A 56,370-nucleotide genomic window follows, 5' to 3' on the forward strand; every position below is an offset into this window, starting at 1 on the left:
GCAGAGCGGCAACCCGGACGGATACCGCTGAGCATCTACAGCGCGTCTTTCTTGATACACGCCGTGCCGGCCACCTCCGCGCACGGCTTTTTTTCGATCAATAAATTTTCTTTTAAAAAATGATAGTCAATCCATCCATCTTCAAGGCCTATGACATCCGTGGCATCGTGCCGTCCACACTGGACGAAGCTGTTGCCGAAGGCCTGGGTCGCGCTTTTGGGACGCTTGCGCGTGCCGAGGGCGAGACTGTCGTGGCAGTGGGCCGGGATGGCCGCTTGAGCGGTCCGGCCCTGTCGGCGGCGCTGATCCGCGGCCTGATGACGGCTGGAGTCGAGGTGATTGACGTGGGTCGGGTGACCACTCCGATGCTGTACTTTGCGGCCAACACTCTGTGCCGCAGCGGCATCCAGGTCACGGGCAGCCACAACCCGAAAGACTACAACGGCTTCAAGATGGTGCTGGCAGGACGCGCTATCTACGGCGACGAGATCCAGGCCCTGCGCCGCGTGATGGAAGGCGAGTCCTGGGACTTGCGCTCTGGCGGCTCAGTGCGTGAAGTCGACGTACTCGACGCTTACCGTGAGCGCATCATCGGCGACATCCGGCTGGCACGACCGATGAAGATCGTGGTCGACTCGGGCAACGGCATTGCGGGTGCCTCGGCTCCGGAAATCCTGCGCGCGATTGGCTGCGAGGTGATCGAGTTATTCAGCGAGGTGGATGGCGAATTTCCCAACCACCATCCGGACCCGTCCAAACCCGAAAACCTGCGTGACGTCATCCATGCGTTGCAGACCAGCGACGCTGAACTGGGCTTGGCTTTTGATGGCGATGGCGACCGCCTGGGCATCGTAACCAAGGACGGGCAGAACATCTACCCCGACCGCCAGATGATGTTGTTCGCGCAGGATGTGCTGAGCCGCGTGCCGGGCGGCACTGTTCTGTTCGACGTCAAGTGCAGCCAGCGTCTAGCACCCGCGATCGAAGCCGCCGGTGGTGTGCCACTGATGTACAAGACCGGTCATTCCCTGGTCAAGGCCAGGATGAAGGAGGTCGACTCCCCGCTGGGCGGCGAGATGAGTGGTCATATCTTCTTCAAGGAGCGTTGGTATGGCTTTGACGACGGCACCTACGCGGGCTGCCGTCTGCTGGAGATCGTGAGCCGTGACGCTGACGCTAGCGCGGTACTCAACGCGTTGCCGACCAGTTTTTCCACGCCCGAGCTCAACGTGGCCTGTGCCGAAGGCGAACCGCACCGCCTCACGGCCGAGCTGCAAGCCTTGGCAGCCAGCCAGTTCGCCGCACCGGCACAGATCAACACCATCGACGGCTTGCGCGTGGATTGGCCGGACGGTTTTGGCCTGATCCGCGCGTCCAACACCACACCAGTGCTGGTGCTGCGCTTCGAGGGTCAGACACCAGAAGCGCTACACCGCATCGAAGCCGAGATGCTGACCTTGCTAAGGCGCGTCAAACCCGATGCACAGTTAGGCGCAGCGGCACACTGAAAGCAGAGCTGATGCAACATCCGAACACCCAACGCTGGCAAGCGTTGAGCCGCAAGGCGACGGAATACGCCAACGCTTTCGACCTCAGACAGGCTTTTTCGAATCAGCCTGGACGCTTTGCCGCATTGAGTCTGAAAGCGCCATACCTGTGTGCTGATTTGTCAAAGAACCTGTGGGATACCCCCATCCTGTCGGAATTGTGCTCACTGGCAGAGTCCAAAAACCTGAACTCACAACGTGAGGCCTTGCTGGCAGGTGAAGTGGTCAACTCGACGGAAAGCCGCCCCGCCCTGCACGCGTGGCTTCGGATGAACCACTACCAGACCGCCAAACCAGAGTGGAGCCGAGGTCTGCATGACATGCTGACAGTAGCGGAGCGCCTGCGCTCCGACACCGAGTTGGATGACGTGGTGCATATCGGCATTGGCGGATCAGGCCTGGGTCCAGAAATGGCCTTGCAGGCTCTCGAGCCCTTCAAAACCTGCCGTCAACGCATCCATGTAGTGAGCAATCTGGACGGACATGACTTGCACCAGACCTTGCAAGGGCTTGAACCGGCTCGCACACGCTTTGTGGTGGCATCCAAGTCCTGGTCCACCACCGAGACCCTGCGCAACGCACGCTCAGCTTGGAACTGGTGTCTGGCGGGCGGCTTGCAAGACCCTGGAAATCACTTCATCGCTGTGACTTCCAGACCGGAACGTGCTGCAGCCATGGGCATGATGCAAACGCTGCACATGCCTGAGGGCGTGGGTGGGCGGTTCTCGCTCTGGTCTGCGGTGGGCCTGCCGTTGGCTGTAGCCATAGGAGCTGAAGGTTTCAGGCAATTGCTGCAAGGTGCCGCAGAAATGGACGAACATTTCGCCCAGGCCCCTTTGCAATCCAACTTGCCGGTCTGGCTTGGCTTGCTCGACGTCTGGAACAGCAGTTTCCTACGCTTGACCAGCCGATGTGTGGTGCCCTACCACCACGGCTTGCGTCGCCTGCCAGCCTACCTGCAACAACTGGAGATGGAAAGTAACGGCAAACGCGTTGACACCCAGGGTCAATCCCTGTCCTACCCGACCACTGCTGCACTCTGGGGCGAGGTGGGCAGCAACAGTCAGCACGCCTTCTTCCAGTGGCTGCACCAGGGCAGCCAGCGCGTACCGACCGAACTGCTGCTGGTACGTCACCCAGCTCACGACCTGGATGGTCACCACGATGCACTACTCGCCAACGGTCTGGGACAAGCCCAGGCATTGATGCTGGGCGCACAAGCCAGCGCTGACCAACTGGCAGGGCATCAGGACTTTCCAGGCAACCGTCCCAGTACCGTCCTGTTGCTGGAAGAGCTTAGCCCCGCCAGCCTGGGAGCTCTGCTAGCCCTGTATGAGCACAGAGTCTTCGTCGCCGGCTTGGTCTGGGGCATCAACAGCTTCGACCAATGGGGCGTGGAGCTGGGAAAAACGCTGGCTCGCGATCTGGAAACGAGACTGAGCACCGGCGACACTGTTGGACTGGATGCCTCTACGGCGGGTTTGATCGCATGGGTGAGAGGTGACCAAAGGGTCTACATCTAACTGAGCCAGGCTCTTATGCCAGCAACGCCCGCATCTGCTCCGGCTTGAGCCGATTGCCATGCTGGGCCACCACGGCGGCGGCGCAGCGGTTGCCCAGTAGCGCGGCCTGTGCATGCGAGTGGCCGTGGGTGGCGGCGTACAGGAAGGCGCCGGCAAACATGTCACCAGCGCCGTTGCTGTCGACCGGGTCGATGGTCGGTGCTGCCACTTCAATGCTGGTGCCGTTTTCCAGCACCAGACAGCCTTGGGCGCCGCGCGTGATGCAGACGGTCTTGGCCATTGCGGCCATGCCGGTGGCGACTTCGCCGATGTCTTGCAGGCCGGTCCAGGCGCGGGCTTCCTGTTCGTTGCAGAACAGGTAGTCCAGGCCGCCGTTGGCCATGGCTTCGAGGCCGGCGCGGCAGAACTGGATCATGCTGACGTCGCTGAGGGTGAGCGCGAGCGCCTTGCCGGCCTCGGCGGCGAGGCGGCGGCCTTCGAGCGCGGCCTGCAGCCCGCTGGGTGAGGCGGCCAGATAGCCTTCCATGTAGTAGACCTGCGCGCGGGCGATGTCTTTGGGGTGCAGCGCGCTGGCTTCGAGTTCGGCCGTGGCGCCCAGGAAGGTGCACAGGCTGCGCTCGGCGTCGGGCGTGACCAGCACCAGGCAGCTGCCGGTCTGGCCGTGCGGCGCGCGGGTGTGGCTGAGATTGGTGGCGACGCCGTTGTGCGCCAGGTCCTGCGCATAGAAGGCGCCGAGTTCGTCGTCGGCGACGCGGCAGGAGTAGAAGGCGTGCCCCCCGAGCTGGGCCAGCGCGACCACGGTGTTGCCGGCCGAGCCGCCGCCGGTACGGCGTGCCTGCTGGCCGTGGACCTGGGCCAGCAGTTCGGTGCGCTGGGCGGCGTCGATCAGGGTCATCTGGCCCTTGCCCACGCCCATGGCTTGCAGCTGGGCGTCGGAGACTTCGTATTCGGTATCGACCAGGGCGTTGCCGATCGCGTAGAGGTGGTAGTGATGCGTTGACATGCCCAGGAGTCTATGCGAAAGGGCCGGGCCTGCCGGCTGGCTGGTCTATCAGCGCGCGAGCTGAGACGGCTGCACCGACTGCATTGACTGTGGCGAGCGTTCGAGCTTGCTGAGGTCGAAGCCCTGCTGCTTGAGCCTGACCAGCAGTGCGTTGTAGGCCTGCGGATCGACCTGAGGCTGGCGTGCCAGCACCCAGAGGTATTCGCGCTGGGGTTCGCTGACCGCGACCAGTTGGTATTCGGGGTCGATGTCGACCACCCAGTAGTCGCCCCAGACGAACGGCAGCCAGGACAGCCAGGCCGGCGCGAAGCGCACTTCGAGCCGGGCCGAGTCGGGGCCGCCGACGCGGCGCGCTTCGCCGATGGCTTCGGTCAGCGTACCGTCGGCGCTGCGGCAGCGGTTGATGACCTGCACCGTGCTGCCGGACTGGGGCCGGTATTCGGCCCGGGTGTCGGACGCGCATTTCTGCTGGAACCAGTTGGGCGTGCGCGCGATCTCGTGCCAGGTGCCGAGGTAGCGCACCAGATCCAGCCGCTCGATGGTCTTGAGCGGCGCGGGCTCGGGGGCTGCGGCGTGAGCGGAGCCGGCCACCAGCATAGCCAGCACAGCGCTTGCGAGGAGTCGTTTCATAACCGCCATACTAGCGCGAGTAGCGGTCAAAAAGCAAAAGCCCCGGGCAATGCACGGGGCTTTTGAGAGGGTGGTGGGTCGTGCGGGACTCGAACCTGCGACCAATTGATTAAAAGTCAACTGCTCTACCAACTGAGCTAACGACCCCACCTGAAACTGTTGACAAGCGGGCTAGCCGTTTGCCGAAGCCAATATTCTATCGAGGTTTTCAGCGTTTTCTGGCTCGGGCGGGAATTTTTTGCAGATGCCCTGCCCGCGCGCCCAGGCGTCCATGACCCAGCCGGCCGCGCACAGGCCAAAGCTGGCCGTGACGCTGACCATCGAGCCGTAGCCGTGGCAGTTGAGCGTGCCGTCGCTGCTGCCCGGCAGCACGCAGGCCGCGTCGGGCGGCGCCACCGCTTCGCGGCTGAAGACGCAGGAGACTTGCATCTTGCCCTGGCGTGCGCCGCCATGCGCCTTGCGCAGCCGGTAGCGCAGTTGCGCCAGCAGCGGGTCATGCGTGGTTTCGGCCAGATCGGCGATTTCGACCGCATGCGCCAGTCGCTTGCCGCCGGCGGCGCCGACGCTGATGAACAGCGCGCGCGCGCACAGGGCCCAGGCCGCCATCGCGGTCTTGGCCTTGACCTGGTCGCAGGCATCGACCACGGCCAGCCGTTCGCCGGGCTTGACACCCGCCAGGCGCAGGCAGTCGGCCCAGTTGTCGGGCGTGACGAAGTCGTCGATCAGCTGGACCTGGGCCTGCGGGTTGATCTGGGCGATGCGATCGCGCATGGCTTCGATCTTGGCCTGGCCCTGGGTCGAGCTGAGTGCCTGCAGCTGGCGGTTGATGTTGGATTCGCTGACATGGTCGAGGTCGATCAGCGTGATGCGCCCGACCCCGCTGCGCGCGAAGGCTTCAGCGACCCAGCTGCCGACGCCGCCGATGCCGACCACGATCGCATGAGCGTCGAAGATGCGCTGCGCGCCTTCGCTGCCGTAGAGGCGGCGCAGGCCACCGAAACGACGCTCGAAGACAGCGCCGTCGCCCTCACTGTCACTATCACTGGCAAGACTGTCGAAATCGGTCACTGCATGCGGGCCAGTCGGTCGCGGGCAGCGATGCCGGCTTCGGACTTGGGGTAGCTCTTGAACAGTTCTTCCAGCGTGCGCTTGGCGGCCTTGGCGTCTTTCAGCTCCTGCTGGCAGTTGGCGATCGCCAGCATGGCTTCGGGCACGCGCGCGTGGTTCGGCACCTTGGCGATCAGTGCGCGGTAGCTGTCGATCGCGGGCTTGTAGTCGCGCGAAGCGTAGCGGGCATTGCCCTGCCAGTAGAGCGCGGCGGGCGAGTAGCCACTGTCGGGGTAGCGGCGCATGAACTGGCCGTAGAGGTCGGCGGCCTTGTCGAAGTCTGCCGCGCGCAAGGCGGACATGGCGGCTTCGAATTCGGCTTTCTCGCGCGGCAGGACCGTAAAGTCGACTCCGTCCTGGCTCACGCGCACCGGCTCGAGGCTGCGCAGGCGGTCGTCGACCAGGTTCAGCGTGCTTTTTTGCTGGCGCTGCAGTTCGGTCACGTCGCGCGCGAGCTGCTCGTTCTGGCCGCGCAGCTGGGACAGTTCGGTGCGCAGCGCCTCGAGCTGGTTCGCCAGTTCGAGCACGACACGGCCACTGTTGGCGCTCTGTTCGGCTTGCTGGCGGCGCAGTTCGGCCAGCGCGCTGTCGCCGGACTGGCGATTCGCGTCGACCTTGGCGCGCAGTTCGAGGATGGCCTTGCGCGCCTCGTCATCGCCGAACAGCGCGGCCTGGGCCGGCAGGCAGGCCGCCAGACCCAGCAGCCCGGCACAGGCCAGTTGCACCAGGCTGGAGCCAGCGGTGGGCAGTCGCAGGAAGCGTCGGGGGTGATGAATCGGGCGGCGCATCGGATCAGCGGTAGGTCAGTTCGACGCGGCGGTTCTGGGCCCAGGCTTCCTCGCCGCTGCCTTGGGCGGCGGGCTTTTCCTTGCCGAAGCTGACCGCTTCCAGTTGGCTGTCGGACACGCCCGAGACGGCGAGCGCACGGCGCACGGCTTCGGCGCGCTTCTGGCCCAGCGCCAGGTTGTATTCGCGGCCGCCGCGCTCGTCGGTGTGACCTTCGAGGTTGACGCGGCGCTGGCTGTTGCCGTTGAGGAACTTGGCGTGGCCGTCGATCAGGCCGTTGAACTCGGGACGCACGGCGTAGCTGTCGAAGTCGAAGTAGACCACGCGCTCGACATTGGCCGGGGCCTGGCCGGCCTTGAAGGCGTCAGCCTGCACGCCGGAGATGCCGCGCTGGCCGACGCCGTTGGCGCCTGCGCTGCCGTTGCTGCCAGCCAGGCCGTTGCTGCTGCGGTCGGCGACCGGAGCCGCGTCTTCGAGCTTGACGCTGGAGCCGCAGGCGGCGAGCACGGCGCTCAGGGTGGCGACTGCAGCCAGACGGGTCAGGCGGCGGGCTTGGGATTCAAAGGCGTTGGAGACTTGCATCGACTTGTGGTGATTGGTTATGTTGTGAAGGAAAGATCGGCACTCGACGATCAGCGCGGGAACGGGCCCCAGTTCGGCTCACGGATGTCGCCGGGAACGCTGGCCAGCCGGGTCTTGATCTGGCCGTCCAGCGTGGTAGTCAGCAGGGCCTCGCGGCCGCCGATTTTGCTGGCGTACATGATCAGGCGGCTGTTGGGCGCAAACGTGGGTCGCTCATCATCGCTGGTATCTGTGACAGATGCGATATTACCGCTACTGAGTTCCATCACTTGCAGCTTGAAAGCGCCGCCCAGGCGCGCAATATAGGCCAGCCAGCGGCCGTCGGGGCTGATGGCGGGCGAGATGTTGTAGTTGCCGTTGAAGGTGACGCGCTCGGCGCTGCCGCCACGCGCGGGCATGCGGTAGATCTGCGGCGAGCCGCCACGGTCGCTGACGAAGTAGATGCTGGCGCCGTCGGGGGTGAACACTGCTTCGGTGTCGATGCCGCCGGTCTGCGTCAGGCGGCGCGGGTTGCCGCCGCCGTTGGGGCTGATTTCGTAGACCTGGGAGTTGCCCGACAGCGTCAGCGTGGCGAGCATGCGGCTGGCGTCGGGGGCCCAGGCCGGCGCCGAGTTGGAGCCGCGCCAGGTCGCGACCGGGCGGCGATGCCCGTTGGCGATGTCGTGCACGTAGATCACGGGCTTGCGCGCCTCGAACGAGACATAGGCCAGCTGGGCGCCGCTGGGCGACCAGGCCGGCGAGATGATCGGTTCGTTGCTGGTCAGTGCGGCCTGCGCGCCTTCGCCGTCGGCGTCCGCCACCCAGAGGCTGTAGCGCGCACCGTTCTTCGAGACATAGGCGATGCGGGTCGAGAACACGCCCTTGGCGCCGGTGAGCTTCTCAAAGACATAGTCGGCGACCTTGTGCGCGGCCAGGCGCAGGTCTGCAGCAGCGACGGGGAAGCTCAGGCCACCAAGGTCCTGGGCTTTCAGCGTGTCCCAGAGCCGGAAGCGCACGTCGAACTGGCCGTTGGCGAGCCGGATCACGCTGCCGGTCAGCAGCGCGTCGGCGCGTTCGCGCCAGGGGCCGAGGTCGGGGCGCGAGTTCTCGTCGAGCGCGCCGCCCTGGGCCGCGATCAGGCGGAACACGCCGCTGCGCTCGAGGTCGGCACGGATGATGGCCGGCACGTCGGCGTTGGCAGGACTCGAGCCCTGGAACGGCGCGATCGCGACCGGGATCTGCTTGGCGCCGACGCCGCTGACTTCGACCCGGAACTGGGCCCAGACGGGGGCGAGCGGAGCGCCGAGCAGGCCGGCACCGGCCAGGGTCAGCAGGCTGCGGCGTCGGCCTGAGGCCGGAGAATGGTCGTCAGGGCCCGAAATCTTCATCATGCTGCGGCTTTTGGGAGGGTGACTGCGTGGTGGAGGGGGAATGGTATCAAAGCAGCACGATGTCGTACTGTTCCTGCGTCATCGAGCCTTCGGCCTGCAGCGAGATCGGCTTGCCGATGAAGTCGGACAGGCCGGCGAGGTGGGCGCTTTCCTCGTCGAGGAACAGTTCGACCACCTGGGACGAGGCGACGATGCGGAATTCACGCGGGTTGAAGGCGCGCGCCTCGCGCAGGATCTCGCGCAGGATGTCGTAGCAGACGCTGCGTGGGGTCTTGACCCGGCCCTTGCCTTCGCAGGCCGGGCAGGTTTCGGTCAGCATCTGGGCCAGCGATTCGCGCGTGCGCTTGCGCGTCATCTCGACCAGGCCCAGTTGCGAGAAGCCGCCGACCATGGTCTTGACCCGGTCGCGCCCGATCTGCTTGCGGAATTCGCTCAGCACGGCTTCGCGGTGGTCATCGCGCACCATGTCGATGAAGTCGACGATGATGATGCCGCCCAGGTTGCGCAGCCGCAGCTGGCGCGCGATCGCCTGCGCCGCTTCGAGGTTGGTACGGAACACGGTGTCGTCGAAGTTTCGTGCCCCGACATAGCCGCCGGTGTTGACGTCGACCGTGGTCAGCGCCTCGGTCTGGTCGATCACGAGGTAGCCGCCCGACTTGAGTTCGACGCGGCGGCTCAGCGCGCGCGCGATGTCCTCGTCGACGTTATGCAGGTCGAAGATCGGGCGCTCGCCGGTGTAGAGCTGCAGCCGGTCCTGGGTGCTGGGCATGTATTCGCGCGCAAAGGATTCGAGCTGGGCGAACTGCTCGCGCGAGTCGACCCGGATAGCCTGGGTCTGGGCACCGGCCAGGTCGCGCAGCACGCGCTGCAGCAGGGTCAGGTCCTGGTACAGCAGCGAGGCCGGCGGCAGTCGGGTAGCGCCGTTCCTGATATGGGCCCAGGTCTTGCGCAGGTAGGCGATGTCCTCGGCCAGTTCCTCGTCCGAGGTGTCCTCGGCATTGGTGCGCAGGATGAAGCCGCCACCGCCCTCCTCGGTCAGCGCGACCAGGCGCTGGCGCAACGACTCGCGCTGGGCAAACGGGATCTTCTGCGACACGCCGATATGCTTATCCTGCGGCAGGAACACCAGCAGCCGGCCGGCGATGCTGATCTGTGCCGTCAGGCGCGCGCCCTTGGTCCCGATCGGGTCTTTCAGCACCTGCACCATCAGCGACTGGCCTTCGAAGATCTGGCGCTCGATCGGCAGCGCGGCATCGGCCCCCGGCAAGGCGGCGCCCGCGCTGGCCGAGGCGTTGGCAGCCGGCTTGTCCTTGCCGGCGGCGTGGCGCGCGTTGATGTTGGGCATCAGGTCGGCCACATGCAGGAAGGCGGCGCGATCCAGGCCGATGTCGATGAAGGCCGACTGCATGCCGGGCAGCACGCGCGAGACCTTGCCGAGGTAGACATTGCCGACCAGGCCGCGCTCGAGCGTGCGCTCGACCAGCACGTCCTGCACCGCGCCCTGCTCGACCACGGCAACGCGGGTCTCCTGCGGCGACCAGTTGATGAGTATGTCCTGTGCCATCGGGGATGCGCCTCTTAGATGATTGCCAGGCCGGCGGCAGCCAGCAGCTGGGCCGACTCGAATGCCGGCAATCCCATGATGCCGGTATAGCTGCCGCTGATGCGGGCAATCAGCAGGCCGGCCAGGCCCTGGATGCCGTAGGCACCGGCCTTGCCCATCGGTTCGCCGCTGGCGACATAGTGCGCGATCTGCGCTTCGGTCAGCGACGAGAACTGCACCGTGGAACGACTCAGGGCCTGGTGGACCTGGCCCTGGTGCGCCAGCGCGACCGCGGTCAGCACCTGATGGCGCTGGCCCGAGAGCAGGCGCAGGATCTGCGCGGCATGTTCAGGCGAGTCGGGCTTGCCCAGGATCTGGCGACCCAGCGCGACCGTGGTGTCGGCGCACAAGACCGGGCCGTCGGGCAGGCCGCGCCGCTGCAACCGCGCAACGGCATGCTCGAGCTTGAGCCGGGTCACGCGCTTGACGTAGGTGGCAGGGGCTTCGTTCGGGCGCACGACTTCGAGGCCTTCGGCGTCCTCGTGCGGGTCGGGCAGCAGCAGTTCGCAGCGCAGGCCCCACTGCTCGAGCAGCTGGCGCCGGCGCGGGCTCTGGGAGGCGAGATAGAGCCAGGGCGCTTCGGTGCTCATTCGCGGTGATACGGGTGGTTGGCGTTGATCGACCAGGCGCGGTAGAGCTGCTCGATCAGCAGCACGCGCGCGAAGGCATGCGGCAAGGTCATGTCGGACAGGCGGATGCGCATCTGGGCCTTGGCCTTGAATTCGGGTTCGAGCCCGTCGGGCCCGCCGATCACGAGTGCGACATCGTCGCCCTCGAGCTGCCAGCTTTTGAGCTGGCGCGCCAGTGCGACCGTGGTCAGCTGGCTGCCGCGCTCGTCGAGCACGACGATGCGCGCGCCCTTCGGGATCGCGGCCTCGATGCGCGCGCGCTCGGCCGCGTAGAGGGTCTCGAGCGTCTTGGAGCCGCGCGGCTCGGTCTTGACGGTCTTGATCTCGACCCGGCAGTCGGGCGGAAAGCGCTTGGCGAAATCGTCGTAGGCGGTTTGCGCCCAGTCGGGCATGCGCTGCCCGACCGCGACGATCACGACCTTCATGCCTTCTTGGGAGCGGCCGCGCGCTTAGGCACAGGCTTCTTGACCGGCGCGCCGATCTTGACGACCTGGACCTTCTTGGCAGCGGCCTTGCGGGCCGGTGCCTTCTTGGCGGACGGCACGGCCGAACCGCCACCGGTCTTGACCGTCTTGGCGGCCTTGCGCACCGGAGCCTTCTTGGGCTCCTCGGCGGCCGTGGTGGCGACGCTGTCGGCGGACTTGCGTGCGGCGCGGGTCGCCTTCTTGGCGGCAGCAGCCGGCGAGACGGCTTCGGCCTCGACGGCAGCAGCACCCGGCTTGATGCCGGCCTTGCGTGCCGAGGCGGCGTTGGACTTCTCGGCAGCGGCGCGCGCGGCCTTACCGCGGGCTTCGTTGCTCTTCAGGCGCACCGGCACATCGCCCCACAGGTCTTCGAGGCGGTAGTACTGGCGGATGGTCGGCTGCATCACGTGGACCACGGCCTGGCCGCAGTCGACGATGATCCATTCGCCGTTTTCTTCGCCTTCGGTGCGCGGCTTCTCGAAGCCGGCTTCACGCACGGCGTCGCGTACGCTGGCGGCGAGCGCGCGGGTCTGGCGGTTGGTGCTGCCGCTGGCCACGATCACGCGCTCGAACAGCGGCGACAGGCCCTCGGTGTTGAAGACCTGGATGTCCAGTGCCTTGACGTCCTCGAGGCCGTCGACGATGGCGCGCTGGAGTTTCTGGATCTTTTTCTTGTCGGCGGTTTCGCTCATGTAGCGTGTCGGTATAAGTGATGTTCGGAAATATAGCGCGCGACGCCCTCGGGCACCAGCACGTCCAGGTCGGGATAGCGGCGGCTCTTGCCTTGCACCTGCGCGCGCACTGCGGTGGCGCTCAGATTGTGCAACGGCATGTCGAGCCGGGTAAAGGGAATATCCACCCCGCTCAAATCCTGCTCGACCTGGCTGTCGGAGACGGCCTCGGCGCCGATATTGACGCCCCGGTTGGCCACCGCCAGGGTCGCGCACTGTAACACTTCCTGCCAGCGAACCCAAGTCTTGAATGCAAGTAGCTGGTCGGCACCGAGCACCAGGAAGATCTGCGCCCCCGGATATTCGGCTGCCAGTTCGCGCAAGGTGTCGGCGGTATAGGAGGGTCCGTCGCGCCGGATTTCGCGCTGATCGACCAAGACACGAGGCAGTCCGGCGAAGGCGCGTTCGCACATGGCGACGCGGTGTTCGGCCGGGATCAGGACCCGGGTCTTGTGCCAGGCCTGGCCGGTCGGCAGGATATGCAACTGGTCGAGCCCGAGCTGCTTCAAGGCGGTTTCGGCCAGGTTGCGATGCGCCCAGTGCGGCGGGTCGAAGGCGCCACCGAACATGCCGATGCGCAGGCCGGCGCCCTGGGGCCGCTGCGGGCTGGGTGCGGTCAAGTCGCTCACACCCAGTCCCGGCGCGGCAGGAAGTCGCGGTACAGGCGCGCTTCGGGGCTGCCGGCGGCGGGTTGTTCCTGGTAGGACCAGCGCACCAGCGGCGGCATCGACAGCAGGATCGATTCGGTGCGACCGCCCGACTGCAGGCCGAAATGGGTGCCCCGGTCCCAGACCAGGTTGAATTCGACATAGCGCCCGCGCCGGTAGAGCTGGAACTGGCGTTCGCGCTCGCCGTATTCGAGTCCCTTGCGCCGCTCGACGATCGGCAGGTAGGCGTGCAGGAAGGCGTCGCCGACCGCGCGCGTCATGGCCGCGCCGCCCTCGAAGCCGAGCTCGGAGAAGTCGTCGAAGAACACGCCGCCAATGCCACGCTGCTCGTTGCGGTGCTTGAGGAAGAAATAGTCATCGCACCAGGCCTTGAAGCGCGGGTACTTGTCGTCGCCATAGGGCGATAGCGCCTGCTTGCAGGTGCGGTGGAAATGGACCGCGTCTTCCTCGAAGCCGTAGCAGGGTGTGAGGTCCATGCCGCCGCCGAACCAGGCAACCGGCTCGCCGCCACCCGCCGGGGTGGCGCTGATCATGCGCACGTTCATGTGCACGATCGGCACATAGGGGTTGCGCGGGTGGAACACCAGCGACACGCCCATGGCCTCGAACGGCGCGCCGGCCAGCTCGGGCCGGTGCTGGGTCGCCGAAGGCGGCAGGCTGGCGCCCGACACATGGGAAAAGCCGCAGCCGGCGCGCTCGAAGACGTTGCCGCCTTCGAGGATCTGCGTCACGCCATTGCCCTGCAGCGGCTCGCCCGGGGCTTTTTCCCAGCCGTCGGACTGGAAGGCCTTGCCGTCGATCTCGGCAATCGCCCAGGTGATGCGCTGCTGCAAGCCGAGCAGGTAGTCACGCATGATCTGCGCCTGCGACTGGCTCATTTTTCGATGGCCCGGTAGCCGATGTCGCGGCGGAACTGCATGCCGTCGAAGGCCACGCCCGCGACCAGCTCGTAGGCGCGGCGCTGCGCATCGGCCACGCCCTGCCCGAGCGCGGTCGCGCACAGCACGCGCCCGCCCGAGGTCACGACCTGGCCGTCCTGCATGGTGGTGCCGGCGTGGAAGACCACGGCGTCGTCGCGGTCTACGGGAAGCGCGCTGATGACGTCGCCCTTGCGCGGGCTCATCGGGTAGCCGGCAGCCGCCAGCACCACGCCGAGCGCACAGCGTTCGTCCCATTCCAGGCTGATCTGGTCCAGGCGCTGTTCGGTACCGGCCAGCAGCACTTCGGCCAGGTCGGACTGCAGGCGCATCATGATCGGCTGGGTCTCGGGGTCGCCCATGCGGCAGTTGAACTCGAGCGTCTTGACCGAGCCGTCGGGCGCGATCATGAGGCCGGCGTAGAGGAAGCCGGTGAACGGGATGCCGTCGGCTTCCATGCCGCGGATGGTCGGCAGGATGATCTGGTCCATCGCGCGCTGGTGCACTTCGGGCGTCACGACCGGAGCCGGCGAATAGGCGCCCATGCCACCGGTGTTGGGGCCTTGGTCGGCGTCGAGCAGGCGCTTGTGGTCCTGGCTGGTGGCCAGCGCGGTCACATTCTTGCCATCGCACAGCACGATGAAGCTGGCTTCCTCGCCCTGCAGGAAGGATTCGATCACAACCCGGGCGCCGCCCTGGTTGTGCGTCACGCCCAGGGTGTTGTCGACCAGCATGAAGTCGATCGCCTCGTGCGCCTCGGCCAGGCTCATGGCCACGACCACGCCTTTGCCAGCGGCCAGGCCGTCGGCCTTGACCACGATCGGCGCGCCGACCTGATCGACATAAGCATGGGCCTGGACCGGGTCGCTGAAGGTTTCGTAGGCGGCGGTCGGGATACCGTGGCGCTGCATGAAGGCCTTGGAGAAGGCCTTGGAGCTCTCCAACTGCGCGGCGGCCTGGGTCGGGCCGAAGATGCGCAGGCCATGGGCGCGGAATTCGTCGACCACGCCAGCGGCCAGCGGAGCCTCGGGGCCGACCACGGTCAGCGCGATGCCGTTGGCCTGCGCCCATTCGCGCAGCGCGACGACGTCAGTCACGGCCAGGTTGGTCAGGCCGGCATCGAGCGCGGTGCCGCCGTTGCCGGGCGCGACAAAGACCTGCTCGACGCGTGCGGATTGTTTGAGCTTCCAAGCCAGCGCGTGCTCGCGCCCACCGCCACCGATGACCAATACCTTCATCTTGTTGTTCGCGCTCATTCTTCGTTGATTTCTGCGTTATGGAACACGTTCTGCACGTCGTCGAGATCTTCGATCGCGTCGAGCAGCTTTTGCATGCGGGCGGCGTCATCGCCAGCGAGCGCGATCTGGTTGTCGGCGCGCATGGTGACTTCGGCCAGTTCGGGCGTCAGGCCGGCGGCTTCGAGCGCGTTCTTGACCGCTTCGAATTCGGTCGGCGCGGTCAGCACCTCGACCGCGCCTTCATCGTCGGTGATCACGTCATCGGCGCCGGCTTCGAGCGCGATTTCCATGATCTGGTCCTCGGAGCTGCCGGGCGCGAAGATCAGCTGGCCGCAATGCCGGAACTGGAACGCCACCGAGCCTTCGGTGCCGAGGTTGCCGCCATGCTTGGAGAAGGCGTGGCGCACTTCGGCCACGGTGCGCACGCGGTTGTCGGTCATGGTGTCGACGATGATGGCCGCGCCGCCGATGCCGTAGCCTTCGTAGCGGATTTCCTCGTACTGGATGCCTTCGAGTGCGCCCGAGGCCTTGTCGATGTTGTACTTGACACGGTCGGCGGGCATGTTGGCGGCCTTGGCCTTGTCGACCGCCAGGCGCAGGCGCGGGTTGGCGCTCAGATCGGAGCCACCGGCGCGCGCGGCGACCGTGATTTCGCGAATGATGCGCGTCCAGATCTTGCCGCGTTTTTCATCCTGCCGCCCCTTGCGGTGCTGGATGTTGGCCCACTTGGAATGCCCTGCCATGAAAACCTCGTGTAATGGAAATGCTGTACGTAACCGCGCATTGTACTTTTGGCGCCGGGCCAATGACTAGCCTGGGCGGCGGGGAATCTGTGCTTCAGGCCTCGGGCGTGATGGCGTCGGCGTAGTCGTAGAGCTCGGACAGGATGGCTTCGGCGCGCTCGTCCTCGCGCTCGGCGGCTTGCTCCTGCAGCTGGTCCAGCCGCGCGAGCAGCGCCTCGGTGCTGAGCGCCCCACCCTCGCCGTGCAGCAGCCGGGCCTGGCAATGGACCTGCCAGCGCTGGACTTCCTCGGGCGTGAGCGTGGCGGGGAAGTTGCGCGCCCGGTAGCGGAACACGAGTTCGGGCAGGCGCGGGTCGTCGAAGCCGGCCTCGCGCCAGGCCGGGTCGGCCGGGTCGCAGCCGCGCAAACGGGTCAGCCGGCTGCGGTCGGCGTCGCTCAGAAAACTACCGTAGAGGTCCTGGTCGACATCAACCGGACTGGTCGATTCGGGCCGGGCAAACACCTCGCTCCAGCGCCCGCTGAGGTCGGGCATGGCGCGCGCGAGCTCGGCATGCTGCAGCGAGCGCTCGAGGTCGATGCCCCACTTGGCGGCCAGCTCAGGCTTGAGGGTGCGCAGATTGGCCACCACCATCGGCGACTGGTTCAGATGCACGCTCTTGAGCGGCAGCCGGCGCACGCCTTCAGGCAGCTGGTCCTGGGGCGTGAACAGGCGCTCCCGGAGCTGCGCCGCGCTGAGCTCGAGCAGGACGCGCGGGTCCTGCGCCAGGTCCCAGGCCAGCAGTTCGTTGCGGTTGTTCGGGTGCATCGCGAGCGGCCACATCAGCGCCAGGCAGCCGCGCTCGGGCGAGAACATGCCCGAGACATGCAGGAAGGGCTTGGCCTCGGCCGGCAGCGCCGGCAGGCCGAGTTCGTCGAGCACGCGCTTCTTGTTGCGCAAGCCCAGCGCGAACTCGAACAGACGCGGCTGCCGGTCGCGCAGCAGACGCGCCAGCGCCAGGGTGGCACGCACATCGGACAGTGCGTCGTGCGCGGCCTCGTGCGCGATGCCGTTGGCGCGCGTCAGGTCCTCGAGCTTGAAGCTGGGCCGGCCGTCGGGCTTCTTCGGCCAGGCGATGCCTTCGGGGCGCAAGGCATGACACAGGCGCAGCACGTCCATCAGGTCCCAGCGGCCGCACTGGTTTTGCCACTCGCGCGCGTAGGGGTCGATCAGGTTGCGCCAGAACAGGAAGCGGGTGAATTCGTCGTCGAAGCGGATCGAGTTGTAGCCGACGCCGACAGTGCCGGGCCGGGCCAGCTCGGCCTCGAGCCGGGCGGCGAATTCATGCTCGGGCAGGCCTTTTTCCAGGCAAACCTGGGGCGTGATGCCGGTGATCAGGCAGCTCTCGGGCGACGGCAGGTAGTCGGGCGCCGGGCGGCAGTAGAGCATCAGCGGCTCGCCGATCTCGTTGAGTGCGGCGTCGGTGCGGATGGCCGCGAACTGGGCCGGCCGGTCGCGCCGCGGGCTGATGCCGAAGGTCTCGTAGTCGAGCCAGAGGAAGGTAGTTGCGCTCATCGTGAACGTATTAGAACCGATGTGAAAGCCGGATCATGGCCAGGACAGGATGGCGGGTGGGGTTCAGTCACATGACGTGACCAGCCCAAGAAAAAACCTGCCAACTGGCAGGTTTTTTCTGTAAAGCCCGCAAGGGGCGCACCACCGGATCAGTCGGCGGCTGCGGCTTCCTCGGGCTCGGCCTTGACGTGCTTTTCCTTCTTGGGCAGCGGCTGGATGTCGAGCTTGACCTCGGAGCGATCGGTCACTGCGGCATCGATGTCCACCGTCAGGCGGCCGCCGTCGGCCAGGCGACCGAACAGCAGTTCGTCGGCCAGCGCGCGGCGGATCAGGTCCTGGATCAGGCGCTGCATCGGGCGTGCGCCCATCAGCGGATCGAAGCCCTTCTTGGCCAGGTGCTGGCGCAGCGCGTCGGTGAAGGCGACCTCGACCTTCTTCTCGGCCAATTGGTGCTCGAGCTGGAGCAGGAACTTGTCGACCACGCGCAGGATAATCTGCTCGTCAAGCGGCTTGAAGCTGACGATGGCGTCGAGGCGGTTGCGGAACTCGGGCGTGAACAGGCGCTTGATGTCGGCCATCTCGTCGCCGGCCTGGCGCGGATTGGTGAAGCCGATCGCGGCCTTGTTCATGGTCTCGGCGCCCGCGTTGGTCGTCATGACGATGATGACGTTGCGGAAGTCGGCCTTGCGTCCGTTGTTGTCGGTCAGCGTGCCGTGGTCCATCACCTGCAGCAGCACGTTGAAGATCGCCGGGTGCGCCTTCTCGATCTCGTCGAGCAGCAGCACGCAATGCGGCTTCTTGGTGATGGCCTCGGTCAGCAGGCCGCCCTGGTCGAAGCCGACATAGCCCGGCGGCGCGCCGATCAGGCGGCTGACTGCATGCTGCTCCATGTACTCGGACATGTCAAAGCGGATCAGCTCGATGCCCAGGATATAGGCCAGCTGCTTGGCGGCCTCGGTCTTGCCGACGCCGGTCGGGCCCGAGAACAGGAAGCTGCCGATCGGCTTGTCGACCTTGCCCAGGCCGGCGCGCGACATCTTGACGGCAGACGACAGCGCTTCGAGCGCCTTGTCCTGGCCGAACACGACCGACTTGAGGTCGCGCTCGAGCGTGGCGAGCTTGCTGCGGTCGTCGCTCGAGACGTTGGCGGGCGGGATGCGGGCGATCTTGGCCACGATGTCCTCGATCTCGCCCTTGCCGATGATCTTCTTGCGCTTGGACGGCACCATGATGCGCTGGGCAGCGCCAGCCTCGTCGATCACGTCGATCGCCTTGTCGGGCAGATGGCGGTCGCTGATGTACTTGGCGCTGAGTTCGGCCGCGGCCTGCAGCGCGGCGGCGGCGTACTTGACGTTGTGGTGCTCCTCGAAGCGGCTCTTGAGGCCCTTCAGGATGTCGATCGTCTGCGCCACGGTCGGCTCGACCACGTCGACCTTCTGGAAGCGGCGGCTCAGCGCGGCGTCCTTCTCGAAGATGCCGCGGTACTCGGTGAAGGTGGTCGCACCGATGCACTTGAGCGCCCCGCTCGAAAGCGCGGGTTTGAGCAGGTTGGACGCATCGAGCGTGCCGCCCGAGGCAGCGCCAGCGCCGATCAGGGTGTGGATCTCGTCGATGAACAGCACCGCGTTGGGCTTGTCCTTGAGCGTCTTGAGCACGCCCTTCAAGCGCTGCTCGAAGTCGCCGCGGTACTTGGTGCCGGCCAGCAGCGCGCCCATGTCGAGCGAGTAGACGGTGGCCTCGGCCAGCACCTCGGGCACGTCCTTCTGGACGATGCGCCAGGCCAGGCCCTCGGCGATCGCGGTCTTGCCGACGCCGGCCTCGCCGACCAGCAGCGGGTTGTTCTTGCGCCGGCGGCACAGGATCTGGATCACGCGCTCGACCTCTTGCTCGCGCCCGATCAGCGGATCGATCTTGCCGTCCTTGGCCGCCTGGTTCAGGTTGAGCGTGAACTGCTCAAGCGGGCTGGCTTTCTCGTTGCTCTTGGCTTCGCCAGCCTGCTCCTCGTTGTCAGCGGCAGCGCCGCCCTCGGCCGGCTTGCTGCCCTGGTCGGGGGTTTCGCTTTTCTTGATGCCGTGCGCGATGAAGTTGACGACATCCAGGCGCGTGACGCCCTGCTGGTGCAGGTAGTAGACCGCGTGCGAGTCCTTCTCGCCGAAGATCGCGACCAGCACGTTGGCGCCGGTGACTTCCTTCTTGCCGTTGCCGGTCGACTGGACATGCATGATGGCGCGCTGGATCACGCGCTGGAAGCCCAGCGTGGGCTGGGTATCGACTTCATCGGTGCCGGCAACCTGGGGCGTGTTGTCCTTGATGAAGGTGGTCAGGGCCTGGCGCAGGTCGTCGATCTGGGCCGAGCAGGCGCGCAACACTTCGGCGGCGCTGGGGTTGTCGAGCAGGGCCAGCAGCAGGTGCTCGACCGTGATGAATTCGTGCCTTTGCTGCCTCGCCTCGACGAAGGCCATGTGCAAACTGACTTCAAGTTCCTGGGCAATCATGTGGCACTTCCTTTAAACGTGTCTCTAATTTATCGCGTTTTGCAAGCGGATGTTGCGACACTTGGGGGCTTGACCCGCCTTATTCAACGGGTTCTGCCAGACATTGCAGGGGATGGCCGTTGTGACGGGCGGCCTGCAGCACCTGTTCAACCTTGGTCGTGGCCAGATCGTGGGTGAAGACGCCGCAGACGCCGCGCCCTTCGAGGTGGATGCGCAGCATGATCTGGGTCGCGGTTTCGCGGTCCTTGTTGAAGTACTCCTGCAGCACCAGCACGACGAATTCCATCGGCGTGAAGTCGTCGTTGAGCAGCACGACCTGGTACATCTTGGGCGGCTCGACGCGCTGGGTCTGGCGTTCGAGCACCACCGCGGCCCCATCGGAGGGCACGGGGGGCTTGTGGTCAGGATTCTTGGGTGTGGAGGGCATGAAAATGATTCTAGCGGCAGCGTTGCACCTGTGTGACAGCTGTCGCGCTTGTCCCACCGATGAGCGGCAATTGACCGGATCGAGCCGGGCACCGCAAAATCGGCTGATCCCTGGCTGCCCGACTCGACTCGACCATGAAACCGATTGATTTTCCGACCCCGAACCCGCGCGGCTGGGCTGGCCTGGCCAGCGCGCTCGGGCTGGCGCTGCTGCTGCAGGGCTGCGGCACGACGAAGCCGCCCACGTCCCAGGCCCGGCCGGTGGCGCAGCGCTCGGAGCAGGCGGTCGAGCGCGGACGCGACGTGGCGCTGTACGCGATGTCGCTGCTGGACCAGGGTTACCGCTGGGGCGGCCGTGGACCGGCGACCGGCTTCGATTGCTCGGGCCTGGTGGTGCATGTGTTTCGCGAGGCGGCCGGGCTGGACCTGAACGGCAATGCAGCCGCGCTGTCGCGCCAGTCGCGTCCGGTGCAGGCTGGCGCGCTGCAGGCCGGCGACCTGCTGTTCTTCAACACCCTGGGTCAGCCGAACTCGCATGTCGGGGTCTACGTGGGCCAGGGCAAGTTCGTGCATGCGGCCAACGAGCGCAGCGGCGTACGCATGGACCGGCTCAGCGACCGCTACTACGCGGCCCGCTTCGAGGGCGCCAAGACCATGCTAGATTAAAGGCAATGATGTCTCCTCGTATCGCTGACCGCGTCCTGGCCGTCCTGTCGCTGACCCTGCTCGGGATCGGCTGCCTGTTTGTGCTCTGGCCTTTCCTGACCTCGCTGGCCTGGGCTGCCATCCTGGTTTCGAGCAGCTGGGGCGCGTTCTACCGGCTCGACCGGCTGCTGGGCGGCAGGCGCGCGCTGTCGGCCAGCCTGATGACGCTACTGGTGACGGTGGTGGTGCTGATGCCGGTGGTCACGCTGTCGGTAGCGTTGTCGGACAACATCGCCGAGCTCGGCCGTTCGATCGGCGAGCTGGTGCGCGAGGGCCTGCCCGATGCGCCGAGCTGGCTGGCGCGGCTGCCGCTGGTGGGTGGCGCGCTGCTGAATTACTGGCTGCAGTTCGCGCACAACGGCGACCGGCTGATCGAGGAATTGACCAAGCTGGCCGAGCCGGCGCAGGATTTCGCGCTCGGCGCGGGCCGGCTGGCCGGGCGCGGGGTGATCGATGTCGCGCTGTCGGTGTTCCTGGCCTTCTTCCTCTACCTGCACGGCGAGGCGCTGGCGCGGCGGGTGCTGTTTGCGCTTGAGCGGCTCAGCGGCGCGCGGGCGGTCTACCTGCTCGAACTCACGCGCGGCACGGTCAGCGGCGTGATCTACGGCGTGCTGGGCACGGCGCTGGCGCAAGGGGTGCTGGCGTCGATCGGGCTGGCGATTGCCGGCGTGCCGGGCGCGGTGCTGCTGGGCGCGGCGACCTTCCTGCTGTCGGTGGTGCCGATCGGCCCGCCGCTGGTCTGGGGCGGTGCCGCTTTCTGGCTGTTCCAGCAGGGCGATCCGATGTGGGCCGTCTTCATGGCCAGCTGGGGCTTTTTCGTCGTCAGCACGGTCGACAACTTCATCAAGCCCTTCATCATCAGCCGCGGTGCCAAGCTGCCGTTCGCGGTCGTGTTCCTGGGCGTGCTGGGCGGGGTGCTGGCCTTTGGCGTGATCGGCGCCTTCCTGGGCCCGGCGCTGCTGGCGGTGGGATTCCGGCTCATGAACGAATGGAGCGCCAGCGACTGAAAGCGCTGGCGCACAGGCTGGCAGCTGACGCCGGCCTGTCCATCAGGCTGGCGGCAGGAAACGGCTTTCGAATTCGTCCACCGGCAGCGCCGCGCTGAGCAGGTAGCCCTGTCCATACGGGCAACCCATCTGCAGCAGCAGCTGGCGCTGGGCCTCGGTTTCTATGCCTTCGGCCAGCAGGCCGAGTCCGAGACGGCGCACCAGCTGGCACAGGATCTCGACCAGCACGCGGTCGCTCTCGTGCTGCTCCATGCCCTGTACGAAGCAGGCATCGATCTTGACGCCACTGACCGGCAGCTGGCGCAGGTAGGACAGGCTGGCATAGCCGGTGCCAAAGTCATCGATCAGCAGCGAGACGCCGAGCTCGCGGAACTGGCGCAGGCGCTCGAGCAGCTCGGGCGTGGGCCGTGACCAGGCCGGCTCGGCCAGCTCGATTTCGAGCCAGGCTGGGTTCAGCGCCAGCTGGTCGAGCAGTTGCCGCAGCTGATCGAACCAGTGCGGCTGCTGCAGGTCGGAGGCGCTCTGGTTGAGCGCCAGCTTCCAGTCACCGGGCCAACGGCCCTGGCGGGCCCAGGCCGCCACTTGCTGCAAGGTGGTGCGCAGGACCCAGGTATCGATCGTGCCGAGCAACTGGTGCTGTTCGGCCACGCGCAGGAAGTCGCAGCAGCACAACAGGCCCAGCCTGGGATGGCGCCAGCGCAGCAGGGCCTCGACGCCGGTCACGGCCATATCGGACAGCCGGAACTTGGGCTGCCAGTGGACCTCGAGCTGGCCTTGATCGATTGCCGCGCGCAATTCCTGGTGCTGGCTGAAGGTCTGGCGCATGCTCTGGCCGAGCTCTGGCGTATAGGCCTGGAGCTGGTTGCGTCCGGCCCGCTTGGCGGCGTACATGGCCTGGTCGGCATGGCGCAGCAGGGCTTCGGCGCTTTCGCCGTCGTCAGGAAACATGACCAGCCCGACCGAGACCTGGGCCCGGTAGTCGGGCATGCCCTCGAGCGTCATGGGTTCGTTGAGCTGGAGCACCAGGCGTTCGGCCAGGTCGAGCGCGTGGGCGCGGCTGATGTTGGGCAGCAGCATGACGAATTCGTCGCCGCCCAGGCGCGCGACCGTGTCCATGTCGCGCACGGCATCGCGCAGGCGATGCGCGATCACGATCAGCAGCTGGTCGCCGACGGCATGGCCCAGGGTGTCGTTGACCTCCTTGAAGTGGTCGAGATCGGCAAACAGCAGCGCGAAGGTCTGCTGCTCGCGCTGCGCCAGCAGCACCGACTGGTTGAGCCGGTCATTGAACAGCGCGCGGTTGGGCAGTCCGGTCAGGCTGTCGGTGGTGGCCAGGCGCAGGATCTCGTCGCTGGCGCGGCGCGACTCGGTCAGGTCGCCGATGATGGCCATGTAGCCCTGGGCGCAGCCGTCGGCATCGGCCAGCGCGGTCAGGCTCAGCCGCACCATGCGTTCGCCAGCGTCCGCGGTGCGCAGCAGCGCCTCGCCGCTCCAGCGGCCCTGCTGGCGGATGGCGTCGAGGATTTCGGCCTCGAGCTCGCCGGTGCCCGGGCGGCCCGGCTGCAGCAGCTCGGTGAAACGGTGCTGCCACCCGCCAACGGAAAACCCGGTCAGGCGTTCGAAGGCCGGGTTGACGCGGCGCAGCCGGCCCAGCGCGTCGGTGACGACGATGGCGTCGTTGCTGTTGAGGAAGACGGTTTCGCTCATCAGCGGGTCGCGCGAGTCATGCGGATCGTGCGGATCACAAGGATCGCGCGGCCCGTCCCAGCTGGACGGTTGCGGGCCGGCGCCCGCCTGGACCTGGCGCTCGATCAGTTGCAGCAGCACGCGCTGGCCGCCATGGCTGCGATGGCCGCTGCGCGGGTCCAGGTCGAAGCGCCGGATCAGCGCATCGAGGCGCAGCCGGCTGTGATCGGGCCCTTCGAGCCACAGGTCATCGAGCCGGATCGGGGCCTGGCTGCCGATGTCGGCCAGGGCGGTACGCAAGCGGGTACGGGCCGGTGGCGACAGGATGCTGAGCAGCTGCCAGGGGTCGGTCGGCACATCGGCCTTCAGGTCGACCTGGGGATCGATGCCACCCAGCAACACCCGCGCCTGGGCGTTGATCATCAAGGTGCGGCCACTGTCGTCGAGCAGCCAGGTGGGCACCGGCTGGACGTCGAACAGCTGACGGAAGTCAGCCTGACGGCTCATGGATCATTCTGGATGACGGCACGATGATGGTCCTTTCTTGTTTTTTGATTCATCCTATCTGAGTTCATAGCCCCGTAACAGGGGGTAACTCTCCTAGGACATTGGCAACAGATTGCAGGGCGCCCAAGGCCAAGCGTTTACGATCGGCGCTGCCTGCCCTGTTTCCTTGGCCCTGCGCCGCTAGGCCCGACCGCTACGCCCGACATGAACCCTTTGCCCTCGATCGCGGCCGCCCTGCGCGGTCTGTACTCCCGCCTCGCGCCGGCCTGCCGGATCTGGTGCGCTGCGGCTGGCCGTCTGGCGCGGCGGCTGGGCTGGCGCGGTGCCTTGCTGGCGCTGGCCGCGCTGCCGGCCTTGCTGCTGCTGTATGCGCTGCTGCTGATCCCGTTCACGCCGGCGATCAGCGACATCCGCAAGGCAGCGACCGAGCAGCCGGCCCAGATCATGAGCGCCGATGGCAAGCGGCTGACCGAGTTCAAGCGTTCGAACCGGGTCTGGGTCGAACTCAAGGACATGGCGCCGCATGTGATCGACGCCCTGATCGCGACCGAGGACCACCGTTTTCGCGAGCATTTCGGGCTCGACTGGCGGCGCACGGCGTCCTCGGCGCTGCATACCCTGGGCGGCGACCGCCAGGGCGGCTCGACGCTGACGCAGCAGCTCGCGCGCAACCTCTATCCCGAGGAGATCGGCCGCGCGCCGACGCTGACGCGCAAACTCAAGGAAGCGATCACGGCGCTCAAGATCGAGGCGATCTACTCGAAGGACGAGATCCTGGAGACCTATCTCAACACCGTGCCCTTCCTCTACAACGCGTATGGCATCGAGATGGCGGCGCGGACCTATTTCGACCGTTCGGCCGACGGGCTCGACCTGCTGCAGGGCGCCACGCTGGTCGGCATGCTCAAGGGCAACAGCTACTACAACCCGGTGCTGAACCCCGAGCGCGCGCTGCAGCGGCGCAATACCGTGCTGGCCCAGATGGTCAAGCGCGGCAAGCTGAGCCCGGAGCGCTATGCCGCGCTCAAGGCGCGTCCGCTGCGGCTGGAGTTCGAGCGCCAGAGCGAATCGCTGGGGCCGGCGCCGCATTTCGCGCAGCAGCTGCGGCGCTGGCTGATCGGCTGGGCCGACCGCAAGGGCTACAACCTGTACGCCGATGGCCTGGTGGTGCACACGACGCTGGACGCGCGGCTGCAGGCGGCGGCGAACCAGGCGGTGGCGCGCCAGGGCGCACGGCTGCAGTCGGTGGCAGACGCGGGCTGGCGCCGCAGCTGGAACGCACAGGACCCGACGGTGCGCGAGATCATGCGCGCTGCGCCCGACTACCAGGCGGCGCGCGCCGAGGGGCTGGACGACGCCCAGGCGCTGAAAAAATTGCAGGCCGACCGGGCCGCGATGGGCCGGCTGCGCGAACAGAAGACGCGGGTACAGGCCGGCCTGCTGGCGCTGGACCCCAGGAACGGCCATGTGCTGGCCTGGGTCGGCAGCCGCGGCTACGAGCAGGATGCCTTCGACCATGTGCAGCAGGCCAGGCGCCAGCCCGGATCGACCTTCAAGCCCTTCGTCTACGGCGAGGCGCTGCGCCAGGGGCTGAGCCCGGACGACAAGCGGCAGGACCGCGAGGTCGAGATCGATGTCGGCCATGGCGAGATCTGGCGCCCGCGCGACGGCGGAGCGCCGAGCGGGCGCGAGCTGAGCTTGCGCGAGGCGCTGGCCTACTCGAAGAACACCATCACGGCGCAGCTGGTGCAGGAGGTCGGACCGGCCAAGGTGGCCAAGCTGGCACGCGCGATGGGGGTGCGCCAGAGCAAGCTCGAGGCGGTGCCCTCGCTCGCGCTCGGGACCAGCCCGGTCACGCTCAGGGAAATGGTCACGGCCTATGGCACGATTGCCAACGGCGGCAGTTATATCGAACCGGTGTTCGTGACCCGGATCGAGAACCGCCAGGGCCAGCTGCTGGAGGAATTCGCGCCGGCCCAGCCCGAAGCGGTGCTGGATCAGCGCACGGCCTGGGAGCTGTACGACCTGATGCGAGGCGTGGTCGACCGCGGCACCGGGCGCGCGATCCGCAGCCAGTACGGCATCCGGGCTGATGTAGCGGGCAAGACCGGCACCACCCAGGACTATGCCGACGGCTGGTTCATCCTGATGCACCCGCAGCTGGTGACGGGGGCCTGGGTCGGCTTCAACGACAGCCGCATCACGCTGCGCAGCGAGCACTGGGGCCAGGGCGCCTACAGTGCGCTGCCGATGGTCGGCGAGCTGACGGCGCGGGCGCTGCGCGCCAGGATCGCCGACCCGCGCGCGCACTTCGAGGAGCCCGACAGCGGCAACTGGCTGAGCCGGCTCTGGCGCGGTGCGGGCGACTGGCTGTTGGGCCAATGGAGCGGGATCTGGAACGACCTGGCCGGGCTCTGGGAGGAATGGCTGCAGGGCAGCAAGCCGGCCAGGGCGCCGTCGAGCGAAGTGCCGGTGCGCGACGCCCTACCCGAGTTGGTGCCCGAGGAGCTGCCGGCCGAGGAAGTCATCAGCCCACCGCCCCTGCCGACCGAGCCGGACCCGCTGCAGGAGAAGATCGACCAGATCCTGTCGAACGAGGCGGCACCGACAGCAGCGCCAGCCTCACCGTGACGCAATGACGGGCGTGGCGAAGTGAGTGAAAACCGGTTTTCAGCCGGGACTCAGCCGCGCGGCGGCATGTCGAGGCCGCGCAGGACCGCCGGGCGCTGCTGCCAGGCCGACAGCACGCGCTGCACCTGCTCAAAGCGCGGGTAGTCGACCAGCTCACCGGCGCCGTAATGCTCGACCAGGTTGCGCACCCAGGGCAGGATCGCGATATCGGCAATCGTGTACTGGTCGCCCATGATCCAGTCACGGCCGGCCAGCCGCTGGTCGAGCACGCCGAGCAGGCGCGCCGCTTCAGCGACATAGCGGTCGCGCGGGCGCTTGTCCGCGTAATCCTTGCCAGCGTAGAGATGAAAGAAGCCGACTTGGCCGAACATCGGGCCGATGCCGCCCATCTGGAACATCAGCCACTGCAGCGTCTCGTAGCGCTTGGCCGGGTCCTGGGGCAGGAAACGGCCGGTCTTTTCAGCCAGGTAGATCAGGATCGCACCCGACTCCCACAGCGCCAGCGGCTGGCCGCCCGGACCGTCGGGGTCGAGAATGGCCGGGATCTTGTTGTTCGGGTTCAGCGACAGGAACTCGGGCGAGAACTGGTCGCGGGTCTCGAAGCTGACCCGATGCGCCTCGTAGGGCAGTCCGAGCTCCTCGAGCAGGATCGAAACCTTGACGCCGTTGGGCGTGGGCAGCGAGTAGAGCTGGAGCCGATCGGGATGACGGGCCGGCCATTTGCGGGTGATGGGAAAGGCGCTGAGGTCGTTCATGGGTGCATCGTACACAGCTGATCACAGCCCTGCCGGGGCGAGGTTTCAGGCCCGCAGCGGCAGGATGCAGCCGGCCTGAGGCGCGCGCCGGCTAGAGCGCCAGCCGATCGCCGTAGCCGGTCAGTTCAAGGTAGCCCAGTCCCAGGCGCGGGCCGCCGTCGGCGGGTTTCAGCTCGCTCAGACCTTCCCAGTAGACGGCGCCGGTGCTGCGACGGCTGTCGAGTTCCTGCGCGTCGAGCAGCGCCGCCACCGCGAAGCGCCCGGCCGGCGTCGTGACTCGCCACTCGACCGGATAGCGGGTGCCGGTGCGCGGGCTGGTCCAGCGCCGGCCAGGCTCGAACCGCACCTCGCCGGACTGGAAGATGCGGGTGTCCTGGCGGCCAGCCGGTCCGGGTGCCGAGCGGTAGCTGCCACCGGCCCAGAGCGCGGAACCATCGGCGCGGCGCAGCTGGAAGGCGGTCAGGCTGGCGCCATCGTCAAGATTCATGCCGATCCAGTCCCAGCCCACGGCCTCGGGATGCAGCAGTGCCTCGCTCCACTCGTGGTCGAGCCAGGCCAGGCCCTGCACCGACAGGCTGCGGCCTGAGCGCTGCAGCTGTCCGCTCACGCGCAGCTGCGGCTGGCTGTAGTAGTGGCTGGCCTGCTCAGGACTAGGGCCCTTGCGCGACCAGCCTCGGTCGCCCTGCAGCAGCAGCGCCTGGGTCGGCGCAGCGTCCAGCGCCAGCGCGAAGTCGCGCGCGCGGATCTGGGTCCGGTAGGAGCCGGCATCGGGCTGGCGTTGCAGGCTCCAGCCGCGCAGCCGCACATCGGTGTCAGTGGCGGCTGCATGGGCCTGCAGCTCGGGGATTTCGGCCGGCTCGCCGTTCCAGCGCACCAGCGCCTGGTCGTGCCAGTGCGCCTGTGCGGCAACGTCGGTCAGTGCGGCATGGGCGAACAGCAGCTGGCGCGCCGCGAGACGGCTGCGCAGGCCCTGGGCCGGATCGACCCGGGAACGGAAGAAGGTGACCTGGAAACCATAGAGCCGCTGCGCCTCGTCGCGCAGCCAGCCGGTCAGATACCACCATTCGGTGCGCGAGCCGTTGTGGCTGCCGTGGTCGGCCGGAAAGAGCAGCGGCCGGGGCTTGAGCGTTCGGCAAGCATCGGCCTGTGCAGCCGGAACGGCTTGAACACCCTGGGCCCCCTGAGGGGATTGGAAAGCCAGGGAGGGCTGTGCCGCCCATGCGGGTAATGCACCGGTGCCGGACAGGGCCAGGCCCTGCAGCAGCAGCTGGCGACGCAGGCGATCGAAGGGAGGGTTCATCATGGGATCAACTGTCCTGCTTGACGGCCAGCACGGCCTGCTGGCTGGCGGCGAGCCGGCCGCTGAGCCAGGCAGTCAGGGTGCCGGCGGCGACGACCGAGAGCGCGAGTGCCAGCAGCCGGGCCCAGGGCAGATGCAGCTCCATGGTCCAGTGAAAGCTCTGCGGGTTGACCACATGCACCAGCACCACGCTGACGGCCAGCCCCAGCAACAGGCCGGCAGCCGCGCCGAGCAGAGTCCAGAGCGCACCCTCGGCCGCCACCAGCCCCAGCAACTGGCGCCTTGAGAGGCCGATATGCTGCAGCAGGCCGAACTCGCGCCGGCGCGCCAGCACCTGGGCGCTGAAGCTGGCCGAGACCCCCATCAGTCCCATGCCGATGGCGACCGCCTGCAGCCAGTAGGTGACGGCAAAGCTGCGGTCGAAGATGCCGAGCGAGATGGCACGGATGTCCTGCGCCGAGCTGAGCTCATAGAGGCCGCCGCTGGCCTGCTCGAGGCGCTGGCGCAGATCGGCTGGCGCATCGGGCTTGAGGTAGACCGAGAGATCGTTGACCGAATGGTCAGCGGTGAGCCGCGCATAGTCCTGGGCGTCGATCACGAGGCTGCCCTGCTGGCGCGCGTAGTCACGCCAGATGCCGATGACGACGAAGCGCACGCCGGGCGGCCCGAGGCCGGGCAGTTCGAGCTCGCGCCCCAGGCTGGCACCGTGCAGCTCGGCCATGGCCTCGCTCGCGAACACCGCGATGCGCGGCGCGCCTGTGGCAGCAGCAGCCGAACTGTCGCCGGTGGCGACGGTGGCCGGATCTGTCGCTGTCGGCTGGGCCGGCCAGGGTAGCGCCTGGCCGACCAGCGGCAGCGGCACTGAATTACTGGCCGAACTGCGGGAAGCCGCGCCAGCCGATGCAGCAACCGAATCGCCCGCCGAACGCAGCGGCCGCGCGATCAGCGTGACGGGCGGGCGGCGCGGGTCCAGCGTCAGGGTGCGCAGGCGCAGGCCCTCGACCCGCGCCACGCCGGGCATGGCGGCGACAGTAGCGACGAACTCGGGCGTGAGCCGCGCGGTCTCGGCCCCACCGGCGGCCGGGGCCGCGCGCAGATAAAGCTCGGCTGGCAGCACGGTGTCGAGCCAGCGCATGACTGACTCGCGAAAGCTGCCGACCATCACGGTCAGCGCGACCGACAAGGCCAGGCTGGCGACCACCGCGCTGGTCGCGATCGAGGCGCTGTGCGGAAAACGCCGAGCCCGCTCGAGCGCGAGCAGCGCCAGCGGCCGCTGCTGGACCCAGGGCGCGAGCCGGCCCAGGCCGAGGCGCACCAGTACCGGCAGCGTCAGGATGCCGCCCAGCAGGCCGCAGGCCACCGCGACATAGGCCGCCAGCGGCAGGCCGTCGATCGGTGGCAGCCAGCACAGGCCGAAGGCCAGCAGCAGCAAGGCCGGGCCGGACCAGGCCGTGAGCCCGCCCGGACGATCGGGCTGCATGGCCCAGCCCTTGAGCGCCTGCGCCGGTGCCATGCCGCGCACCGCGAGCGCCGGCCACCAGCCGCCGAGCCAGGCGGCACCGATCCCGAGTGCGCCATAACCGGCAGCGGCCAGCGGGCTCCAGTCGAGGCTGGGCGCGATGGCATCGAAATAACCCCCGCCCAGGTCGCCGCCCAGCAGCCGCAGCGCAGCCCAGGCCAGCGCCGTGCCCAGCGCCACCCCGAGCAGGCTGCCAACGGCACCGAGCAGCACCGATTCGGCCCAGACCAGGTATTGGCGCTGGCGCGCATCGAGCCCGAGCACGCCCAGCAGGGCAAAGGACGGCAGGCGCTGGGTCACGCTCAGGCTCAGCACCGAGAACACCAGGAAGGCGCCGGTGAACAGCGCGACCAGGGCCAGCACCGTCAGGTTGACCCGGTAGGCGCGCGAGAGCTGGCCGAGCCGAGCCCCGCCGTCGCCCGGCCGCTGCAGCAGCAGCGCGCCGGTATCGAGCGACTGCGCCCAGGGACTGCGCAGGGCGGCCTGGCGCAGCGCCGCCAGCAGGGCATCGGGGTTGCTGCCCGGCTCTAGCCGCAGGTCGATGCGGCTGATGAAGCCGGCGTTGCCGCTGAGGTCCTGCAAGGCCGCGACATCCATCGCCAGCAGCGCCGCCCCGCCCTGCGCGACCCGGCCCGCCAGGTGCAGCCGCTGGCGCTGCAGACCGACCTGGACTTCGACCGCAGTGGCCTCGGGATTGGCCTGGTCAGGAGTCTGCTGGGCTTGGCCCGATGCCGCATCGGCGTTTTCTATATCGCTGCTGGCGCCGTCATTGCTGGTGCCGTCACTGATGGCACGCCAGGCGGCCGGATTGGCAAACACCGTATCGGCGCCGAAGATGGCCAGCCGGTCGACACCGGCATCGGGCTGCAGCGCCAGTGCCGGCTGGATCGCCGGCATGCTGAGCCCGTCCAGCCCCCACAGGCGCACGGACTGGCGCTGGCCCTGAGCGTCGAGCAGCTGGGTCTGCAACTCCAGCACCGGGCTGGCCTCGCGCACGCCAGGCTGGGCCCGCGCCAGATCGAGCCAGCGCTCGTCGAGCCGTCCGGCCAGGCCGCGCAGCTGGGCGTCGGGCTCGCCGCTGGCGCTCTGGCTGGCAGCCGAGAACTCGGACAGCGCCGACGCATTGATCAATTGCACCGACAGCGCCAGCCCGACGCCCAGCATCACCGCCAGCACCGCCATCGCATGGCGCCAGGGATGCAGGCGCAGCTCCTGCCAGGAAAAGGTCTTGAGCAGCGTCCAGTAGGTGGACAGGCGCATGCCTTCAGTCCTCCACCATGCCGTCGGGCGTGAGAAGCAGCAGCCGGTCGGCCTGGCCCGCTGCCGCCTGCGAATGGGTCACCAGCACGAGGGCGGCGCCCTGCTCCCGGGTCTGGGCCTGCAGCAGCTCCATGACCTGGGCCGCGGTGCGCGGGTCGAGGTTGCCGGTCGGCTCATCGGCCAGGATCAGCTCGGGGCGATGCACCAGTGCGCGCGCGATCGCGACCCGCTGCAGCTGCCCGCCCGAGAGCGTCTGCGGCAGCCGCGGCCCCAGACCGCCCAGACCGACGGCGACCAGCATGGCCTGGACCCGCTCGGGCGCTGGCTGGCCCAGCAACAACAGCGGCAGGCCGACGTTCTGCTCGACGCTCAGGTGCGGCAGCACATGGAAGGCCTGGAACACGAAGCCCAGATGGGCGCGGCGCCAGGCGGCGGACTGCGGCTCGCTCAGGGCTGCCCAGTCCCGGCCGAGCAGGCGGACCTGGCCGCTATCGACCCGGTCCAGCCCGGCCAGGCAATTGAGCAGGGTCGACTTGCCGACGCCCGACTCGCCGACGATCGCGACGAACTCGCCCGCCCGCACCGTCAGATCGACGCCCGCGAACACCGAAGCCTGCTGGTAGCGCTTGCCCAGGCCGGTGGCCTGCAGGCAGGGCTCGGATTGGGCTTTTGTGGCAGGGGTGGAATCGGGGGCAGCGATGGCGGCAGGCATGCGGCCAGTGTAGCCACGGCCCCGGAGCCGGGAGCAATGCGGGCTTTGAGTCAATCAGCCGTCGATGCGGCCCCGGCCCGCCTTGACCTCGGCACGCTTGGCCTTGCCTTGCAGGCGGCGCTGCTGCGAGCCGTAGGTCGGCCGCGTCGGGCGCCGGGTCTTGGGGGCTTCGGCGACCGAATTGACCAGTTCCTGCAGGCGGCGCAAGGCGTCCTCGCGGTTGGCGTCCTGGGTCCGGAACGACTGGGCCTTGATGACCAGCACGCCGGCGTCGCTGATGCGCCGGTCGGACAGGGCCAGCAGGCGGGTCCGCACCGCCTCGGGCAGGGAAGACGCCGCGATGTCGAAGCGCAGCTGGATCGCGCTCGAGACCTTGTTGACGTTCTGCCCGCCAGGACCCTGGGCCCGGATCGCATGGAACTCGAGCTCGGACGGGTCGACGCTCAAGGCGGGGTGGGCAGGACTCATGACGGCAGTAGGGACGGGGAAATCGGGGCCGCTGGGCAAACTGTCACCAAGACCTCACAATGACGCGATAAAAGAAGATGGCATTCATTATTTCTGGAGGAGGAAACCCATGTTGACCAACGAACAAATCATTGCGGCCCAGCAAGCCCAGCTCAAGGCCCTGCACGAGCTGTCGACCCATTATCTGTCGAGCGTCGAGAAGTTGACGGCGCTGAACCTCAAGCTGTCGCAGGACACGCTGAACGACGGCGCCCAGCAGGTCCAGGCCAGCCTGAACGCCAAGGACGCCCAGGACCTGATGCAGCTGCACGGCAACAGCTTGCAGCCCCATGTCGAGCGCGCCGCGGCCTACAGCCGTCAGCTGATGGACATCCTCAGCCACTGGGGCCAGGGAGTAGCGCAGGTTTTCCAGAACCAGCGCTAACGGGCACGCGCGGTACAGGCGCAAAAAAGCCCGGCAGGTCCGGGCTTTTGACTGGGCTCTACAGGAGCCCTAAAGGGATGGGGTGGCTGATGGGACTCGAACCCACGACAACAGGAATCACAATCCTGGACTCTACCAACTGAGCTACAGCCACCGCGGCTGACAATTTCTTGATGAAAAAAGCTCGACTGGACCGGGCTTTTTTCGGCTGCTGTTCACAAAGCGTCCCAGTAGTATCTTGCGACTGACTTGCTGGGAACAGCATTTGCAAATGCTTGGAATTCTTGGGGTGGCTGATGGGACTCGAACCCACGACAACAGGAATCACAATCCTGGACTCTACCAACTGAGCTACAGCCACCGTCTGTCGAAGCCGCTATTCTATACAGAAAAAGCGGCCCATCTCAGGACTTGATCAGGATTTTTACCTGGTAGTGCTTCTTCAGCGCCTCGAGGTAGGCCTGCGCCTCGGCCTGGGCCCACATCTGGGCCAGCTGCTGGCGACCCTGCTCGGCTTGCGCGGCGGCCAGCGCCTCGGGTGCGAGCACCTGATTGATGCGTGCGACGGCATAGCCCTGGGCGCCAAGGTCGACGCCGGCCCAGCCGGGCTGGCCCTTTTCGACCTGGGCCGACAGCAAGGCGGAAACCAGCGGTTGCGCCAGGCCCTGGGCCTGCTGGCGCGAGACCACGATGGCCGCCGGCAGGCTGGCGGCGGTGCCGCCCTTCCAGGCCTCGAGCCGGGCCTTGCCCTCGGCCTTGGCGAGTTCGAGCGCACGCTGCTGGACCAGGGCCTGGCGCACCTGGGCGCTGACCTCGGCCAGCGGACGAGTGGCAGCCGGGCGGTGCTGCAGCACGCGAGCGGCCACCAGCTGGTTGGCGCCGAGCTCGACCGCTTCGGTGTTGCGCTTGGAACGCAGCGCGTCGTCGGCAAACACCGTCTGCAGCAGCTTCGGATTCGCCAGCAGGGCATCGGCACCAGCGGCGGTCGGGCCGCTGCGCTGCAGGCCGGCCTGGGACTTGATGGTCAGGCCCAGCTTGTCGGCGGCGGGCTTCAAGCTGTCGGCCTGCTCGTAGACCAGGTTGCCGAACTGCTCGGCGGCTTCGACATAGGCCTTGAGCGACTGCTGCTGCTTGAGCTCGCGCTCGAGCTCGGCGCGCAGCGACTCGAAGCTGGGCTTGGCCGGCTGGCGGATGTCGGTCAGCTGGATGATGTGAAAGCCGAACTCGGACTCGACCAGATCCGAGAGCTGGCCCTTGGCGAGCGCGAAGGCCGCGTCCTCGAACGGCTTGACCATGCTGCCGCGCGTGAAGAAGTCGAGGTCGCCGCCCTTGGCCGCCGAGCCCGGGTCCTGCGAGCGGGCCTTGGCCAGCTCGGCGAAGCGCGCCGGGGTCTGGCGCAGCTCGGCCAGCAGGGCCTGCGCCTGCTCCTTGACCTTGGCCTTGTCGGCCGCAGCGGCATCGGGCGCCACGGTCAGCAGGATATGGCTGGCGCGGCGCTGCTCATCCTTGGCCAGCTGGGCCAGTTTCTGCTCGTAGCGCGCGCGCAGGTCGGCGTCGGACACCGTGAGGCGGCGCGCGACGGCGTCGAGGTCGAGCACCAGGTATTCGATGTCGGCCTGCTCGGGCGACTGGAAGCGGGTCAGATTGGCCTGGTAGTAGGACTCGACATCGGCATCAGTGACCTGGACCTTGGACACGAAATCGGCCGGGGCGAAACGGGCGACCTGGACCTCGCGCCGCTCGAACCAGGCGCCGAGCGCGGGCTGGGCCACGGCGGCCGGCAGCAGCGAGCTCGCGCTGATGCCCGCCAGCACCTGGCGCTGCGCGATGTCCTGGCGCAGCGAGTTCTCGTACTGCTCGGGCGTCATGCCCTGGGCGCGCAGGGCCTCGTTGTAGCGCTGCAGGTCGAGCTGGCCGTCGGGCTTGCGAAAGGACGCAATCACCGGGTCCTGCGACAGCTCGCGCACCAGGCGCTGGTCGGGCGTGACGATATGCTGGTCCTGGGTGGCCAGCGCCAGCACGCGCTGGGCGATCAGTCGATCGAGCGTGATGCGGCGCGCGGCGTCGGACTCGAGCTGGGCCCGGTCGAGGCCGGGCATGCTGGCCAGGCGCTGTTCGACCTCGCTGCGGTGCGCGTTGTCGAGTTCCTGGCGCGTGATGACCTTGCCGGCGACCTCGGCCACCTTGTCGGTGGAGTCGGTGCTGTCATAGCCCTGGACGCCGAACAGCACGAAGCCGATCACGAGCGGAATGAACAGCAAACCCATGATGAGCTTCATGTGCTTGCGGAAAAAATCGAACATAGCCGGTACCAGTCAGAACAAAAAAGTCGAGCCGAAAGAGTTTACTTGAGATCGATGGCTGCTCCCTGTGGCAGGGCGGGCAGCGCTGCGGTGCGAGAATCGCCGCTCCACCCCTCCCGGCGGCCCGCCTGGCCGCCGCGCTCTCACACAGGAAACCGATGCTGCGCGACTTGCTGCTCAAAGACTTTGGCCTGGACCTGCCCATCGCGGGCGGCTCCGGCCGCAATGCCGAAGACCCGATCGTCATCGCCACCGATTCGCTCTACCTCGCGGTCGAGGCGCAGGACAGCATCGCTGCCTGCCTGTTCGGCGGCCAGCAGCAATGGCGGCTGGTGGCCAAGCAGCCCGACCCGGTGCGGCCGACGGTCGAATGCTGCCAGTACGAGATCCGCTTCATCGACGGCGAGCAGCTGGTGGCCGAGCCGCGCCAGCTCTACTTCGACACCAGCCGCCTCAAGCTGGCGCCCGGACGCAGCACCCCGGCTTGCGGCTTCAGCCTGGGCGAGCGCTTTGGCTTCGGGCTGCCGGCGCAGTTCGGCTGGCTGCATTTCGAGCGCATGGGCCCGGTCGATACGCCGGCCGGCGGCCTGCGGCTGGATTACGCGGCGCGCCAGACCGAGGTCAGCCTGACGCTCTACCCGGCGCCGGACCGCACGCCAACCGAAGCCGGCCTGCAGGCCGAGCTGGAACAGGCGCTGGCCGAGCTGCGGGTCGAATTCCCGGGCCTGCAGCCGGCCAGCGAGAACAAGAGCGCCAATCTGCGCTACGCCAGCTTCGATGCCGGCCAGCGCTTCTCGGCGCTGGCGCTGACCAGCTACCAGGGCCATTACTGCCGCATCCGGCTGACACTGGCGCCATCGGCGATCGGCCAGGACTTCCAGTGCCTGATGGATTCGCTGTCGGCGATGCTGAGCCACTTCAACCGCAGGAGCTGAGCGCGCGGCTTCCCTTTAGTTGGTTTGGTAATTTTCAAGTGATTTTTTATTAGTTCTTGTTGGCTGGGTTTGCTTCGATCATCGGTCTCATCACCACCCGATCGCAAGGAAACCCCTCATGCAAGCACGCCGTCACTGGATAAGACACCAGCTAGCCATCGCCGCCCTGCTCGGCGCCGGCCTGGTCCCGGCCTGGGCCCAGAACAAGGTCGAACTGCTCAACGTTTCGTACGACCCGACGCGCGAACTCTACGTCGAGTTCAACGCCGCCTTCGCCAGGCACTGGAAGGCCAAGACCGGCCAGGAGGTCGCGATCAAGCAGTCGCATGGCGGCTCGGGCAAGCAGGCACGCGGCATCATCGACGGGCTCGATGCCGATGTCGCGACGCTGGCGCTGGCCGGCGACACCGATGCGCTGCACCACAACGGCAAGCTGATCCCGAAGGACTGGCAAAAGCGCCTGCCGCACAACAGCTCGCCCTATACCTCGACCATCATCCTGGTGGTGCGCGAGGGCAACCCCAAGGGCATCAAGGACTGGGACGACCTGGCCCGGCCGAGCGTCAAGGTCATCACGCCGAACCCCAAGACCTCGGGCGGCGCACGCTGGAACTACCTGGCGGCCTGGGAATTCGCCAAGCGCAAGTATGGCGGCGAGGCGCAGGCGCGCGACTTCGTCAGGAAGCTGTACGAGAACGTGCCGGTGCTCGATACCGGCGCGCGCGGCTCGTCGATCACCTTTGGCCAGCGCAACCAGGGCGATGTCTTCATCTCGTGGGAGAACGAGGCCTATCTGCTCGAGAAGGAATTCGGCGCCAAGTTCGACATCGTCTACCCGTCGATCAGCATCCTGGCCGAGCCGGCCGTCACGGTGGTCGACAAGACGGTTGACCGCAAGGGCACGCGCCAGGTGGCGCAGGCTTATCTGGAATACCTCTACAGCGACGAGGGCCAGGACATCGCGGGCAAGAACTTCTACCGCCCGATCTCGGCCAAGGCGCAGGCCAAGTACGCCAAGCAGTTCCCCAAGCTCAACCTGTTCAGCATCGACCAGGCCTTCGGTGGCTGGAGCCAGGCCAGCAAGGACCATTTCGCCGACGGCGCCAGCTTCGACCAGATCTACAGCAAGAAGTAACACTTTTTTATTCAAGGAAAAAATCATGTCCATTCAAGCCATCAACGTCCGCAACCAGTTCAAGGGCAAGGTCAAGGAAATCATTCGCGGCGATGTCGTGTCGGAAATCGATGTCGAGACGCCCTGGGGCATCGTGACCTCGGTCATCACGACCCGCTCGGTCGATGCGCTCGACCTCAAGCTCGGCTCCGAGGTGGTTGCGCTGGTCAAGTCGACCGAAGTCTCGCTGGCCAAGCTGTAATGAATTTCCAGCAACTGCGCTCGGTGCGCGAGGCGGTGCGCTGCGGCTTCAACCTGACCGAGGTCGCCGCAGCGCTGCACACCTCGCAGCCTGGCGTCAGCCGCCAGGTACGCGAGCTGGAAGAGGAGCTCGGCGTCGAGTTGTTCGAGCGCGCGGGCAAGCGCCTGCTGGGTCTGACCTCGGCCGGCAAGGCCTTGCTGCCGATCGTCGAGCGCGTGCTGCTCGACGCCGACAGCCTGCGCCGGGCCGGCCAGGAATTGCAGGGCCGCGAGGAGGGACGGCTGTCGATCGCCGCCACCCACTCGCAGGCGCGCTACGCGCTGCCGCATGTGGTCAGGGATTTCCGCCAGCGCTGGCCGCGCGTGAGCCTGCACCTGCACCAGGGCAGCCCGAAGCAGGTGGCCGAGATGCTGCTGGCGGGCGAGGCCGACATCGGCATCGCGACCGAGGCGCTGGCGAGCTACGACCAGCTCGTCACCCTGCCCTGCTACCGCTGGAGCCACAGCATCGTGCTGCCGCCGGGGCACCCGCTGATCGAACGCGGCAGCGCCATCACGCTGCATGACCTGGCTGCCTACCCGATCATCACCTACGAGCAGGGCTACACCGGCCGTTCGCATATCGATGCAGCCTTCACGGCGGCCGGACTGCAGCCCGACGTGGTGCTGACCGCAATGGACGCCGACGTGATCAAGACCTATGTCGAGCTCGAGATGGGCGTGGGCATCGTCGCCTCGATCGCGATCGACGAGGAACGCGACCACCATCTGCACGCGATCGATGCCGGCCACCTGTTCCAGATCAATGTGACCCGGCTCGGCATGCGACGCAACCTCTGGCTGCCGGGTTTCGCCTTTGGCTTCATCGAGACCTTCGTTCCGACGCTGACGCGCGACGAGGTGTTGAAGGCCTTCGGCGATTGACCCGGCTCAGCGGTCAGACGGCGCTCAGACCGCGGCCAACGCCTGGTCCAGATCGGCCAGCAGGTCGTCGATATGCTCGATGCCGATCGACAGGCGCACCGCGTCCTCGGGCACCCCGGACTTGACCAGTTCCTCGGGCGAGAGCTGGCGGTGCGTGGTCGATGCCGGATGGGTGGCGAGCGACTTGGCGTCACCGATGTTGACCAGGCGGGTGAACAGGCCCAGCGCGTCGAGGAAGCGCGCACCGGCCGCCCGGCCCTGACCCGCTTCACTCTTGACGCCGAAGGTCAGCAGGCCCGAGGCCTTGCCGCCCAGGTATTTCTGCGCCAGCGCATGGTCCGGGTGCTCGGGCAGACCCGCGTAGTTGACCCAGCCCACCTTGGGGTGCTGCTGCAGGAACTGCGCCACTGCCAGGCTGTTGGCGTTGATGCGGTCCATGCGCAACGCCAGCGTCTCGATGCCTTGCAGGATCAGGAAGGCGTTGAAGGGCGAGATCGCCGCGCCAGTGTTGCGCAGCGGAACCACGCGGGCGCGGCCGATGTAGGCCGCCGCGCCGAGTGCCTCGGTGTAGACCACGCCGTGGTAGCTCGGGTCGGGCTCGTTCAGGCGCTTGAAACGCGCCTTGTGCTCGGCCCAGGGGAACTTGCCGCTGTCGATGATGGCGCCGCCCAGGCTGGTGCCATGGCCGCCCAGGTACTTGGTCAGCGACTGCACCACGATGTCGGCGCCATGCTCGATCGGGCGCAGCAGGTAGGGCGAGGCCACCGTGTTGTCGACGATCAGCGGGATGCCGTGCTTGTGCGCGATGGCAGCCACGGCCGCGATGTCGGTGATGTTGCCCTGCGGGTTTCCGATCGACTCGACGAAGATGGCCTTGGTGCGCTCGTCGATCAGCGGCTCGAAGCTGGCCGGATCGCGGTGGTTGGCAAAGCGCGTGTTGATGCCGAACTGCGGCAGCGTGTGCGCGAGCAGGTTGTAGGTGCCGCCATAGAGCGCGGTGCTGGAGACGATGTTGTCGCCCGCCTCGGTGATGGTCTGGATCGCGTAGGTCACGGCCGCCTGGCCCGAGGCCAGCGCCAGCGCGGCGATGCCCCCTTCGAGCGAGGCGATGCGCTGCTCGAGCACATCCTGCGTCGGGTTCATGATGCGGGTGTAGATATTGCCCGGCACCTTGAGGTCGAACAGGTCGGCACCATGCTGCGCGCTGTCAAAGGCGTAGGCCGCGGTCTGGTAGATCGGCACGGCCACCGCCTTGGTGGTCGGGTCGGGCTGATAACCGGCGTGGACGGAACGGGTTTCAAATTTCCAGTTTGCTGACATCGGGGACTCCAGGGGTCAAAGAAAGGCTCAAAATTGAATTGAGTACATGATGGACAACAGCCGCTGATCGGGGAAGGAATAGATCCGCAGTTGCTTATTACGAAATCAATCAAGAATCATCTGGCCTGAGCAAGCTGACCTGGACCAGGCAATCGTAGAACGCCGGCGCCCGGCCCAGGTCGGTCAGCTGCTGATGCGTCAGCTCGTTGACATTGGTCCCGTTGTGGCCGAGCTTGCGCCACCAGATACCCAGACCGTTGACGACGCCGGGCCGGGCGCGGTGGCTGACATCGGCCTGGCAATGGTAGCGGCCGCGGTCGTTGAAGACGCAGACCAGGGAGCCGTCCTCGATGCCGCGTGCGGCCGCGTCGTCGGGATGGATCTCGAGCCGCGGCTCGCCCTCGATGTCGCGCAGGCTGCGAACGTTGACAAAGGTCGAATTGAGGAAGTTGCGTGCCGGCGGGGAAATCATCGCCAGCGGATAGGCCGCGCTGCTGCCCCAGGGCTCGTGGTTCGGCAGCACCTGGGGCAATCCGTCCAGGCCCTGGGCCGCCAGCGCCGCGCTGAAGCATTCGCACTTGCCCGAAGGCGTCGGAAAGCCGCCCTCGGCGAAAGGCGCGTCGGGCAGCGGCAGGCTGAAATAGCCTTGCTGCGTCAGCCGCTCCCAGTCCACCGCGTCACCGAAGGCCTGGCGGCACAGGGATTCGTCATCCTGCGCGAAGCAGGGGTCGTCGAAGCCCAGGCGGGCCGCCAGTTCGCGAAAGATCTGGCTGTTGGACTTGGCCTCGCCCAGCGGGGCGATGGCCGGACGGTTCAGCAGCACGTCGGTATGGCCGTAGCTGGTGTGGATGTCCCAGTGCTCCAGCTGCGTGGTCGCCGGCAGCAGATAGTCGGCGTAGTCGGCCGTGTCGGTCTGGAACTGTTCGAGCACGACGGTGAACAGGTCCTCGCGCGCAAAGCCCGCCACGACCTGGCCCGACTGCGGCGCCACGGCGACCGGGTTGCTGTTGTAGACCAGCAGCGCCTCGATGGCGGGACCGAACTCCGGCGAGGCCGGGCGCAGCAAGTCGGCGCCGATGGTGCTCATGTTGATCAGGCGCGGCGAGCGCACGCCGGACGCCGCCAGCAGGTCGGGCCGCTGCAGCTGATCGCGCCGGACCGGAAAGTTGCCCGAGCTGCTCAGCAGCAGCCCGCCGGCCCGCTGGCGCCAGGCACCGATCAGCGCAGGCAGACAGGCGACGGCGCGCACCGCATTGCCACCGCCGCGGGTGCGCTGCATGCCGTAGTTGAGCCGGATCGCGACCGCTTCGCGCTGCTCGAAGCAGCGCCCGATGTCCTGCGCAAGCGCCAGGATCTGCTCGACCGGCAGGCCGCAATGCTGCGCCGCCCGCTCCGGCGGCCATTGCAGCGCCCGTTCGCGCAGCTGCGGCCAGCCCAGCGTGTAACGCTCCAGGTAGTCGTGGTCGAGCCAGTCGTGGACGATGAGCTCGTGCATCAGCGCGTAGGCCAGTGCCGCGTCGGTGCCGGGCAGCAGGGCCAGGTGCTCGTGGCATTTGTCGGCGGTCTCGGAGCGGCGCGGGTCGATGCAGACCAGTTTGGCACCGCGGCGCTTGGCCTCTTGCGCATGGCGCCAGAAATGCAGGTTGCTGCCGATCGAGTTGGTGCCCCAGAGCAGGATCAGACGCGACTCGGCGAAATGCTCGACCTTCATGCCGAGCTTGCCGCCCAGCGTGGCTTCGAGCGCGGCAGCACCGGCCGAGGCACAGATGGTGCGGTCGAGCCGGGACGCGCCGAGGCGATGGAAGAAGCGCCGGTCCATCGATTCGCCCTGCACCAGGCCCATGGTGCCGGCATAGCTGTAGGGCAGGATGGCCTGCGGGTCGCGCGCGGCGATTGCCTGCAGGCGAGTGGCGATGTCGGACAGGGCCTGATCCCAGCTCACGCGCTCGAACTGGCCAGAGCCCTTGGGGCCGACCCGCTTGAGCGGGTACAGCAAGCGCTCCGGGTGGTGGGTGCGCTCGGGGTAACGCGCGACCTTGGCACACAGCACGCCAGCGGTATGCGGGTGCTCGGGGTTGCCGCGCACCTGAACGGCCCGGCCCTGGTCAACGGTGGTGATCAGCGCGCAGCTGTCCGGGCAGTCGTGCGGGCAGGCGCCGCGCACCTCGAAACGGGTCTGTGTCTGTGTTTGTGGGATAGGCATATGAGGCCGATTGTCGGGCAAGTCGCCAATCAAAATCACCGTTTGAAACAGGGTGGAATGATGATTTTTGAATAAGGATATTCGGAAATCATTTGCGTTGGATCTTATTCCAATCTATTCCTTCCCGGTCGCATCCGGGCTTCCTACGATAGGAACACCGGGTTCAAGCCATCCGCTTGCCGACCCGCATTCGACGCCTTCTGGCGTCATTGACGCCCCCATCCAACAAGCCCCACGATGACTGCAATCACCCTTGAACCCTCGACCGCCCCCGCTGATGCGGCAATCCGCCTGAGCGTGGCCGAACTCAAGCGCCGCGCCGCCTCGCTGCTGCCCGAACTGCGCCAAGGCGCCGAAGAGCGCGAGCGCCAGCGCCAGCGCATCCTGCCGCATGAGCCGATTCGCCGCATCGGTGCCGAAAGGCTGCTGACCTGGCGCGTTCCGCAGAGCCAGGGCGGCAGCGGCGCCTCGGTGCGCGACGTGATCCAGTTCGTGATCGATGTCGCCTCGGTGGACTCGAACGTGGCGCAGGCGCTGCGGCCCAGCTTCCTGTTTCTCGAAGGCCTGCTCGCCAGCGACGACGAGGCGGCCCGCCAGCGCTGGCTGCCGCATTACCTCAACGGCGAACTGTTCGGCAACGCAGGCTGGGAAGTCGGCGGCGCCAACGGCGCCATCAGCGCCAGCCTGGTGCGCGAAGGCGACCATTACCGGGCCAACGGCAGCAAGTACTACAGCACCGGGGCGCTGTACTCGGACTGGGTCAGCGCCGTCGCCATCGATGAGTCGGACCGCGAGGTGCGCTTCATGCTGCCGCGCGACCGCGAAGGGCTGGAGCTGGTCGACGACTTCGATGCCATGGGTCAGCGCCTGACCGCGAGCGGCACCACGAACCTGAACCACGTCCGGGTCGATGAAGAGGACATCGTGCCGCACCACCTGTTTGCCGGCGGGCGCACCCAGCGCAGCATCGTGACCCCCTATGCGCAGCTGTTCCTGGCGGCAGTCGAAGCCGGGATCGCGCGCAATGCGCTCGACGATGCGGTGGCATTCGCCCGCGACCATGCGCGTCCGATCAAGCACAGCAGCGCCAGCCGCTCGGTCGACGACCCCTATGTGGAGTTCTCGGTCGGCGAGATTTCGGCCCGCGCCTTCGCCGCCGAGGCCGTGGTGCTGCGCGCGGCCGACAGCATCGACGCCGCCTGGGCGTCCGGGCTAGAACCAGCCTCGATCACCCAGGCAGCGATCGACGTGGCGCAGGCCCAGTACGTGGCCGCCGAAGCGGCGCTCAAGGCAGCGGAACTGCTGTTCGACGTCGGCGGGGCTTCGACCACCGCACGCAAGCACAACCTGGACCGCCACTGGCGCAATGCCCGCACCGTGGCCAACCACAACCCGCGGCACTGGAAGGCGGCCGTGGTCGGGGCCTACCGACTCAAGGGAACCCAGCCGCCGCTGTCGGGCCTGTTCTGAGCTGATGACTCACGTCCAGCCCAGCCCCGCCTTTCATCCAGGACCCAGGAGAACCTTCCCCATGACGACCGTCGACGTGACCCTTCGCGATGCCAGCGATATCGCCCTCGCCGCCTATGCCGACGAACTGGCGGCCGAGATCGGCAAGACCGCGCAGCAGTACGACCTGTCGGGCCAATTCCCGCACGAGCATTTCGAACTGCTGCGCCAGCGCGGCGCGCTCAAGCTGACCCTGCCGCAGGCACAAGGTGGCGGCGGGATCTCGCTCTACCAGCTGCTGCTGTTCCAGGAGCGCCTGGCCCGGGGCAGCGGCTCCACCGCGCTGGCACTGGGCTGGCATTTGATGGTCTTCGGCTACCTGAGCTTCGACCTCAAGTGGCAGCGCCCGGCCTTCGAGCACCTGTGCCGGGACGTGGTGCAGCGCGGCGACCTGATCAACGTGCTGGTCACCGAACGCGAGGCCGGCAACCTGCTGCGCGGCTCCAAGCCGACCACCGTGGCGCGCAGGACCGAACAGGGCTATCTGATCCAGGGCCGCAAGGCCTTCTGCTCGGCGGCACCCGGGCTCGGACAGATGATCGTCTACGCCCTGGTCGCGGACGAGGGCCGGGTGGCGGAGTTCCTGGTGCCCAAGTCGGAACGCGTGCGCGTGATCGACAACTGGAACACGATCGGCATGCGCAGCACCGGCAGCCACGACATCGAATTCGACCAGGTGCTGGTACCCCACGACGCGCTGCTGACCTACATCGACCCCGACCGGGCCGGCAGCTTCATGACCGGCAGCCGGGCCTTCGGCCTGCAGCTGTCGGCGGTCTATCTGGGTATCGCGACGGCGGCGCGCGACTTCGCGCTCGACTTTGCCGACCGCTACCACTCGCACAGCCTGGAGGGGTCGATCCTCGACGCGCCCCAGGTACAGCACAAGCTCGGCGAGATCGAGCTGCTGATCGGCGCGTCCAAGACCCTGCTCTACGGCCTGGCCGAGCGCTGGGAGCGCCACGACGCGATCAAGCACCGGCTCGACCACGAGGTCGCGATCACCAAGCAGATGGTGACCCACCAGGCAATCCGCATCGTCGAGCTGGCGATGGGAATCGTCGGCGGCCATGCACTGTCGAAGGACCTGCCGCTGGAACGCTATTTCCGCGACGTGCAATGCGGCTGCTACAACCCGCCCCAGGACGACATGGTGCTTGCGAACCTGGCCAAGTCCGCGACCGCCGCGCTGCGCGCCTCGCGCCAGGCCGAGGCGACTGCCGCAGCGGCAGCAGCCGCGGCGGCAACGCAGATCGCTGTCACAGCGACGGCCGACGCCCTGGAAGCCCCGCTCGCCGCGCTGGTGGACTGAATCCCAGACCGGCGAAACACCCTGCCCTTGATTGCAAATGCCATGACCCAGAAGAAACAGATCATCCTCAACGCGTTCAACGAGAACTGCGTCGGCCACATCAACCACGGCCTCTGGACCCACCCGCGCGACCGGAGCACCGAATACAACACGATCGAGTACTGGGCCGGCATGGCCCGCACGCTCGAGCGCGGCCTGTTCGATGGCATCTTCATCGCCGACATCCTGGGCGTCTATGACGTCTACCAGGGCAATATCGATCTGACGCTCAGGGAATCGGTCCAGCTGCCGGTCAACGACCCGATGCTGCTGGTCTCGGCGATGGCGGCGGTGACCCAGCATCTGGGCTTCGGCGTCACCGTCAACCCGCTGTCCGAACATCCCTATCTGCTGGCCCGGCGCTTCTCGACGCTGGACCAGCTCACACGCGGGCGCTTCGGCTGGAACATCGTGACCGGCTACCTCGACAGCGCCGCGCGGGCAATCGGCCAGCACCAGCAGCTGCAGCACGACGAACGCTACGAGCGCGCCGACGAATGCCTCGACCTGCTCTACCAGCTGCTCGAGGGCAGCTGGGAGGACGACGCGGTCAAGCGGGACAAGGTGGCCCGGATCTTCGCCGACCCCGCCAAGGTGCACCCGGTGCGCCACCACGGGCGCTACTACGATGTCGAGGGCTACCACCTCTGCGAACCCTCGCCGCAACGCACGCCGGTGCTGTTCCAGGCCGGCACTTCGGGCCGGGGTCAGATCTTTGCCGCACGCCACGCCGAAGCGGTCTTCATCGGCGGCAACGACAAGGCCGCTGTGCGCAAGACGGTGCAGGAGCTGCGCCAACAGGTGGTCAAGGCCGGACGCCGCGCCGATGACCTCAAGATCGTGCTGGGCGTGACGGTCGTGCCGGCGGCCACCCAACAGGAAGCACGCGACAAGCACGATGAGTATCTGCGCTATGCGAGCCCCGAAGCCGGGCTGGCGCATTTCTCGTCGAGCGCCGGCCTCGACCTGTCGCGCTACGGGCTCGACGAACCGATCGAGTTCGACCAGACCAATGCCATCCAGTCCACCGTTCGAGTGATCCAGAAGCTCGGCGGCACCCGGCGCAAGCTGCTCGAGCATTTCAGGCTCGGCGGGCGCTATGCCGCCATCGTCGGTGACCCGCAACAGGTCGCGGACGAACTGCAGTCCTGGGTCGACGAGACCGGCATCGACGGCTTCAACATCACTCGCACCGTGGTGCCCGAGAGCTTCGAGGATGTCGTCGATTTCGTCGTGCCCGAGCTGCAGGACCGCGGCCGCTACAAGACCGCCTACGCCGAAGGCAGCTTGCGCCACAAGCTGTTCGGCCAGGGCGACCGGCTGCCGGCCCGGCATGCCGCCGCTCAATTCCGTCAGCTCGGCTGACCCCAAGCCTGAATCCAATCCAATCCAACCCAACCCAAGCCAGGAGAACTCCTCATGAAACTGTCCCAATTGCTGCTGACCGCCCTGTCCTCGCTGCTGCTGAGCGGCATGGTCCAGGCCCAGACCCTCAAGATCGGCGCCTCGGCCGGCGTGCATGCCGACACCCTGGCCGCCGCCGTGGCCGATGCCAAGAAGGCCGGCCTGGACGTGAAGATCGTCGAATTCACCGACTGGACCACCCCCAACGAGGCGGTGGCCAGCGGCGACCTGGACTTGAACTACTTCCAGCACCAGGCCTTCCTGGACAACGCCATCCAGCAGCGCGGCTACAAGTTCGCCGTCGCCGGCATCGGCGTGCTGCCCAACATCGGCTTGTTCTCCTACAAGATCAAGAGCTTCGATGAACTGAAGCCAGGCGCGAAAGTGGCTGTGGCCAGCGATCCGGTCAACCAGGGGCGCGGCCTGCTGTTGATCGAGAAGGCCGGCTTGATCAAGCTGCGCGAAGGCGCTGGCGCCAAGGCCAACGTCAATGACATCGTCAGCAACCCGAAGAAGCTCAAGTTCGTCGAAGTCGAAGGCCCGCAGCTGGTGCGCGCGATCGACGACGTGGACCTGGCACAGGGCATTCCGGCGCATTTCGTCAGCGCGGGCAAGCCGCAGTTAGCCAGCGCCGGCCTGCTCTACTCCGGCGCGTCCGACAGCTACTACGCGATCCGCTTTGTCTCGCGCCAGGACAACGCCAACGACCCGCGCATCAAGCAGTTCGTCAAGATCTTCCAGGAGTCCAAGGCCGTGCGCGACCAGGTGCACAAGCTGTTTGCCGGTGACGCCAAGCTCTACACGCTGGCCTGGCTGAAGGGGAAAGTGCAATGAGCGCGATCAATCTGACCCTGGGCGCCAAGTCCTACTTTGTCTCGCCGCAGGCAGCTGCGCAACGCCTGCCGCAGGCCGCACCGGCTGGCAGCACCGAGCCCGCGCATCCGGCAGCCGGTTCGGTGCGCTTCGAGAACATCGGCAAGACCTATCACTCGTCGGCCGGGCCGGTGGCGGCCCTGAGCGGGATCGAGCTCGAGATCCCGGCCGGCAGCATCTTCGGCATCATCGGCCGCAGCGGCGCGGGCAAGTCCAGCCTGCTGCGCACGATCAACCGGCTCGAGCGCCCGACTGAAGGCCGCGTGCTGGTCGACGGCGAGGACATTGCCGGGCTCGACGAGAACGGACTGGTCGCGCTGCGCCGGCGCATCGGCATGATCTTCCAGCATTTCAACCTGCTGTCGGCCAAGACCGTGTTCGACAACGTGGCGCTGCCGCTGCGCGTGGCCGGCGTGCGCGAGGCACAGGTGCGCCAGCGCGTCAACGAGTTGCTGGAGCTGGTCGGACTCAATGGCAAGGAAAACACCTACCCGGGCCGCCTGTCAGGCGGACAGAAGCAGCGCGTGGGCATTGCGCGCGCACTGGTGCACCACCCCGAGATCCTGCTCTGCGACGAGGCCACCTCGGCGCTCGACCCCGAAACGACGCAGTCCATCCTGGCGCTGCTGCGCGACATCAACCGCCAGCTCGGCCTGACGGTGGTGCTGATCACGCACGAGATGGGCGTGATCCGCGAGATCTGCGACCAGGTGCTGGTGCTCGAACAGGGCCGGATCGCCGAAACCGGGCCGGTCTGGGCCGTGTTCGGCGAGCCCAAGCATGACGCCACGCGCGCCCTGCTGCGCCCGCTCGAGCATGACCTGCCGCAGGACCTGCTGCAAAGGCTGTCGCAGCAGGCGCCCACCAGCGGGTCGTACCAGCGGGTGCTGGAGCTCGTTTTTACCGGCCAGGGCCGGATCGAGCCCGACCTCGACCGCATTGCCAGCCTGCTCGGCAGCCGGGTGCGGCTGCTGCACGGCGGCGTCGACCGCATCCAGGGCCATACGCACGGCCGACTGCTGATTGCCACCGGGCCCCAAGGACCCGCCGCCACCGAACTGGTCATTCAACAACTCTGCCACCACGCCAAGGAGCTCGGATATGTCGCCGATCATGTATGAACGCCTCTGGGAGGCTTTTCTGGACACGCTGCTCATGGTCGGCGCCTCGGGGCTGATCGCGCTGGTCGCCGGCATTCCGCTGGCCGTGTTGCTGGTGCTGACCTCGCCCGGCGGCGTGCTGGAAGCACCGCGCTTCAACCGGATCGCGGGCAGCCTCGTCAACGCCTTTCGCGCCACGCCCTTCATCGTGCTGCTGGTGGCACTGATTCCGCTGACGCGGCTGATCACGGGCACGACGATCGGCATCTGGGCCGCCGTGGTGCCGCTGTCGATCAGCGCCACGCCGTTCTTCGCGCGCATCGCCGAAGTCAGCCTGCGCGAGGTCGAGCACGGACTGATCGAGGCCGCGCAGGCCATGGGCTGCCGACGCTGGCATATCGTGCGCCATGTGCTGCTGCCCGAGGCGCTGCCCGGCATCATCGGCGGCTTCACGATCACGCTGGTGTCGATGATCGGCGCCTCGGCCATGGCCGGAGCCGTGGGGGCCGGCGGACTCGGCGACCTGGCGATCCGCTACGGCTACCAGCGCTTCGACACGACGGTGATGATCGCCGTGATCGTGGTGCTGATCGCGCTGGTCAGCCTGGTGCAGTTCGCGGGGGACTGGTGGGTTGGGAGGTTGAGGGCGAGGTGAGTGGATTGTTCAAGTCGACAGAGTTTTCGTATTGATGTATAAAGTCAAAAATAATATTGAGGAGGTTCAGGTGGTTGGGCGGTTTGCTTGGATGGCTGTTTAGCAGCGGTTGCGGCCATACGATGTAACCTGACGTCAGGTAAGTTATGACTTTAAAGTTTCCCGAGCTTGAGCATCATCTAAGTCTTTTATTTAGACGGAATCGCAGTGCATAAAAGCTAGGAAAACCTCGTTGACTTAACATAGGGACTTGCCAACTGCTGCCTTTTGATGATTCCGGAAAGCAGTCCTCCGTGCGACCGCTGTACCCTGGAGCTTATCGGAAGGCCATTCGTGCTACTCGACCTCGGTGGCCGTTGGGATCGAGCCTTGAATGCAATGTCAATGCACCGCTTATCCGATCCTGGGCAATTAAATTAAGCTTCATCCATAGAAATAAAAGTTAAGAAATGCAAATACGATTTTTTATCATCGGCAGAAATGAACGTCCAAAGAATGGAATATCAAACACCGTTTATCTTAAGGTAGATCATTGGAATGACCATTCTTTTGTTACAATGTTTGAGGTTTATGCCTATGATGAAAATGGTCAAGAGCACAGCCTATCAAATATCAAAATTGGATTCACAGGCCAAACAACTGAAGTAAGCACGTATACCACCCTGGATAATGAATTTACCGAACTTCCAAAAAGCTACTTTTCTGTTGCTACGGATGTCGAATTCTATAGAAAGTTATACAGAAATTTCTCTTCTGACTGGCGCAACACTTTCCTCATAAAGTTAAGAGATGTTGTAAGGAATCCCGAAGTACTTGAAATTGCGAAAAACGAGAATGTATTTAAAATATCTCACCTTCGCAGTGTTAGCATTAATGCGATTAAAACCCAGTTCACAAGAGTATTAGCTGGCGATGCCCCGCCAACGGACTTTAACTTTCACTTTTTGCTTCCAAGCTCAGAAACTTTTGCCGGCTTCGATCTCGAGTTTAATGTTGAGGCAGAATCTTTGCCAAGCACAAACATCCACGCGATTATTGGAAGAAATGGCGTTGGGAAAACGACCATTTTAAAAAATATGGTAAAAGCCATTTCTGGTCATTCGAAGGATAGAGCTGAGTTTTATCAGAGGCAGATTTTCTCTTCCTCAAGAAAGAGCTTGGGTAAAGATTTTTTTACCAATCTTGTTTCAGTAGCATTTAGCGCCTTTGATCCATTCGACCTCCCTGCAAGCGACGAAAATCCGTCGGACGGCACTCCATATAGTTATATCGGGTTAACCGACTATTCTGGGGATGATGGCGCAATACTAAAATCTCGCGCACAGTTGCATAAAGAGTTTGTTGAGGCACTAAAATTTTGCCTGAGTGAATCGCTACGAAAAAAGCGCTGGTCTGATGCCATTTCCGTTCTGGAAAGTGATGAAAACTTCGCCGAAATGAAACTCCTTGAACTGCTTCACTATGATCTGGATAACCTATCAGAGCCCGCGGAGAAGCGTATTAAGAAGATGAGCTCTGGACATGCAATCACCATTCTTACAGTAACGCAACTGGTCGCAAAGGTAGAGGAAAAAACTCTCATACTAATTGATGAGCCAGAAAGTCACCTTCACCCTCCTCTTCTTTCAGCCCTTATAAGAAGCCTAAGCCAGCTCCTATACAGACAAAATGGAGTTGCAATTATCGCCACTCACTCCCCCGTCGTCCTTCAAGAGATTCCAAAATCTTGCGTATGGAAGCTTTACAGGGAAAGGACTTCATCTGAGAAATCCAGACCGGAAATAGAAACATTTGGCGAGAACGTTGGAACCCTTACCAGAGAAGTTTTTCGCCTTGAGGTTGAGAAATCCGGCTTTCATACTTTGATACGTGACGCTGTTGCGTCCGGCGGTACGTACGATGAAATAGTATCTCGCTTCAACGGAAGCCTTGGATTTGAGGTGCGGGGCACTTTGCGTGCAATGACTATTAATCGCGATTTAGATTTATTTAATAAATGAGAAAATTAACCATTCCGGCCTTTAATGAACTGGATTTATTCGATGCATGCACCGGCGAAATGGACGAAGTTGCGAGGCGAGAATTCACTGCAAGTCGTCCTCAAATTCAAGCTGCTGCTATAGATTTTGCAGCCCATTCGGTCACGCGAACTTGGTGCCAACTTCCGCGGGCAAGACATGGTCACCGAGAGGAGATTGTTGCGGGAGAACTATCAAAAGGCAACTTGATGGATTTGTATGACGAAGGCGTCGTAAAATCCAAAGGGCGCCCACGTGATATTTACGATGCGATTCTAGTTGCCGCGCAGGGCCGATGCCCCTACTGCGCGGATATCGGCACTACTCGAACACTCGATCATTATTTGCCAAAGGCTAAATTTCCGGGGCTCTCGGTTCATCCGCACAACCTTGTTCCGGCCTGCCGAGATTGCAACACAGACGCTGGGGCAGGCTTCCCGACATCCCAGAATTTGCAACCTATTCACCCTTACTTGGATAAGGAGTGTTTCTTTTCTGAACGCTGGGTTCATGCGAAAGTTATTCGTTGTGAGCCGGTTGTAGTAAGTTTTTTTTCGGCCCCACCTGTTCATTGGCCAGATATTGATCAACATAGGGCGAAGCAACACTTTATCGATTGCAACCTGAAAGATCGATTTTCTAGCCAAGTCTCTGGCGAACTCGGTCCGCTGATTTTGCAACGTAAGTCGAGCCTTGCAGTATTCTCACCAGCCCAATTCGAGGCGCACTTGCGCATCATTGCGGATGATGTAAACCTTCTGCTTAATGGTTGGAAGCGAACGATGTACCTCGCCTTATGCGAGAGCGATTGGTTTTGCTCAACTGATTTCGCTGGTGATTGGCTTGCCAATTGATCCGAAATTGGTCTTCACCTGAGTGCGCTTCGCTTCCTGCAAATCTCATGTAGTCCTGCCCGCCGAAACGCCAGCTTTTGCAGCCTTCGCGAACGGCAGGATTTGGTAATATTGCAGCCAGTTCTAATGTCAGCAATGAAGGGCGGCTTTGGCCGATGTCCTGAAAGGACCGTTCCCAGCCTGAAACAGTCATCTACAGGGCTTTCCTCGCACGGCTACCGCTCGGCTCCAGCACCCTCCTCGCATTGCCATAGAAGAACTTCTCCAGCACGCCATCCCTGAATCCGAGCCGCTGCGCATCCTCGATGCTCTGCCTGATCGGGCGGAACGGGTAGGAGGAACCGAACAGCAGCTGGTCGGCCAGGAAGCCGTTGGCGGCCTGGACCAGCACCTCGCTGCCCGGCAGGAACAGGTACATGTCGGGCACCAGGTAGACGTTCTCGTGCCGGAAAGCCACCCCGAGCAACTGCTGCACATTGGGCCAGTAGCCGTGGTAGGCCACGATGCGCAGCTGCGGGAAGGCCGCCGCGACCCGCGCCAGCGGGGCCGGGTCGTTGTAGCGCTGGTCGGGCGTGGTCGGCCCCGACATCAGGAAGGCCGGCACGCCGAGCTCGGACAGGCGCTCGTAGACCGGGAAATAGACCGGATCGTCCGGATGGCGCGCCGGCGCCGCGAAGCCGGGCTCGAGGTTGACCCCGGCCAGGCCCAGCGCGTTGACGATGCGATCGACCTCGTCCAGCGTGGCGTCGCCGAGCAGGTCCGGATCGACCGCGCCGATGCCGACCAGCCGCGGGTCCGCACTGACGATCTGGTGGATGCGGTCGTTGGGCAGATGCTGCGCGGGCGTGTGGCGTCCGACCACCACCGCCTGGCTCAGGCCGGCGTCGCTGATCTCGGCCAGGAAGCCCTCGGGTGTGCGCGAACGGGCGTAATGCTCGTCATCGCCGCGCGTGCCGACGCGGCGGTTCAGCCAGCGCGCGGTTTCGTTGGTCGCGCTGCCGGGCGTGGCGCCGAAGAAATCGTGCAGGTAGGCCGGCCTGCAGCGCATGTCGATCACGTTCATGCAGCTCTCCTGAGCTCGGTCTTGTTGGAAGCGCGCACGTCGAAGGCGCCGCCGGTCATGGCCTGGTCGCGCAGCGTCACCGGCTGCTTGCCCGGCAGCAGCGGGAACACCAGCTCGGCGAAGCGGATCGCTTCCTCCAAGTGCGGGTAGCCCGACAGCACGAAGCTGTCGACGCCGAGGTCGACATATTCCTTCAGACGCGCGGCCACCGTCTCGGGGTCTCCCACTAGCGCCGTGCCGGCACCGCCGCGCACCAGGCCGACGCCGGCCCAGAGGTTGGGGCTGATCTCGAGCTTGTTGCGGTCGCCGCCGTGTAGTTCGGTGATGCGCTTCTGGCCGACCGAGTCCATCTTGGCAAAGTTGGCCTGCGCGGCCTGGATGTCCTCGTCGGTCAGCTTGCTGATCAGGCGTTCGGCTTCGGCCCAGGCCTCCGCGTTGGTCTCGCGCACGATGACCTGCAAGCGCACGCCAAAGCGCACCGTGCGGCCATGCTTGGCGGCGCGCGCGCGCACGTCGGCGATCTTCTCGGCCACCGCGGCGGGCGGCTCGCCCCAGGTCAGGTAGGCATCGACATGCTTGGCCGCCAGCTCGTGCGCGGCCGGCGACGAGCCGCCGAAGTACAGCGGCGGATAGGGCTGGCTGACCGGCGGGAAGTAGTTCTTCGCGCCCTCGATCTGGAAATGCTTGCCCTCGAAGTCGACCGTGTCGCCCTGCAGCAGCTGGCGCCAGACGGTCAGGTATTCGTCGGCGACCTGGTAGCGCTCGTCATGCGCGAGGTGGACGCCCTCGGCGGCGAGCTCGGTGGCGTCACCGCCCGGCACCACGTTGAGCAGCAGCCGGCCCTTGAGCGCCTGGTCCAGCGTCGCGGCCTGGCGCGCCGAGGCGGTCGGGCCGCTGACCGAGGTGCGCAAGGCGACCAGCAGCTTGATGCGCTGGGTGACGGGAATCAGGCTGGCGGCCGTGACCCAGGGGTCGAGGCAGGAGCTGCCGGTCGGGATCAGCAGGCCGTCGTAGCCCAGGCTTTCGGCCGTGACGGCGATCTGCCTCATGTATTCGTTGGTCGCGGGGCGGCCGAAGTCGGACTTGCCGAGGTAGCGGGTGTCGCCCGAGGTGGGCAGGAACCAGAAGATGTCGAGGCTCATGGAATGACCTTTGGATGCGGTGAGGAGTTTCAGGAATAGGAGGTGGGTTCGGGGAAAGCGCCGGTCAGCGCATGGCGGCCGAGGTCGCGCAGCTTGTAGTCGATCGGGTCGTGCAGCGTGTGAACGCGCGCGTTGCGCCAGAAGCGGTCGAGCCCGAAGCGGGCCGAGGTCGCGCTCGCGCCCGTGAGCTCGAAGATCTGGCTGCTGACCTCGACCGCGGCGCGGTGCGCGACGGCCTTGGCCTCGGCGACCGCGATCGCCACCCGGCCACGCTCCTCCGCCGTGACGGCATCACCGAGCGCCAGCGCCTGGTCGATGGCTTGCGCCGCAAGGTCGGCCAGCACCTCGGCGGGTCGCACCAGCACCGCGAGTTGACCGTAGCGCTGCTGCACATAGGGGTCGTCGACCGCGCGGCTGACGCCCGAGGCAAAGAAGGGGCGCGACGAGTCGCGCGTGTAGCGCAGGCCCTCTTCCAGCGCGCCACGGGCGATGCCGACATAGAGGTTGGTCAGGATCAGCTGCGCCATTTGCGACCGCAGCGTCGCGCGCGGCGTCGGGGCCTGGCCGGGGCGCACCAGCACTTCATGCGCTTGCAGCCGCACATGGTCGAAGATGACGCTGCCGCTGTCGGTCTGCTTCTGGCCGAAGGCGTCCCAGTCGGCGCGGATCGAGATACCGGCGCGGTCGCTCGGCAGCGCGCCGATCAGCAGGCTCTGGCTCGGCTCGTGCCAGGCCGAGAAGGTCAGGCTGTCGGAGCCGACCGAGCCCGAGCAATAGCTCTTGGGGCCGCTGATGCGCCAGCCCTCGCCATCCTCGATCGCGAGCGCGCGCTTGTCGTTCGGGTTCAGCGCATTGCCCCAGAACAGGCGCTGCTCGACCGTGTGTCGCAGGAAGAATTCGTGCTGCTCGGGCTTGCCATAGAGCAGGATGGTCGCGACCTGCAGGTGGTGAAAGGCGTAGAGATGCGCCAGCGAGCTGTCGGCCTGGGCGATGCGGCGCAGGCTGGCATAGAAGGTTTCCCAGGACTGGCCCCAGCCGCCGTAGGCGCGCGGTGTCGTGAGGTCGAGCAGGCCGCTGGCGCGGATCAGCTCGCGCTCGGCGGCGGCATGGCCGCCCGCGCGGTCGCGCTCGATGGCATTGGCAGCGAGCGCCTGCGCCAGCGCCTCGGTGGCCTGCTCGATCTCCGCCGGAGAAGAAAGCGTTGGCAGCGTTGTGCCTGGGCGATGGGAGGCTGAATGGTGGAATGGCATCTTCGTTCGGATCGGTGAGCGATGAATCCAGTCTAGGATCGGGCCACCGATGCACCAAGGAAGTTTTCCGCCTGTGTTTATGCGCGAAACGCGCAAGCGCCGCTCGCGCTCGATTCGATGCTTTGATTTCGACCGCGCCTCGGGGCATCTGCTGGCTCGTTTCAAGGTCACCGCTCAGGCCGGGCTTCGGCGCTATAGTGCAAGCACCTGAAACCGCTGATCCCTTCAACGCCCAGCGCGAGAAAGTTTTCTGATGAAACCGATTCGACTCTCCATCCTGGCCCTGGCCCTCGCGGGCATCACCAGCGCCCATGCCGGCAAGACGCTCGACACCATCAAGCAGCGCGATCAGATCGCGATCGGCGTCAGCACGGGCGTGCCGGGCTTCTCGGCGGCCGACAGCCAGGGACGCTGGACCGGGCTCGATGTCGACATCGGCAAGGCTGTGGCGGCCGCCCTGCTCGGCGACGCCAACAAGGTCAAGTGGGTGCCGCTGGCGTCGCAGCAGCGCTTCACCGCGCTGCAGTCGGGCGAGGTCGACGTGCTGTCGCGCAACACCACCGTGACGCTGACGCGCGACGCCTCGATGGGGCTGGCCTTCACCGCGATCGCCTTCTACGACGGCCAGGGTTTCATGGTGCCGGCCAAGAGCAAGGTCAAGAGCGCCAAGCAGCTCAAGGGCGCGACCGTCTGCGTGCAGTCGGGCACCACCTCCGAGAAGAACCTGGCCGATTTCTCGCGCACTTACAAGCTCAACTTGAAGCCGGTGGTGTTCGACAAGTTCGATGCCGCCAACGCGGCCTATTTCGCCGGCCGCTGCCAGGCCTACACGACCGACACCTCGGGCCTGGCCTCGGTGCGCGCCAAGGATGCCAAGGACCCGAAGGAGCATCTGATCCTGCCCGAGCTGATCTCGAAGGAGCCGCTGGGGCCGCTGGTGCGCCGCGGCGATGACGAATGGCTGGCGATCGTGCGCTGGGTGGTCAACGGGCTGATCGAGGCCGAGGAAAACGGCATCACCCAGGCCAATGTCGATCAGCTCAAGGCCGACAGCACCGATCCGGTGGTCGGGCGTCTGCTCGGCAAGACCGAGGACACCGGCA

Annotated in this window: 48 protein-coding genes and 3 tRNA genes (1 of these 51 only partly in view); 19 read left to right on the top strand and 32 right to left on the bottom strand. The window is 66.2% G+C overall.

Features of this window, described 5'->3' with window-relative positions; translation table 11 throughout:
* The first annotated feature begins 119 nt into the window (after positions 1-119).
* The gene (locus C6P61_RS14095) at positions 120-1,508 is read left to right on the top strand and encodes a phosphomannomutase/phosphoglucomutase (RefSeq protein ID WP_105730570.1); all 1,389 of its coding nucleotides are present in this window, start codon (positions 120-122) and stop codon (positions 1,506-1,508) included.
* Positions 1,509-1,519: 11 nt separating this feature from the next.
* Positions 1,520-3,070, top strand: a complete 1,551-nt coding sequence (pgi, locus tag C6P61_RS14100; RefSeq protein ID WP_105730571.1) for a glucose-6-phosphate isomerase — start codon at positions 1,520-1,522, stop codon at positions 3,068-3,070.
* Positions 3,071-3,083: 13 nt separating this feature from the next.
* Here pgi and C6P61_RS14105 read toward each other — a convergent pair whose 3' ends face one another.
* From C6P61_RS14105 to clpS, 18 genes are all read right to left on the bottom strand, one after another.
* On the bottom strand, positions 3,084-4,073 hold the full coding sequence (locus tag C6P61_RS14105) for an adenosine kinase (RefSeq protein ID WP_105730572.1): 990 nt from the start codon (positions 4,071-4,073) through the stop codon (positions 3,084-3,086).
* A gap of 48 nt (positions 4,074-4,121) precedes the next feature.
* The gene (locus C6P61_RS14110) at positions 4,122-4,703 is read right to left on the bottom strand and encodes a lipocalin family protein (protein ID WP_161125719.1); all 582 of its coding nucleotides are present in this window, start codon (positions 4,701-4,703) and stop codon (positions 4,122-4,124) included.
* Positions 4,704-4,774: 71 nt separating this feature from the next.
* Positions 4,775-4,850, bottom strand: a tRNA-Lys gene (locus C6P61_RS14115).
* A gap of 24 nt (positions 4,851-4,874) precedes the next feature.
* Positions 4,875-5,771: a tRNA threonylcarbamoyladenosine dehydratase gene (locus C6P61_RS14120; RefSeq protein WP_105730574.1), complete on the bottom strand. Its 897-nt coding sequence runs from the start codon at positions 5,769-5,771 to the stop codon at positions 4,875-4,877.
* Complete coding sequence (gene ybgF, locus C6P61_RS14125; RefSeq protein WP_105730575.1) at positions 5,768-6,598, bottom strand: tol-pal system protein YbgF; 831 nt, start codon at positions 6,596-6,598, stop codon at positions 5,768-5,770. Before ybgF ends, C6P61_RS14120 begins: the two co-directional genes overlap by 4 nt.
* Before the next feature lie 4 nt (positions 6,599-6,602).
* Entirely contained in the window at positions 6,603-7,178 is a 576-nt protein-coding gene (gene pal, locus C6P61_RS14130) for a peptidoglycan-associated lipoprotein Pal (protein WP_105730576.1), read from the bottom strand.
* 50 nt (positions 7,179-7,228) lie between these two features.
* Complete coding sequence (tolB, locus tag C6P61_RS14135) at positions 7,229-8,548, bottom strand: Tol-Pal system beta propeller repeat protein TolB (protein WP_244908942.1); 1,320 nt, start codon at positions 8,546-8,548, stop codon at positions 7,229-7,231.
* A 46-nt stretch (positions 8,549-8,594) separates the two neighbouring features.
* Entirely contained in the window at positions 8,595-10,112 is a 1,518-nt protein-coding gene (gene rng, locus C6P61_RS14140) for a ribonuclease G (protein WP_105730578.1), read from the bottom strand.
* 14 nt (positions 10,113-10,126) lie between these two features.
* A complete protein-coding gene (locus tag C6P61_RS14145) occupies positions 10,127-10,741 on the bottom strand; it encodes a Maf family protein (protein WP_105730579.1) in 615 nt (204 codons plus the stop codon).
* Positions 10,738-11,205 carry a 23S rRNA (pseudouridine(1915)-N(3))-methyltransferase RlmH gene (rlmH, locus tag C6P61_RS14150; protein ID WP_105730580.1) on the bottom strand — a complete coding sequence of 156 codons (468 nt, stop codon included), beginning with the start codon at positions 11,203-11,205 and terminating at the stop codon, positions 10,738-10,740. The genes C6P61_RS14145 and rlmH overlap by 4 nt, the downstream gene beginning before the upstream one ends.
* Positions 11,202-11,951, bottom strand: coding sequence for a ribosome silencing factor (rsfS, locus tag C6P61_RS14155; protein ID WP_425319755.1), 750 nt, complete (start codon positions 11,949-11,951; stop codon positions 11,202-11,204). Before rsfS ends, rlmH begins: the two co-directional genes overlap by 4 nt.
* A complete protein-coding gene (nadD, locus tag C6P61_RS14160; RefSeq protein ID WP_244908944.1) occupies positions 11,933-12,604 on the bottom strand; it encodes a nicotinate (nicotinamide) nucleotide adenylyltransferase in 672 nt (223 codons plus the stop codon). The genes rsfS and nadD overlap by 19 nt, the downstream gene beginning before the upstream one ends.
* Positions 12,601-13,521, bottom strand: a complete 921-nt coding sequence (gene hemF, locus C6P61_RS14165; protein WP_105730582.1) for an oxygen-dependent coproporphyrinogen oxidase — start codon at positions 13,519-13,521, stop codon at positions 12,601-12,603. Before hemF ends, nadD begins: the two co-directional genes overlap by 4 nt.
* A complete protein-coding gene (gene purD, locus C6P61_RS14170) occupies positions 13,518-14,798 on the bottom strand; it encodes a phosphoribosylamine--glycine ligase (protein WP_105730637.1) in 1,281 nt (426 codons plus the stop codon). The genes hemF and purD overlap by 4 nt, the downstream gene beginning before the upstream one ends.
* Before the next feature lie 14 nt (positions 14,799-14,812).
* A complete protein-coding gene (locus C6P61_RS14175) occupies positions 14,813-15,541 on the bottom strand; it encodes a YebC/PmpR family DNA-binding transcriptional regulator (protein ID WP_105730583.1) in 729 nt (242 codons plus the stop codon).
* 94 nt (positions 15,542-15,635) lie between these two features.
* Positions 15,636-17,093, bottom strand: coding sequence for an exodeoxyribonuclease I (gene sbcB / locus C6P61_RS14180; RefSeq protein WP_105730584.1), 1,458 nt, complete (start codon positions 17,091-17,093; stop codon positions 15,636-15,638).
* A gap of 149 nt (positions 17,094-17,242) precedes the next feature.
* The gene (gene clpA / locus C6P61_RS14185) at positions 17,243-19,588 is read right to left on the bottom strand and encodes an ATP-dependent Clp protease ATP-binding subunit ClpA (protein WP_105730585.1); all 2,346 of its coding nucleotides are present in this window, start codon (positions 19,586-19,588) and stop codon (positions 17,243-17,245) included.
* A 79-nt stretch (positions 19,589-19,667) separates the two neighbouring features.
* Positions 19,668-20,015 carry an ATP-dependent Clp protease adapter ClpS gene (clpS, locus tag C6P61_RS14190; RefSeq protein ID WP_105730586.1) on the bottom strand — a complete coding sequence of 116 codons (348 nt, stop codon included), beginning with the start codon at positions 20,013-20,015 and terminating at the stop codon, positions 19,668-19,670.
* A 134-nt stretch (positions 20,016-20,149) separates the two neighbouring features.
* On the opposite strand from clpS, the gene C6P61_RS14195 reads away from it, so the two are divergent.
* Positions 20,150-20,680 (top strand): C40 family peptidase, encoded by a 531-nt coding sequence (locus C6P61_RS14195; RefSeq protein WP_105730587.1) that lies wholly within the window; start codon positions 20,150-20,152, stop codon positions 20,678-20,680.
* A gap of 8 nt (positions 20,681-20,688) precedes the next feature.
* Positions 20,689-21,726, top strand: a complete 1,038-nt coding sequence (locus tag C6P61_RS14200; RefSeq protein ID WP_105730638.1) for an AI-2E family transporter — start codon at positions 20,689-20,691, stop codon at positions 21,724-21,726.
* Between the two features lie 42 nt (positions 21,727-21,768).
* On the opposite strand, the gene C6P61_RS14205 is transcribed toward C6P61_RS14200, so the two are convergent.
* The gene (locus C6P61_RS14205) at positions 21,769-23,919 is read right to left on the bottom strand and encodes a putative bifunctional diguanylate cyclase/phosphodiesterase (protein WP_105730588.1); all 2,151 of its coding nucleotides are present in this window, start codon (positions 23,917-23,919) and stop codon (positions 21,769-21,771) included.
* 204 nt (positions 23,920-24,123) lie between these two features.
* Here C6P61_RS14205 and C6P61_RS14210 point away from each other — a divergent pair, with 204 nt between their 5' ends.
* Positions 24,124-26,550 (top strand): penicillin-binding protein 1A, encoded by a 2,427-nt coding sequence (locus tag C6P61_RS14210; RefSeq protein ID WP_105730589.1) that lies wholly within the window; start codon positions 24,124-24,126, stop codon positions 26,548-26,550.
* Positions 26,551-26,600: 50 nt separating this feature from the next.
* Here the strand turns inward: C6P61_RS14210 and C6P61_RS14215 are convergent, their stop codons facing one another.
* From C6P61_RS14215 to arfB, 5 genes are all read right to left on the bottom strand, one after another.
* Positions 26,601-27,305, bottom strand: a complete 705-nt coding sequence (locus C6P61_RS14215; protein WP_105730590.1) for a glutathione S-transferase N-terminal domain-containing protein — start codon at positions 27,303-27,305, stop codon at positions 26,601-26,603.
* Positions 27,306-27,396: 91 nt separating this feature from the next.
* Entirely contained in the window at positions 27,397-28,608 is a 1,212-nt protein-coding gene (locus C6P61_RS14220) for a lipocalin-like domain-containing protein (protein ID WP_244908946.1), read from the bottom strand.
* Between the two features lie 4 nt (positions 28,609-28,612).
* A complete protein-coding gene (locus C6P61_RS14225; protein WP_105730591.1) occupies positions 28,613-31,384 on the bottom strand; it encodes an FtsX-like permease family protein in 2,772 nt (923 codons plus the stop codon).
* A gap of 4 nt (positions 31,385-31,388) precedes the next feature.
* A complete protein-coding gene (locus tag C6P61_RS14230) occupies positions 31,389-32,096 on the bottom strand; it encodes an ABC transporter ATP-binding protein (protein ID WP_105730592.1) in 708 nt (235 codons plus the stop codon).
* A 54-nt stretch (positions 32,097-32,150) separates the two neighbouring features.
* The gene (gene arfB, locus C6P61_RS14235) at positions 32,151-32,564 is read right to left on the bottom strand and encodes an alternative ribosome rescue aminoacyl-tRNA hydrolase ArfB (RefSeq protein ID WP_105730593.1); all 414 of its coding nucleotides are present in this window, start codon (positions 32,562-32,564) and stop codon (positions 32,151-32,153) included.
* A gap of 109 nt (positions 32,565-32,673) precedes the next feature.
* On the opposite strand from arfB, the gene C6P61_RS14240 reads away from it, so the two are divergent.
* Positions 32,674-32,988 carry a phasin family protein gene (locus tag C6P61_RS14240; protein ID WP_170067396.1) on the top strand — a complete coding sequence of 105 codons (315 nt, stop codon included), beginning with the start codon at positions 32,674-32,676 and terminating at the stop codon, positions 32,986-32,988.
* Between the two features lie 78 nt (positions 32,989-33,066).
* Here the strand turns inward: C6P61_RS14240 and C6P61_RS14245 are convergent.
* The 3 genes from C6P61_RS14245 to C6P61_RS14255 all read right to left on the bottom strand — a co-directional run bounded on the left by C6P61_RS14245 (position 33,067) and on the right by C6P61_RS14255 (position 35,291).
* Positions 33,067-33,142, bottom strand: a tRNA-His gene (locus C6P61_RS14245).
* A gap of 131 nt (positions 33,143-33,273) precedes the next feature.
* Positions 33,274-33,349 (bottom strand) — tRNA-His (locus tag C6P61_RS14250).
* A 43-nt stretch (positions 33,350-33,392) separates the two neighbouring features.
* On the bottom strand, positions 33,393-35,291 hold the full coding sequence (locus tag C6P61_RS14255) for a SurA N-terminal domain-containing protein (protein ID WP_105730595.1): 1,899 nt from the start codon (positions 35,289-35,291) through the stop codon (positions 33,393-33,395).
* Between the two features lie 158 nt (positions 35,292-35,449).
* On the opposite strand from C6P61_RS14255, the gene C6P61_RS14260 reads away from it, so the two are divergent.
* The 4 genes from C6P61_RS14260 to C6P61_RS14275 all read left to right on the top strand — a co-directional run bounded on the left by C6P61_RS14260 (position 35,450) and on the right by C6P61_RS14275 (position 38,525).
* Complete coding sequence (locus C6P61_RS14260) at positions 35,450-36,226, top strand: hypothetical protein (protein WP_105730596.1); 777 nt, start codon at positions 35,450-35,452, stop codon at positions 36,224-36,226.
* 118 nt (positions 36,227-36,344) lie between these two features.
* Positions 36,345-37,361: a sulfate ABC transporter substrate-binding protein gene (locus C6P61_RS14265; RefSeq protein WP_105730597.1), complete on the top strand. Its 1,017-nt coding sequence runs from the start codon at positions 36,345-36,347 to the stop codon at positions 37,359-37,361.
* A 25-nt stretch (positions 37,362-37,386) separates the two neighbouring features.
* Positions 37,387-37,602, top strand: coding sequence for a TOBE domain-containing protein (locus C6P61_RS14270; protein WP_105730598.1), 216 nt, complete (start codon positions 37,387-37,389; stop codon positions 37,600-37,602).
* On the top strand, positions 37,602-38,525 hold the full coding sequence (locus C6P61_RS14275) for a CysB family HTH-type transcriptional regulator (protein ID WP_105730599.1): 924 nt from the start codon (positions 37,602-37,604) through the stop codon (positions 38,523-38,525). The genes C6P61_RS14270 and C6P61_RS14275 overlap by 1 nt, the downstream gene beginning before the upstream one ends.
* A gap of 24 nt (positions 38,526-38,549) precedes the next feature.
* Here the strand turns inward: C6P61_RS14275 and C6P61_RS14280 are convergent, their stop codons facing one another.
* Entirely contained in the window at positions 38,550-39,845 is a 1,296-nt protein-coding gene (locus tag C6P61_RS14280) for an O-acetylhomoserine aminocarboxypropyltransferase/cysteine synthase family protein (RefSeq protein WP_105730600.1), read from the bottom strand.
* 109 nt (positions 39,846-39,954) lie between these two features.
* Positions 39,955-42,048, bottom strand: coding sequence for a molybdopterin-containing oxidoreductase family protein (locus C6P61_RS14285; protein WP_105730601.1), 2,094 nt, complete (start codon positions 42,046-42,048; stop codon positions 39,955-39,957).
* 237 nt (positions 42,049-42,285) lie between these two features.
* Between C6P61_RS14285 and C6P61_RS14290 the strand changes: the two genes are divergently transcribed.
* From C6P61_RS14290 to C6P61_RS17755, 8 genes are all read left to right on the top strand, one after another.
* On the top strand, positions 42,286-43,518 hold the full coding sequence (locus tag C6P61_RS14290) for an acyl-CoA dehydrogenase family protein (RefSeq protein WP_105730602.1): 1,233 nt from the start codon (positions 42,286-42,288) through the stop codon (positions 43,516-43,518).
* Between the two features lie 61 nt (positions 43,519-43,579).
* On the top strand, positions 43,580-44,869 hold the full coding sequence (locus C6P61_RS14295) for an acyl-CoA dehydrogenase family protein (RefSeq protein ID WP_105730603.1): 1,290 nt from the start codon (positions 43,580-43,582) through the stop codon (positions 44,867-44,869).
* A 42-nt stretch (positions 44,870-44,911) separates the two neighbouring features.
* Positions 44,912-46,273, top strand: coding sequence for an LLM class flavin-dependent oxidoreductase (locus C6P61_RS14300; RefSeq protein ID WP_105730604.1), 1,362 nt, complete (start codon positions 44,912-44,914; stop codon positions 46,271-46,273).
* A gap of 54 nt (positions 46,274-46,327) precedes the next feature.
* Positions 46,328-47,146, top strand: coding sequence for a MetQ/NlpA family ABC transporter substrate-binding protein (locus C6P61_RS14305; protein ID WP_105730605.1), 819 nt, complete (start codon positions 46,328-46,330; stop codon positions 47,144-47,146).
* Positions 47,143-48,306, top strand: coding sequence for a methionine ABC transporter ATP-binding protein (locus C6P61_RS14310; protein ID WP_105730606.1), 1,164 nt, complete (start codon positions 47,143-47,145; stop codon positions 48,304-48,306). Before C6P61_RS14305 ends, C6P61_RS14310 begins: the two co-directional genes overlap by 4 nt.
* Positions 48,287-48,940: a methionine ABC transporter permease gene (locus C6P61_RS14315; RefSeq protein ID WP_105730607.1), complete on the top strand. Its 654-nt coding sequence runs from the start codon at positions 48,287-48,289 to the stop codon at positions 48,938-48,940. The genes C6P61_RS14310 and C6P61_RS14315 overlap by 20 nt, the downstream gene beginning before the upstream one ends.
* A gap of 449 nt (positions 48,941-49,389) precedes the next feature.
* Positions 49,390-50,940 carry an AAA family ATPase gene (locus tag C6P61_RS14320; protein ID WP_211296987.1) on the top strand — a complete coding sequence of 517 codons (1,551 nt, stop codon included), beginning with the start codon at positions 49,390-49,392 and terminating at the stop codon, positions 50,938-50,940.
* Positions 50,937-51,812 carry an HNH endonuclease gene (locus C6P61_RS17755; protein WP_146115063.1) on the top strand — a complete coding sequence of 292 codons (876 nt, stop codon included), beginning with the start codon at positions 50,937-50,939 and terminating at the stop codon, positions 51,810-51,812. The genes C6P61_RS14320 and C6P61_RS17755 overlap by 4 nt, the downstream gene beginning before the upstream one ends.
* Positions 51,813-52,005: 193 nt before the next feature.
* Here the strand turns inward: C6P61_RS17755 and C6P61_RS14325 are convergent, their stop codons facing one another.
* Genes C6P61_RS14325 through C6P61_RS14335 form a run of 3 tightly spaced genes read right to left on the bottom strand, consistent with a single transcriptional unit; the run spans position 52,006 to position 55,267 of the window.
* Entirely contained in the window at positions 52,006-52,875 is an 870-nt protein-coding gene (locus C6P61_RS14325; protein ID WP_105730608.1) for an amidohydrolase family protein, read from the bottom strand.
* Complete coding sequence (ssuD, locus tag C6P61_RS14330) at positions 52,872-54,017, bottom strand: FMNH2-dependent alkanesulfonate monooxygenase (RefSeq protein WP_105730609.1); 1,146 nt, start codon at positions 54,015-54,017, stop codon at positions 52,872-52,874. Before ssuD ends, C6P61_RS14325 begins: the two co-directional genes overlap by 4 nt.
* Positions 54,018-54,046: 29 nt before the next feature.
* A complete protein-coding gene (locus C6P61_RS14335; RefSeq protein WP_105730610.1) occupies positions 54,047-55,267 on the bottom strand; it encodes an acyl-CoA dehydrogenase family protein in 1,221 nt (406 codons plus the stop codon).
* Positions 55,268-55,520: 253 nt separating this feature from the next.
* On the opposite strand from C6P61_RS14335, the gene C6P61_RS14340 reads away from it, so the two are divergent.
* A protein-coding gene (locus C6P61_RS14340) for an amino acid ABC transporter substrate-binding protein (RefSeq protein WP_105730611.1) crosses the window boundary here: on the top strand, positions 55,521-56,370 show its 5' portion. It continues 170 nt past the right edge of the window; only the first 850 of its 1,020 coding nucleotides appear in the window; its start codon is at positions 55,521-55,523; the stop codon falls past the right edge of the window.

The sequence above is a fragment of the Malikia spinosa genome, from assembly GCF_002980625.1.
Classification (GTDB): domain Bacteria; phylum Pseudomonadota; class Gammaproteobacteria; order Burkholderiales; family Burkholderiaceae_C; genus Malikia; species Malikia spinosa.

Bases quoted from the DNA above. Each gene is read 5' to 3' on its own strand.
- ssuD (WP_105730609.1), bottom strand. From the start codon at position 54,017: ATGAGCCTCGACATCTTCTGGTTCCTGCCCACCTCGGGCGACACCCGC.
- hemF (WP_105730582.1), bottom strand. From the start codon at position 13,521: ATGAGCCAGTCGCAGGCGCAGATCATGCGTGACTACCTGCTCGGCTTG.
- clpS (WP_105730586.1), bottom strand. From the start codon at position 20,015: ATGCCCTCCACACCCAAGAATCCTGACCACAAGCCCCCCGTGCCCTCC.
- C6P61_RS14195 (WP_105730587.1), top strand. From the start codon at position 20,150: ATGAAACCGATTGATTTTCCGACCCCGAACCCGCGCGGCTGGGCTGGC.
- sbcB (WP_105730584.1), bottom strand. From the start codon at position 17,093: ATGAGCGCAACTACCTTCCTCTGGCTCGACTACGAGACCTTCGGCATC.
- C6P61_RS14265 (WP_105730597.1), top strand. From the start codon at position 36,345: ATGCAAGCACGCCGTCACTGGATAAGACACCAGCTAGCCATCGCCGCC.
- C6P61_RS14295 (WP_105730603.1), top strand. From the start codon at position 43,580: ATGACGACCGTCGACGTGACCCTTCGCGATGCCAGCGATATCGCCCTC.
- C6P61_RS14300 (WP_105730604.1), top strand. From the start codon at position 44,912: ATGACCCAGAAGAAACAGATCATCCTCAACGCGTTCAACGAGAACTGC.
- C6P61_RS17755 (WP_146115063.1), top strand. From the start codon at position 50,937: ATGAGAAAATTAACCATTCCGGCCTTTAATGAACTGGATTTATTCGAT.
- C6P61_RS14290 (WP_105730602.1), top strand. From the start codon at position 42,286: ATGACTGCAATCACCCTTGAACCCTCGACCGCCCCCGCTGATGCGGCA.
- C6P61_RS14200 (WP_105730638.1), top strand. From the start codon at position 20,689: ATGTCTCCTCGTATCGCTGACCGCGTCCTGGCCGTCCTGTCGCTGACC.
- C6P61_RS14260 (WP_105730596.1), top strand. From the start codon at position 35,450: ATGCTGCGCGACTTGCTGCTCAAAGACTTTGGCCTGGACCTGCCCATC.
- clpA (WP_105730585.1), bottom strand. From the start codon at position 19,588: ATGATTGCCCAGGAACTTGAAGTCAGTTTGCACATGGCCTTCGTCGAG.
- C6P61_RS14285 (WP_105730601.1), bottom strand. From the start codon at position 42,048: ATGCCTATCCCACAAACACAGACACAGACCCGTTTCGAGGTGCGCGGC.
- C6P61_RS14230 (WP_105730592.1), bottom strand. From the start codon at position 32,096: ATGCCTGCCGCCATCGCTGCCCCCGATTCCACCCCTGCCACAAAAGCC.
- C6P61_RS14215 (WP_105730590.1), bottom strand. From the start codon at position 27,305: ATGAACGACCTCAGCGCCTTTCCCATCACCCGCAAATGGCCGGCCCGT.
- tolB (WP_244908942.1), bottom strand. From the start codon at position 8,548: ATGATGAAGATTTCGGGCCCTGACGACCATTCTCCGGCCTCAGGCCGA.
- C6P61_RS14110 (WP_161125719.1), bottom strand. From the start codon at position 4,703: ATGAAACGACTCCTCGCAAGCGCTGTGCTGGCTATGCTGGTGGCCGGC.
- C6P61_RS14255 (WP_105730595.1), bottom strand. From the start codon at position 35,291: ATGTTCGATTTTTTCCGCAAGCACATGAAGCTCATCATGGGTTTGCTG.
- C6P61_RS14270 (WP_105730598.1), top strand. From the start codon at position 37,387: ATGTCCATTCAAGCCATCAACGTCCGCAACCAGTTCAAGGGCAAGGTC.
- rlmH (WP_105730580.1), bottom strand. From the start codon at position 11,205: ATGAAGGTCGTGATCGTCGCGGTCGGGCAGCGCATGCCCGACTGGGCG.
- C6P61_RS14210 (WP_105730589.1), top strand. From the start codon at position 24,124: ATGAACCCTTTGCCCTCGATCGCGGCCGCCCTGCGCGGTCTGTACTCC.
- C6P61_RS14220 (WP_244908946.1), bottom strand. From the start codon at position 28,608: ATGATGAACCCTCCCTTCGATCGCCTGCGTCGCCAGCTGCTGCTGCAG.
- C6P61_RS14145 (WP_105730579.1), bottom strand. From the start codon at position 10,741: ATGAGCACCGAAGCGCCCTGGCTCTATCTCGCCTCCCAGAGCCCGCGC.
- C6P61_RS14335 (WP_105730610.1), bottom strand. From the start codon at position 55,267: ATGCCATTCCACCATTCAGCCTCCCATCGCCCAGGCACAACGCTGCCA.
- C6P61_RS14240 (WP_170067396.1), top strand. From the start codon at position 32,674: ATGTTGACCAACGAACAAATCATTGCGGCCCAGCAAGCCCAGCTCAAG.
- C6P61_RS14175 (WP_105730583.1), bottom strand. From the start codon at position 15,541: ATGGCAGGGCATTCCAAGTGGGCCAACATCCAGCACCGCAAGGGGCGG.
- C6P61_RS14320 (WP_211296987.1), top strand. From the start codon at position 49,390: ATGCAAATACGATTTTTTATCATCGGCAGAAATGAACGTCCAAAGAAT.
- C6P61_RS14305 (WP_105730605.1), top strand. From the start codon at position 46,328: ATGAAACTGTCCCAATTGCTGCTGACCGCCCTGTCCTCGCTGCTGCTG.
- arfB (WP_105730593.1), bottom strand. From the start codon at position 32,564: ATGAGTCCTGCCCACCCCGCCTTGAGCGTCGACCCGTCCGAGCTCGAG.
- purD (WP_105730637.1), bottom strand. From the start codon at position 14,798: ATGAAGGTATTGGTCATCGGTGGCGGTGGGCGCGAGCACGCGCTGGCT.
- pgi (WP_105730571.1), top strand. From the start codon at position 1,520: ATGCAACATCCGAACACCCAACGCTGGCAAGCGTTGAGCCGCAAGGCG.
- ybgF (WP_105730575.1), bottom strand. From the start codon at position 6,598: ATGCGCCGCCCGATTCATCACCCCCGACGCTTCCTGCGACTGCCCACC.
- pal (WP_105730576.1), bottom strand. From the start codon at position 7,178: ATGCAAGTCTCCAACGCCTTTGAATCCCAAGCCCGCCGCCTGACCCGT.
- C6P61_RS14205 (WP_105730588.1), bottom strand. From the start codon at position 23,919: ATGAGCCGTCAGGCTGACTTCCGTCAGCTGTTCGACGTCCAGCCGGTG.
- C6P61_RS14310 (WP_105730606.1), top strand. From the start codon at position 47,143: ATGAGCGCGATCAATCTGACCCTGGGCGCCAAGTCCTACTTTGTCTCG.
- C6P61_RS14225 (WP_105730591.1), bottom strand. From the start codon at position 31,384: ATGCGCCTGTCCACCTACTGGACGCTGCTCAAGACCTTTTCCTGGCAG.
- C6P61_RS14280 (WP_105730600.1), bottom strand. From the start codon at position 39,845: ATGTCAGCAAACTGGAAATTTGAAACCCGTTCCGTCCACGCCGGTTAT.
- rng (WP_105730578.1), bottom strand. From the start codon at position 10,112: ATGGCACAGGACATACTCATCAACTGGTCGCCGCAGGAGACCCGCGTT.
- C6P61_RS14105 (WP_105730572.1), bottom strand. From the start codon at position 4,073: ATGTCAACGCATCACTACCACCTCTACGCGATCGGCAACGCCCTGGTC.
- C6P61_RS14325 (WP_105730608.1), bottom strand. From the start codon at position 52,875: ATGAACGTGATCGACATGCGCTGCAGGCCGGCCTACCTGCACGATTTC.
- C6P61_RS14315 (WP_105730607.1), top strand. From the start codon at position 48,287: ATGTCGCCGATCATGTATGAACGCCTCTGGGAGGCTTTTCTGGACACG.
- C6P61_RS14275 (WP_105730599.1), top strand. From the start codon at position 37,602: ATGAATTTCCAGCAACTGCGCTCGGTGCGCGAGGCGGTGCGCTGCGGC.
- C6P61_RS14095 (WP_105730570.1), top strand. From the start codon at position 120: ATGATAGTCAATCCATCCATCTTCAAGGCCTATGACATCCGTGGCATC.